Here is a 41,501-nt window from a genome sequence, read left to right on the forward strand (position 1 = left end):
GGAGCGATCCAACGGTTCGGTACCTGAACCGCGAGCAAAGTCCTCCGCATCTTCCTCGTCGATGATGTCGAGGACGTCATCTATGGTGAGGATGCCGACGAGTCGTTCCTCCTGGTCGGTCACCGGCATCGCGATGAGCCGGTGGGAGAGGAACTCACGGGCCGCCTCCTCCCGGTCGCTGAGCGCATGGGTGCTGATCGAGTCGCGGACCATGTCTTCGACGATCGTGTCCTCATCGGCGGCGAGGAGGTTGCGCAGTGAAATCACGCCCCGCAGCACCCGGCCGGCTCCGACCACGGGCAGCAGGTAGACGGTCTCGGGCCCATCGATGCGGGCACGGACGACCTCCATGGCCTGGGCCGCCGTCCAATCCTCGTGGATGCCGAGGACCTCCGGAGACATGTACCGGCCGATCGCGGACTTCGGGTAGCCCAGCACCGCAGACGTCATCTCACGCTCGTCGGCGGTCAGCCCCTTCATCAGCCGACTGGCCACACTCGCGGGCAGTTCGCCGAGCAGCTCGGCTCGATCATCGGGGTCGAGGCCCTCGACGATGTCGGCGACCTCGGGTTCGCGGAGATTGCCGATGAGTTCGGCCTGATACGCCGGCGGCAGGTCCTCGAAGACGTCGAGGGCCTCGGCCTTGGTCAGCACCCGGAAGAGCATGGCCGACTGCAGAGGCGTTGAGGTGTGAACGAGGCGCCCGATCTCAGCGCGCGGCACCTGCCGGGCCAAAGCGGAGATCTCGTCGAGAGTGTGGGGATCGATTCTGCCGGTGAGTGCGGATTCGAGTCGGTCGGCCGCCTCGGTGCCCTCTGTCGTATTGGCCACGCATGCCCCCTCACCTCGAACGGAACTTCCGTCCTCAAGCCTAAGCCATGGATGAGCGGCGACGGGCCCCGCGGCGACACCTGCGCCGTGGCAGGAGTCTGCCGAGTCAGCGTCGGGTCGCGTCCCGGCGGACGGTGAGCACAGGGACGGGGGAGCGCAGAATGATTCGCTGAGCGACCGACCCGAGGATCAGCTTGCCCACGCGTGACCGGGCACGGACGCCGAGGACGAGGCGGTCGACCTCCGAGCGCTCGTTCAGTTCGTCGATGACAGCGGTGGCCGGGTCGCGATCCCCGCGTCCGGACCGGTTGATGACGGTGACCTCGAGCCCGGAGGGGGCCTCCGCCTCGGCGAAGTCATGGAGGGTGAGGTTGATGAGCAGCAGCCCGGTACCGAGCTTCTGCGCCTCGGCGACGGCCGATTCGAGGGCAAGCCGGCCCTCGGGACTGTCGGTGACGGCGACGGCGACTGACATGGAGGCTCCTTATCTGCGTCCGTACTCGGCTTTGAATTCGCGTTCGAATTCCGCGAGGTCCTTGTCCTTCGTCTCCGGCAGCATCAGTGCCAGGAAGACGAAGGCGATCACGGCGACGCCGGCGAACATGCCGAAGGTCGCCGTCATGCCCAAGGCCTCGATGAGCGGCGGGAAGAACTGGGCGACGATGGCGTTCATGATCCACAGCACGAACACGCAGATGCCCATTGCGAAGCTGCGGATCTTCATCGGGAAGATCTCCGAGAGCATCAGCCAGGTCAGCGGGCCGACCGTTCCCTGCATCGAGAAGACGAAGAGGACGAGGAACGCGAGCACCGTCCACGCCTGTGCCGGTCCGGACGGAACGATGACCGCGGTCAGGGCGATGAGCGTGTGGAAGACCGCGATGAGGGCATAGCCGGTGAGGAACATGACCCGTCGCGGCAGCTTATTCAGCAGATACATGCCCAAGGAGATGCCTGCCAGGGAGAACACGCCGTTGGCGATGTTGCCGATGATGGCGACACCGGAATCCAGGCCCGCGCTCGTGAGCAGCTGCGTGCCGTAGTACATGACCGAGTTGATTCCGGTCAGCTGCTGGAAGAAGCCGAGTCCGGCACCGATGATGACCAGTCGCAGCACCCACCGGGTGCCGAGGTCGGAGAATCCGCCCGTGGCCTCCTTAGCATCCTCGGCTGCGAGGTGGGTGACCTCGTCGATCTCGGCCTCGGCGCGTTCGGGGGAGCGAACCTGCTTGAGCACGGCCAGAGCCTCCTCGGTGCGCCCCTGCGAGATCAGCCAGCGCGGGCTCTCGGGCTGGAAGATCATGCCCACGAGGAGGGCGATCGCTGGCACCAGGGCAACCAGCAGCATCCAACGCCAGATCGAGTCGACGTGTCCGAAGAAGTTGAAGATCACGGCGTTGATGACGAACGCCGCAAGCTGACCGCCGACGATCATGAGCTCATTGCGGGTGACATAGCTGCCGCGCTTCTCCGACGGAGCGATCTCACCGAGGTAGACGGGCACCGTCGCCGAGGCGCCCCCGACGGCGATCCCGAGGACGAAGCGGGCGCCGATGAGGAACTCCGGACCCGGGGCGAGGACACACCCGAGCGTGCCGATGATGAAGACGCAGGCGAGCAGCAGGATCGTGCGCCGCCGACCGTGGGCATCGGCGACTCGACCGCCGAAAACCGCTCCGAAGGCGGCGCCGACCATGAGGGAGGCGACGACGAGGCCTTCGCTCAGCGCGGTCAGGCTGAAGTCCTCGCTCAGCGGTTCGAGGGCTCCGTTGACGACCCCGGTGTCATAGCCGAAGAGCAGACCGCCGAAGGTGGCGACCGTGGCGATGATGCCGAGGCGGTGAACGGGGCGACCTGTGCCGACGTGGGGGAGTTCGAAGTTCGTGCTTGCGGTGGACGTCGATCGCCGGCGCGGGGATCCGGGTGGCATTGGCGGCTCCTTTCCCCTTCAGTCCTAACACATGGGAGCCTGCCGCCGACGATCGGGGTGGAGCTCAGTCCTCCTGATACGAATCGTCGATGACCTCGGGCATTCCATCGATCACCGAGACCTCTTCGGTCCCGTCATCGGCCAGGGCATCGACATTGAGTTCGTCACCATTGAGCTCGGCGACTTCGAATTCGCCATCGTCGTCGGAGACCATCTCGTCGCCGACCCGATTGCCCTGTTCCGCGGCGGGTGACTGATCGGTGTTGAACTCGTCGGAGAGGCCGGGAGTCTCATTCTCGTCGTCCCCGCCGGCGTCGTCGACGAGGGCATCGTCGGCACCTTCGATCCCGGTGCCCTCCGGACCTTCGGCTCCGGGTTCGACGGGAGCCTCGGCGGGCTCGTCGCCGATGCCGGACTCGAGGTCGACCTGTTCGGCCTCGGCTTCAGCAGCCGCGAGCTCGGGATCGTCCAGTTCGTCTCCTGTCGGCTCGGCGAGATCGGGATCGCCGAGGATGGGGTCGTCTTCCAGTCGGTCGGCCGCGTCCGAATCGAACTCGCTCATGATCTCTCCTTCGCTCGTCGTCATTCTCCGGCCCTCATTCTTGCACGTCGTCGGCCTGCAGGCTACGGGTGCGCACCCACTTCCGATCGAAGTGCTCCTTCCACCGTGCCCAGCCCTAATCGGTCAGAAACTTCTCCCCCGGCACCTCGGCCCGCCGAGATGAGGCCGAGCTAGTCGGCAGTCGTCAGTGCGAACTCCGTGCTGCTGTAGCCGGTCGTGTCGACGAACACCGTACTTTCGGTCACCGACGATGGCCCCGGCCGAGGATCTGCCGCTTAGTGACGTGCCACGGAGACCGGCACGTCTCCTTCCGGTGACCTGTGCTTCTGGCCCGGCCTGGTCCGGCCGGTGAAGTGGTCCATCGTCTGGTTGACACCGAGGAAGTCCATGACCTTGTCGAAAGCTCGGATCGGCAGGAGACGAGCACCCGGAACCAAGCGGACGAGCGAGGGCATGACCAGCTGCTCACGACCGGATTCAACGGAATCGAGGACCCGCGTGGCCACTTCGTTCTCTTCGAGGATCGGGAGCAGGCGCGGGAATTTCGTCTGCACTCCCTTGAACATGCCGGTGTTGATATAGAAGGGGCACACAGCAAGCGTATTGACCCGGCTGCCGTCGGCGCGCAGCTCTCCGCGCAGTGACTCGGTGAAGCCCACCGCCGCCCATTTGCTCGCCGAGTAGTCGGTCTGTCGAGCGACTCCGGTCAGGCCGGCAGCGCTGGCGATTGTGACCACGGAGCCGCGGTCGCGCTCGATCATTCCGGGCAGGAAGGCCTGGGTCGTCCAGTACAGGGCGAAGGTGTTGACGTCGTAGAGGCGACGGACCGCCGGTTCCTCCATGTCGAGAAGCTTCTTGCCGGAGACGATGCCTGCGCAGTTGACGAGGACGTCGATCTGACCGGTCTGCTCGGCCATGGCGGCAACCTGGTCGGCATCACCGACATTGAGGGTGAAGGATCGGGCCCTGGTTCCTGCGGCCTCCACCTCGGCGCGCACCGCGTCTCCGCGTTCGTCCGAGAGGTCCCAGATGATGACCTCGGCTGCGCCGCGGGCCGCCGCGTCCAAAGCCATGAGTCTGCCGATTCCGCTTCCGGCCCCTGTGATGAGGATGCGGCTGCCGGCGATCTTCGTTCCACGCGTCATGTCTGTGCGTCCTTGCAGTTAGGCGTCAGTGCTGTCCCTCGCGAGCAGAACCCGCTCAAGCGGACCCCACGAGATGTTACTCAACAGTACATCTGTGTGCCGTGGGTCACACAAGAGCGGGTTTGCCAATCGCCTGTTGACCCGGGAAGTCAGCTCTCCTCTCGCCCTGCGCCGCCACGACGTGGGCGGGTCATCGAACTCGTCTTCAACCTACTCCAGGTGATTCGGATTTCAAGAGGTGCGCGCAGACGTGGAGAAGCCCCGCTTCCCCAGTTTTCACTGGGGAAGCGGGGCTTCCGTGTTGTGGCTCCGACCGGCGTCGATCCGGTGACCTTTCGATTTTCAGTCGAACGCTCTACCAACTGAGCTACAGAGCCGAGCCGCCGACATACTCAATAAGTATGTCGAGAGAAACAAAGGCTCTTCCGAAGAAGAGCCTTATGCTCCGCGACCCTGACGGGACTCGAACCCGCGACCTCCGCCGTGACAGGGCGGCGCGCTAACCAACTGCGCCACAGGGCCTTGCTGTTGTGATGGAAGACCTTACGATCCTACACCGTACCCCCAACGGGATTCGAACCCGTGTCGCCGCCGTGAAAGGGCGGTGTCCTAGGCCTCTAGACGATGGGGGCCCAGGTTGTCCTCGGATTCCCCGTGGGCAACGACGTTAAGCTTATCCCACCCGATTCGCGGAATGCAAAACGAAGAGCAGTGTCCTCGGTCACACGGCGAAAACGGTGCTTTTCGACGTTTCGCAGGGCCGCCTCGGCGAGGGGATCGGAGTCGCTAGAGTGGGGTGGCATGGAGGCCCTGAGTGATGAGGAGTTCGACGCGATCCTCGGCGAAGCCCTGGATCTGCTGCCCGCCGGAGTGACCGAACAGCTGGACAATGTCGCCCTGTTCGTCGAGGATCGGCCGGAGAACGGTGATCGGCACCTGCTCGGCCTCTATGAGGGCACGCCGATCGGGGAGCGGGGGATCGCTGGGTTCGAGATGCCCGACAACATCTTCATCTATCGAGACAACCTCATCGACTTCGCTGAGGATCGGGATCACCTGCGCGAGGAGATCGTCGTCACCATCGTCCATGAGATCGCCCATTTCTACGGTCTCGATGACGACCGGCTCCACGAACTCGGGTGGGGGTGAGCGTCCCCGGCCGAAGGGGCTGACGGGCTTACCGGCGAGTCACTTGACGTCACGGGAATTGGCGTCCGAAAGCCTACTTCGCCTATTGTGGGCGGGTACCTATCAGCACCGATACAACATTCCGTCCGTATCGATGCGGGGACACGGAGCCGTGAAAGCTGCGCCTCCTGGCCCCGCTGACCTGCGGGCAGGAGGCACTACCCCCTTATGACAGTTGCATCCAAGACTTCCAGTGCGGCGACCCCGGCCGTGCGAGTGCTCAACCTGGCAGGCATCGACTACAGCCTGCGCAGCTTCGACCACGACCCCGCCACCCGCCGTTACGGTTCGGAGGCCGCAGACAAGCTCGGAGTCAGCTCCGACCAGGTGTTCAAGACCTTGATGATCCAGGTCGACGGGCAACCCGTGACCGCGCTCGTCCCCGTCTCCGGTCAGCTCGACCTCAAGGCCCTGGCCTCCGCGCGCGGAGCGAAGAAGGCCCAGCTGTCCGGCGTCGCCGAGACCGAACGTCGCACCGGCTACCCCGTCGGCGGAGTCTCTCCGTTCGGACAGCGCCATGCCGTGCCGGTCGTCGTCGACCGCACAGCGCTCGACCATTCGACAGTGTTCGTCTCGGCCGGCCGTCGCGGTCTCGAGATCGAGATCCGCCCGGAGGATCTCGTCATGCTCACGAACGCCCAGGTCGCGAAGATCGCCGCGCTCGACTGATCAGCTCTCGCTGATCCGAGCGTCGATCCCCGGCCTCACACCCATTCGACCTCACCGACCTCGGGCTCTGCCCGACCGGCGGTGAGGTCGGCGTACATCGCCACGGCATCGGCCACCTCGGCGAGGGGAACCAGGACGTCGAGTCCGACCTCACCGCCGTAGTCGGACCGCGTTGCCCACCCCCGGTTCCCGGCCGCCCGTTCGAGGGCGTTGGCCTGGGCATAGTCGACGTGTGCGGACACAGGGACGCGCTCACGACGGGTGAGGATCCTCGCCTCATCCACGGCCGCCGAGGTGGCCTGACCGTAAGCGCGCACGAGCCCGCCTGCGCCCAGCAGGGTGCCCCCGAAATACCGGGTGACGACGGCGACGACGAAGGTCAGATCATGACCGGTGACGACATCGAGGATCGGAGCGCCCGCGGTGCCGGCCGGTTCCCCGTCGTCGCTGAAGCGCTGAGTGCGCGAATCGGTGTCGAGGACGAACGCCGAACAATGGTGGCGGGCCTTCGGATGCTCGGCGCGCGCCTCGGCGATGACGGACCGCGCCTCGGCCTCATCCGCGGCAGGGGAGAGACGGGCGAGGAAACGGGATCTCTTGATCTCGATCTCGGCCTCGACGGGGCTGACGATGGTCCGATAAGACATGCTCGTCACTGTAGTCGAATGTGTTCTACGATGACCCCACGGGCGCGGATTCCGCGCTCATCCCCGGTACTTCAGCGAAAGGGTGACAATGGTGCACCAACCAGGCGAGATCGACCTCGCAGCACTCAAGGACGAATCCGCAAGGGCCCGTGAACTCGACCGCGCGCACGTCTTCCACTCGTGGTCGGCACAGCGACTCATCGACCCGCCGACCGTTGCCCGCGCCCACGGGTCGACGGTCATCGACGGTGAGGGTCGGGAGTTCCTCGACTTCTCCTCGCAGCTGGTGAACACGAACATCGGCCACCAGCATCCGGCCGTCGTGCAGGCGATCAAGGACCAAGCCGATGTGCTGTGCACGATCAGCCCGGCCACCGTCAACGCGGCCCGTTCCGAAGCAGCTCGCCTCATCACCGAACGGACACCGGCCGGGCTCGACCACGTGTTCTTCACCAACGGCGGAGCGGACGCGAACGAACACGCCATCCGCATGGCGCGACTGCACACCGGGCGAACGAAGGTGCTCTCGCGCTACCGGTCCTACCACGGTGGAACCCAGACAGCCGTCAACGTCACCGGTGATCCGCGGCGGTGGGAGAACGAGACCGGAGAATCGGGCGTCGTCCACTTCTTCGGACCCTTCCTCTACCGTTCGGAATTCCACGCCACTACCGAGGCCGAAGAGGCCGAGCGGGCACTGCAGCACCTGCGTCGGACCATCGAGTTGGAGGGACCGGCGACGATCGCGGCGATCATCCTCGAATCCATTCCCGGCACCGCCGGCATCATGGTGCCCAGCCCTGAGTACATGCAGGGTGTGCGGGCGCTGTGCGACGAGCACGGGATCGTGCTCATCGCCGACGAGGTGATGGCCGGATTCGGTCGCTCTGGCAAGTGGTTCGCCTTCGAACACTTCGACATCGTCCCTGATCTCATCACCTTCGCCAAGGGCGTGAACTCCGGGTACGTGCCGTTGGGCGGAGTGATCCTCAGCGACGCGATCTTCGAGACCTTCGCAGAACGCGTCTACCCCGGCGGGCTGACCTACTCCGGGCATCCGCTGGCGTGCGCCGCGGCGGTCGCGACGATCAACGCAATGGCCGACGAGGGCATGATCGAACACGCCGCGCATCTCGGGGAGACGATCATCGGACCCCGTCTGCGGCAGATCGCGGAGAATTCGAAGCACGTCGGCGAGGTCCGCGGCATCGGAGCGTTCTGGGCGATCGAGCTCGTCTGGGACAAGGAGTCCAAGGAGCCGCTGGCGCCTTACGGCGGTGGCTCACCCGAGGTCGCCTCGGTGGTGGCGGCGCTGAAGGAACACGGCGTCATCCCGTTCAACAACTACCACCGGCTGCACGTGGTCCCGCCGATCAACATCAGCGAAGAGGACCTCGAACGCGGCCTCGGTGTCTTCGAGAAGGTCCTCACCGACTTAGACTTCCCCCGCTGACCCTCACCCTCCCAGGACTACCCGACAGCGGCCCAGCAACCTCGCGCGAGGTTGCTGGGCCGCCGTCAGGTAGTAATTAGGGGGTTTGGTGGGTGTAGTTGCCGCCGAGGATTGTCGCGCGGACCGGGATCTGTGCGATCTCGTCCGCCGCGACGTTGCGCGGGTGGGTCTCCAGGGCGACGAAGTCGGCGAGCTTGCCTCGGCTCAGCGTTCCCTTGTCCGCGCCCTGGCCTGAGGCCTTCGCCGCCTCGACCGTGTAGGCGGCGATCGCCTCATCGACGCTCAAGCATTCGGCCGCCGAACCCATGACGTCCCCGTCGCGGGTCTTCCGGGTGACATAGGCTTCGATTCCGCGCAGCACATTCCCGTCGGCACACGGTCGATCCGAGCTGCCGGCCATCGGCACACCCGCATCGACGAACGACTTCGCCCGGTAGATCAGGTGCCGGCGGTCCGGCCCGAGCGAAGCGTTCATCCCGTCCCCGATGCCGTCGGCGAACGCCGCCTGCGGAGTGACGACGATACCGTGCTCGGCCAGCGTCGCCAGATGCTCGTCATGGACCAATGCGGCATGCTCGATCCGGTTCGGCACCGCCCGCCGGCCATAGCGCTTCTGCGCTTCGACGATGTTGGCGATCGCAGCATCCACGGCGGCATCACCGATGGCGTGCACGGCCAACGACCAGCCGGAGGCATAGGTGTCGAGGATCTGCTGCCGCAGCACCTCGGCGTCGTCCTGCAGATAGCCGGGGTGGTCCTTTCCCGCGTAGTTCTCCCGCAGTGCCGCGGTTTCGCCGGACAGGGCCCCGTCCATGAAGAACTTCACGGGCCCGATCGAGATGAGATCATCGCCGAGGCCGGTGCGCAGTCCCGCATCCAGACCGATGCCGAACCCGTCGGCGGAGTTCGCCGCGATCGAGTGCAGCCCGTCGGCCTGGGGCATGAGCTGCGCTCGCGCCCGCAGCTTCCCCTCCTCCCGAGCCCGCAGATAGCCGCTGATCTCAATGGGGGAGTGGCCGATCCAGCCGTAGGCGATTCCGCATTCGCCGAAGGACGTGATTCCTTCCTTCGCGTAGTAGGCCGTCGCCAGATCGAGGGCGTCGACGACGGTGTCGAGCGAATACGGGCGGATGAGATCCTGCACCAGAGTCTGCGCGGTCTCTTCGATCAGCCCCGTCGGATGTCCGGCCGCGTCACGCACGACCTTCCCGCCGACCGGCTCCTCGAAACCGGGGTCCAGAATCCCCGCCCGACGCATCGCCTCGGTGTTGGCGATCGCGGCGTGACCGGACGTCTGCCGCATGAACAGCGGCCGGTCTCCGGTGATCTCGTCGAGTCTGGCCAGGTCCGGATACTGCCCGTCGTAGTCACGATGGGCATACCCCGTGGCTTCGATCCATTCCCCGGACGGAGTCGTCGCCGCGGCCTTCTGGAGTGCGGCATACACATCAGGCAGACCGCCGGGCAGCGCCGTGACATCGACCGAGGCCAGGGTGAGACCGAACCAGGTCGTGTGGCAGTGGACGTCGTTGAAGCCCGGCAGCACCGTCGCCCCGTCCAGGGACTCGACACGATCGGCTTCGATGCCGTCGAGCTCCTCGTCGAAGCCGATGATCCGGTTGCCCCACACCCCGATCTTCTGCGCCCGCGGGCGTGTCTGATCAAGGGTGAATGCGTCGAGGTCGGTGAAGATCGCGTCGATTCTCATACCGCCACCTTAGTCAGATTCGTTCGCCATCCGCCCCACCGTTCACAACAAACCGTTCACGGCAGGCCGCTGCTGAGTTCACGGCAGGCGCGCCCCGCGAACGGCCGGATCCGTGATGCAGTGCACGAGCGAGAGCCCCTTGTGTGCCAGAGCCTGTTCGAACGCGTCCCGGAAATCCAAGGTGCGTTCGACGCGGATGCCGAGCCCGCCGAAAGCCGTGGCCATGGCTGCGAAATCCGGGTTCTGCAGGGCCGTGGCCGTGGCCCGGCCCGGATATTCGCGGTCCTGATGACCGCGGATGGTGCCGTAGACCGAATTGTCGTTGAGCACGACGGTAAGGTCCGCGCCGTACTGGACGGCCGTGGCCATCTCCTGCCCGTTCATGAGGAAGTCCCCGTCGCCGGCGATGCAGAACACCGCCCGTTCCGGATGGACGAGCGCGGCGGCGACCGCAGCCGGCAGACCGAATCCCATCGATCCGTTGCGCGGGCCCAGCGCCGAGGGGAACCCGTGCGTGGGCAGGAACCTGGTCGCCCAGCCGGAGAAGTTCCCCGCCCCGTAGGTGATGATCGCGTCGTCCGGCAGCAGATCCTGCACATGGACGAATGCTTCGTCCATGTCGACGAATCCCGCCGAGGCGGCCGACCCCGAGCCTGCCACCTGCGGTTTCCGCCACGCCTCGAGCTCGGCCCGGGACTCGGCGACCCAGGCCGGCAGCGGCACGGCATCCCCGGCCGCCTCGGACAGGGCATCGCCGAGCGGCGGTTCGTCGATCGAGCCGTCGGAGGACACCGAATATGTGCGGGTTCCCTCCTCGGTGAACAGGGACTGGGCGAACCGGCCGACCGAGGTGACGATGTGCTGGTCGAGGCGACCGAAGTGGCCGTGCGCATCGGCATCGGGGCCGATGACGACGGTGCGCTGGTCGACTCCATTCGTGAAGCCGTCGGTGGCCACGTCAGTGCGGACACAGCCCAAGAAGATGTGCAGGTCCGCCTCGGCGAGGGTGCGCTTGGCCACGGGGGACGCACCATAGCCCAAGATGCCGAGGAAGTTCGGACTGTCGTGGTCGATGCCGTCATAGGCGCGGAAGGTGCCGAGCACCCCGAGGCCGCGGTCGCGTGACCATTGGGCGATGCGCCGCGAGGTCGACGGGGACCAGTCCTCGCCGCCGATGATGAGCACGGGGCGGTCGGCAGCGGTGATGCGGGCACGCAGCTCCGTGACGTCCCCGGCATACGGTGAGGCCGATCCATGCACGCGAGGGGGCAGCACCGTCCCCGAACTCGGGCGGACGAGGACCTCTTCGGGCAGACCGACGATGACGGGACCGGGCCGCCCGGTCACGGCGGTGTGCATGGCGTCGACGACCACCTCGGCGGCCTTATCGGGATCATCGAGGGTGAGCACCTTCTTCGCGGTCGAAGAGAACCAGCCGTCCAGGTCGAATTCCTGGAAGGATTCGCGGCTGCGATGATCGGTGGGGATGAGGCCGACGAAGACGACGAGAGGGGTCGCATCCTGGTACGCGGTGTGGACGCCGACCTTGACGTTCGCCGCACCGGGACCACGCGTAACCATGGCGATGCCGGGAACCCCGGTCATCCGCCCCTCGGCGACGGCCATGTATGCGGCCCCGCCCTCCTGGCGGCAGACGATCGGGGTGATAGCCGAATCGCGGAGACCATCGATGACATCGAGATACGACTCGCCGGGAACCAGATAAGTGCGAGTGACTCCGTGTGCTTCAAGTTCCTCGACGATGAGATGACCTGCAGAAAGAGACGCGGAGGTGTCCATACCCCATGCTTATCATCATTTCGCCTCCTGTGGTTGTCTCAACTGCCCACCACCCTGCCCATTCGAAACTGTGAGGTCGTATGATCGTGCAACAACGGAATCAGCACGGTCCGCCGACTGAGCCCGTGAGCAGGAAATCCACACCGGACCGGGGTGGGGACTGAGACTGACAGCCAGGAGGCTCTCGCATGACCGGAATCGACTCCGACCAGGCAACGGCGCAGGAGTTTGAGCCCGCCGACCTCGGCGGCGGCCGCAGGCACGGTCGCGTCGGAGCCCCCTCGACGCCGCGCCGGGCGCAGCTCGAACGGGACCCGGGGATGCCGGCGAGCACGTGGCGGCTGCGTTCGGACGCGTGGGAGTACCTGAAGTTCGCGATCAAACGCCTAGCCGTCAGCGGCGGGGACTTCTCGATGATCGCCGAAGACGGCGAGGTGTGGCGCTCGCTGCGTTCGCTGAAGACGATCGAGCTCTACTGGGCAGGTTTCGGCCAGCGCTATGTCGAGGAGATCACCGACCTGCTCTCGAACGGCGAATTCGACCGCGCGCACGACATGATCACACGTGCGGTCAATCGGCTCCGGGGCACCACCGTGCCCGACACCGGTGAAGACGACCTCACCGAGGATGAGCGCGCCGAGCTCAAGGACCGCCAGGACACCCGTCCCCGCTTTGAGGTCCTCATCGTCGACGAGACCACCGAGGGCGGCCGCGATGAGCTGCACACAGACCTGCTCAAACTTCGCAACGCCTCAGACCAGTTCATCTACGACTACGTCATCGTGCCCACTGCCGACGATGCGGTGGCGGCGGCCCTGACGAACCCGAACCTGCTCGCCTGCGTCCTCCGCCCCGGTTTCACCGACAACACCCGCGAGGTGCTCAGCCGCGACCTGCGCGATTCCATCGAGTTCGCGCACACCTCGACGAAGGAATCGCCGACGGCGCCGATGAGTCCGCTCAATTCGGTGCGCCGGGTGCTGCGGCTGGCCGACACCCTGGCGAATCTGCGCCCCGAACTCGACCTCTACCTCATGGCAGGCGCCCATATCGAAAGCCTCGCCGGTGCCCTGACGCACCGGTTCCGCCGCGTCTTCCGCCGCGAGGACCAGTTCGAACTCCACCTGTCCCTGCTGCGCCGCATCCAGCACCTCTACGACACTCCGTTCTTCGATGCGATCCGTGAGCACGCCCGCCGCCCCGCCGGTGTCTTCCATGCACTGCCCGTCTCCCGCGGCGGCTCCGTCGTCGGGTCCAAGTGGATCGGCGACTTCGTCGACTTCTACGGACTCAACCTGCTGCTCGCCGAATCCAGCGCCACCTCCGGTGAGCTCGATTCCCTGCTCGCACCGGTGCACACGCTGAAGAAGGCACAGTCGCTGGCCGCCCGCGCCTACGGTGCCAAGCGCACCTACTTCGTCACGAACGGGACGTCGACGGCGAACAAGATCGTCCACCAGGCCGTCGTCTCACCCGACGAGGTCGTCATGGTCGACCGCAACTGCCACAAGTCCCACCACCATGCGCTCATGCTCACCGGTGCCCGCACCGCCTACCTCGAGGCGTATCCGCTCAACGACGTCGCCTTCTACGGGGCGGTGCCGCTGAACAGGATCAAGCAGCTGCTGCTCGACTACCGGGCCGCCGGCCGCCTCGACGAGGTGCGGATGATCACCCTGACCAACTGCACCTTCGACGGCATCGTCTACGACCCCTACAAGGTCATGTCCGAATGCCTGGCGATCAAACCCGACCTCGTCTTCCTCTGGGACGAAGCCTGGTTCGCCTTCGCCCGATTCCATCCGGTCACCCGCAAGCGCACCGCCATGGTCGCCGCGGAGACCCTCGAGGAGAACCTGGCCACCAACGCCCATGCCGCGGCGTACCGGGAGCAGCAGAAGCGCCTGTTCGATCCCGAGACCGGTGCCCCCGCCCCCGATTCGGTGTGGCTGGAAGAGGACCTGCTGCCGCCGCCGGACGCGACGATCCGCGTGTACGCGACCCAGTCGACACACAAGACGCTGACCGCACTGCGCCAGGGATCGATGATCCACGTCTACGACCAGGAGTTCTCGACCGGCGCCGAGGAGGCCTTCCACGAGGCGTACATGACCCACACCTCGACGTCGCCGAACTACCAGATCCTCGCATCCCTCGACCTCGGTCGCAGGCAGGTGGAGATGGAGGGCTTCGCGCTGGTGCAGAAGCAGCTTGACCTGGCGATGAGTCTGTCTTCGGCGATCGCCAGGCATCCTCTGCTGAAGAAGACGTTCAAGGTGCTCACCGCCGCCGATCTCATTCCCGAGGAGTACCGGGTCACCGAGCGGACGATGCCGCTGCGCGATGGGCTCTCCACGATGTGGGACGCCTGGGTTCGCGACGAATTCGTCGTCGATCCCAGCCGCATCACCGTCGAGATCTCGGGCACGGGAGTCGACGGGGACACGTTCAAACACGAACATCTCATGGACCGCTACGGCATCCAGGTGAATAAGACGAGCCGGAACACCGTGCTGTTCATGACGAACATCGGCACCTCACGCTCGGCCATCGCCTACCTCATCGAGGTGCTGGTCAAACTGGCGGGGATGTTCAATGATCCGCACGAACTCCACGAACAGGACGCGCTGACCGAACCGGCCGCGGTGATGCCCCCGCTGCCGGACTTCTCGGCCTTCGCCCCCGACTACGCGGCCGAGGTGCCCGCCGACGACCCGTCGAAGCAGCTGCCCGACGGCGACCTGCGCACCGCCTACTATGCGGGTCTGCGTCGCCAGAACATCGAGCATGTGCTGCCGCATGAGCTGCGACGCAGGGTCGAGAACGGGGAACATCCGGTCTCGGCCGGATTCGTCACCCCGTACCCGCCCGGGTTCCCGGTGCTCGTGCCCGGACAGGTCATCACCGCCGAGGTGCTCGACTTCATGTCTGCGCTCGACACCCGTGAGATCCACGGCTACGACTCCCGCCTGGGCTACCGCGTCATCCTCAAAGAGGTCCTGGAGAACTGAGCGAGATCGACCATGCAGACCACCCGGCTTGCCGGGTCGGGGGAGGCTGTCATGCGATATCGGCTTCGGCGGGAACTTCTACGCCTTCTTCTCCGCCGCCGACGCCGGCATCCCGTTCGAGCGTGATCGTTCCGAGGACTTCATCGCCGCCGGTCGCGAGATCATGGCCGCCGTCAATGAGCAGCTCGACCGTTCACCAGGCGGAACCGGGACGAGTGCGCTCATGGCCGTCCGGCATGCTCGCGGTCAGTTGGGGACGCACACGGATTTCGTCAACGAGTGCTTCATCGGCACCTCGTTCACCGGACGACTGATCGAGAAGACGAGAGTCGACGAGCACGTGGCTGTGGTGCCGACGATCACCGGCAGGGCCTGGCTGACCTCGACCTCGCAATTCATGCTCGACCCCAGCGACCCGTTCCCCGCCGGTTTCACACTCTGAAGTAGGGCCGGAGGCTACCCTAGCTGGCCGGGGTGGAGCACGCGGGAGAGGAAGTCCTTCGTCCGCTGCTCCTGCGGGTTGCCGATGACGTCCTTGGCCGGTCCGGCTTCGACGACGACTCCGCCGTCCATGAAGACGACGCGGTCGGCGACCTGACGGGCGAACTCCATCTCGTGGGTGACGACGACCATTGTCATTCCCGCCTCGGCGAGGTTGCGCATGACCTGGAGGACGTCACCGACGGTCTCCGGGTCCAGCGCCGAGGTGGGCTCGTCGAACAGCATGACGTCGGGGTCCATGCTTAGGGCCCGGGCGATCGCCACGCGCTGCTGCTGACCGCCGGAGAGCGAACCGGGCTTGGCCTCCATCTTCTCGGACAGCCCGACCTTCGCGAGGTTCGCCTCGGCGACCTTGTTGGCCTCGGCCTTCGATCGCTTGAGGACCTTTGTCTGCGCGATTGTGAGGTTCTCGCGCACGGTGAGATGGGCGAAGAGGTTGAAGGACTGGAAGACCATGCCGATGCGAGTGCGGGCGGCGTCGATGTCGAGATCGAGGTCGGTCATATCCATGCCGTCGACGACGATCGAGCCTCCGGTGGGCGTCTCGAGCGTGTTGATGCATCGGAGCATCGTCGACTTACCCGAACCTGAGGGCCCGATGACGCAGACGACCTCACCTTTGTCGACGTCGAGGTTGATGTCGGTGAGGACCTGGTTCGTGCCGAAGCTCTTCTGCAGATTGCGGATCGCGATGATCGGGGTCTTGGTCGCTGCGGGCATCATTTCACTCCTGAATCGGCGGAACCGTATTTGCGCTCGAGCACCCGCGACAGATACGACAGCGGGATCGTGATGATGAGGTAGCACAGCGCGATGACGATGAACGGGGTGAGGTTCGCGGTGTTGACGATCTCGGCGCGGCCGAGCGCTGCGAGCTCACGTCCGTCGACCGAGGAGCCGAGGATGTAGGCGAGCGAGGAGTCCTTCGCGAGCAGGATGAGCTCATTCGTCAGCGGCGGCAGGATGATGCGCATCGCCTGCGGGAGGACGATCGTGAACATCGCGCGTGTCGATGACATTCCCAGCGACCGAGCTGCCTCGATCTGTCCCTTCGGCACGGCCTGGATGCCGGCGCGGATCGTCTCGGCCATATACGCCGATGACACGAGTCCGAGGGCGATCATGATGACGATCAGCTGTGGCAACCTGAACCCTGGGAAGGCGACTGGCAGCCCGAAGCCCATGACGAGGAAGACGACGAGAGCGGGCAGTCCGCGGAAGAACTCGATGTAGATCGTCGCGAGCCAGCGATAGACGCCGACCGAGGACAGACGCATGAGGGCGACGACAAGAGCGATCGCCAGGCCGAGGGCGAAGCCGAGGAACGTGTAGATCACGGTGTTCTTCAGCGCCATCGTGATGACGTCGGGGAACATGCCTGCGGCGACATCGACGCGAACGAATGTTTTGATGAAGGTCGGCCAGTCGGCGAAGATGGCGATGAGGATCGCGATGACGACGAGGATGGCGTATTGGATGCCGCGAGAGAGCTTCGCCTTCTGGCGTTTGCTCATCTTCGCTTTCGGAGTGGCGGTGGCGGCCGGGACGGCAGGGCCGGTCTGGCGGCCGTCCTCGTTCGCTGTGGGAACTGACATGGGTGTCCTTCGAAAAGCTGTGGCGGGGGTGTCCGCCGGGGGTGCGTGCCGTGAGTGTCGGTTGGGACTCCGGCAGGTCGGTCGAACTCAGCCGAACGGGCGGCCCGCTGCAACGACGAATTGCAGCCGGCCGCCCATTCGCGGGTGATCACTTCGGTGCTTCTCCGAACCACTTCTTGTAGATCTTGTCGTACTCGCCGTTGTCCTTGATCTCCTTGATCGTGTCGTCGACGGCCTTCTTCATCTCGGTGTTGCCCTTCTTCATCGAGATGCCGTAGTGCTCGTCGGTCTTGATGTCGAAGCCGACGGCGAAGCCCTTGTTCTCAGTGTTGTAGTTGTAGAGCACGCCGTTGTCATTGATCACGGCGTCGACCTGACCGGTCTTGAGCGCTTCGAGCGAGAGCGGCAGATCCTCATAGGTGATGACCTCGGAGTCCTTGAAGTTCTCCGTGGCGTAGTCGAGGCCCGTGGTGCCGGACTGGGCGGCGATCTTGAAGCCTTTGAGCGCTTTCTCGTCCTTCGCGGTCTTATCGGCCTTCGTCAGGATCGCCTGATTCGCATCGAAGTACGGTTCGGAGAAGTCCGTGGCCTCCTCGCGCTCAGGGGTGATCGTCGTCGCCGCGGCCGCGACATCGCACTTGCTCTGGTTGAACTCCGCGCCCGAGGTGATCGTCTCGAACGAGGTGTTGATGATTTCCTGCTCGACGCCGAGTTTCTTCGCCACGGCATCGACGATGTCGACGTCGAAGCCGACGACCTCGCCGTCCTTCTCGAACTGGAACGGCTGATAGGACAGGTGGGTGCAGGTGGTCAGCTTGCCTTCCTTGACCAGGGGGACTCCGCCTTCGGCGGTCGCTGCAGGTTCGGAATCGCCTCCGCCGCCGCAGGCGGACAGGGCGAGCATGGCGCCGGCGGCCACGATGGCCAGGCTCGAGCGTCGTTTCATGGTTCCTCCAGGGGATCGGTGACCGTGTCGTCACGCAAACGGATTGCCCGGACATCCGTATCTGGGCAATGTCTGAGAGGAATCCTACCGTGAACTGGGTCACACCAATGACGCTTTGATGAGCACCGAGGCGGTTGTGACGAAATCGTAGTCATTCCCGGTGACCGGGACGGTCGCTAGGTCTCCGGCCGCTGACGCGAAAGGGCCCGACCAACGAAAACGTCGGTCGGGCCCTGATCCAGGAGGCTCAGCTCAGCTGATCCTCCATATCGAGGTCAGAGGTGTCCTTGGCCAGCCACAGGGCGACGATCGTGACGATGGACGCGGCGATGATGTAGAGACCGCAGTAGAAGATCGACCCACCTTCGGCCTGCCACAGAGCGACCATAGCGAACGGTGCCGGACCAGCCCCGATGACGCTGGACATGTTGTACGAGATCGCCGAACCCGTATAGCGGACATTGGCGGGGAAGAGCTCCGGCAGGTACGCGGCCATCGGTCCGAAGGTCAGCCCCATGAGGATGAAGCCGACGATGAGACCGATGATGACTCCCGGGGTGCCGGCATTGAACAGGGCGTTGACGACGAGTCCGTAGGCGGCGATGAGCACGGTCACGCCCAGCAGCGTCTTCCGGCGTCCCAGCTTCTCGGCCAGGGGGCCGGAGACGACGGTGAAGATGCCGAAGAAGACGACTCCGATGATGAGGTAGGTGAGGAATTCGTTCTTCGTGTACCCCAGTCCCGCGACGAAGCCCGCGGGGTCGAAGGATTTCCCTGCCGCCTCGGCGGCGGTCTGGGCCTGCTCAGGGGTTGCCGGTGAGGTGCCGTAGGTGAGGGTGAACGCGGTCATGAAGTAGAAGATCACGTAGGTCGCGAGCATGATGAACGTGCCCAGGATGAGCGGCTTCCAGCTCGTAGCGAAGACCCGCCCGAGCGGGGCCTTCGAGATCTGCTGCTTCTGAGCGACGAGCTGGAATGCCGGGGTCTCCATGAGCGACATGCGGACATAGAGGCCGACGGCGACGAGCAGGGCCGAGAGCAGGAACGGAATGCGCCAGCCCCAGGCGAGGAACGCCTCGGGGGAGGTCCAGGTGCCGAGGGCGACGAAGAGCAGGTTCGCGATGATGAAGCCGACGGGCGCGCCGAGCTGTGGGAAGGTGCCCCAGATGGCGCGCTTGCCCTTCGGGGCATTCTCGGTGGCCAGCAGTGCCGCGCCCGACCATTCGCCGCCGAGGCCGACACCCTGGCAGAAGCGCAGGAGGACGAGGAGCAGCGGCGCGAGGACGACCCAGCCCGGGGTGCTGGCGGTCGGCAGCAGGCCGATGAGGAAGGTGCCGATGCCCATGATGAGCAGGGAGGCGATGAGCGTCTTCTTCCGGCCGATGCGGTCACCGAAGTGACCGAAGATGATCGAACCGAGGGGGCGGGCGACGAAGGCGACGCCGAAGATCGCGAACGAGCTCAGCAGCTGAGTCGTCGATGTCTGATTGGGGAAGAAGAGGGCCGGGAAGACCAGCGAGGAGGCCGTGGCGTAGGCGTAGAAATCGAAGAACTCGATCGTGGTGCCGACCATCGAGGCGGTCAGGACCTTGCCGCGGGTGTTGTTCTTCCGAGTCGCCGCGATCGCGTCGTCGACCCCGGGTGCCGAGGAGGGATTCTCCGGCTGTGTTTCGGTGGACATGGTGGTGCTCCGCTGTTTCGTGAAGTGCAGGCACGGGCGGGTGGTCCGTGCCAATGGAAAAGGCCGTCGGCGCTGTGTCAGCCACAGCGTCGACGGCGACGAATCGACATTACGCTCGTCTCACAAAACGTGATTTCCGAGTCTCACAGAATAAGATTACTAGGTGGTCGAAGTGTTCTGGACAACTCGGACGGGCGGTCAGTCCGCGGTGGTGACCTCGGTGATCGTCACCTTCGCTTTGGGTGCGCCGTCGCCGGCACCGGAGTCTGTGCCCTTGGCAGCGAGATCCGCGACGGTCTTCGTGCTCTTCTCATCCAACTGTCCGAACACGGTGTAGTCGGGCGGCAGCGAGCTGTCGTCGTAGACGACGAAGAACTGGGAGCCGTTCGTATCCGGGCCGGAGTTCGCCATGGCCAGAGTGCCGGCCGGGTAGGTCTCGGAGCCGTCGAGCTCATCGGCGAACGAGTAGCCTGGGCCGCCCGACCCGGTGCCCGTGGGATCGCCGCACTGGAGGACGAAGATGCCCTCGGTGGTCAGGCGGTGGCATTCAGTGTCGTCGAAGTACTTCTGCGCGGCCAGCGACCGGAAGCTGTTCACGGTGCACGGGGCGCGATCGGCATCAAGAGTCACCGCGAGTTCCCCGGCGCTCGTCGCCACGGTGGCGTCGACGCTGCCTTTTGCCTGCGGCTTCTCTTCAGGAGCGTCGACTTCCTTCGCGCCGGACTGCGAGTCAGCAGGGTAGGAGCAGGTTCCCGCAGCGGCCGAGGAGTCCGATCCTTCAGAGGACTCGCCGGAGTCCCCTTCGGAATCAGACGACCCGCATCCGCTCAGCAGCAGAAAAGCGAGGACAGCGAAGGCAGCGAGGGTCAGCAGAAGGGCCGACTTCGAGCGACGGGTCGATTCATCAGAGTGGCGGGTCAGGGCATGAGAGCGACTCTGCGCGAGGTGATCCATGCGTTCATCGTATCGGCACTCAAACGTAGGTCACCATCGGATACTTTCAGCGCCGAGAAGTATCCGATAACGACCTGGATTTGCCGCAAGGCCAACAGCCCAAGGACTCAGGTCTCGACGGAGGTGCGGGTGCTCGGGTCGGGGGAGCCGCCTCGGCGAAGGAAGATCGCAACGGAGATGACGATGAGCCCGGACACGCACAGGCCCACGCCCACCCACGCCGGTGCACGGTAGCCGAGGCCGGCGGTGATGACGATTCCGCCGAGCCACGCGCCGAGCGCATTGGCGAGGTTGAAGGCGGCATGGTTCATGGCCGCCGACAGGCTCGGGGCGTCATGGGATTCGCGGAACAGACGCATCTGCAGGGCCGTGGTGATCATCGACCCCGAGATGCCGATGAGGAAGAGCGCGATGATCGCAATGGCCGCGATGTGGGTGAAGGCACCGAACGCGGCGAGCACGAGAGCAGAGAGGATCATGCCGCCGGTGGCCGAGCGCTCGATGGACTTGTCGACCAGGGGTCCTGCAATCAGCGACCCGGCGGTCATGCCCAGGCCGTAGACAGCGAGCACCCACGGGATCGCGACGCTGGGGACGCCGGCGACGTCGGTCATCGTCGGGGTGATGTAGGTGTAGACGGCGAACATTCCGCCGAAACCCACGGAGCCGGCAACGAGGGTGAGGATGATCTGCACGCGTCCGAGTGCCTTGATCTCCCCGCGGGCCGAGGGCACCGCGCCGAGCTTCACGCGCGGAACGCCGACGGCGACCATGATGACGGTGAGCACTCCGAGCGCGGCGACGAGGGCGTAGGCGCTGCGCCATCCGAACATATTGCCGAGTGCCGCGGCGAAGGGAACGCCGAAGATGTTCGCGATCGTCAGGCCGAGCATCACTCGTGACATGGCTCGGCCGCGGCGGTTGGCCGGGACGAGGGAGGCGGCGACGACGGCTCCGATGCCCAGGTAGGCTCCGTGCGGCAGACCGGAGACGAAGCGCGCGATGTTGAACAGCCCGGCTGTCGGGGCGAGCATCGAGGCGAGGTTGCCCAGAGCGAAGAGACCCATCATGCACAGGAGCAGCAGCTTGCGATCCATGTGCGCGGCGATGGTCGTGATCAGGGGTGCGCCGACGACGACGCCGATCGCATAGAACGACACCGCGTGCCCGGCCTGGGGGACCGTGATGCCCAGCTCCTCGGCGATCATCGGCAGCAGGCCCATGGTCGCGAATTCGGTCACCCCGATGGCGAAGGCGCCGATCGCCAAGGCGAAGACGGCGAACTTGTAGACTCCGCGGGAGACCGGGGCATCACTCATGGGGCTCCTTCAAGGAAACGCGGGATCGGGGAGGCAGCCGCACCAGCCTATTGCCCACAGCGGTTCCTCGGAACCCCTCAGGTATCCAATGTGACGATTCGAACAGCCTCAGTCGGCGTTCTCCTCCGCCTCGTATTCGGCCAGGGCCTGCGAGGCGACGGAGAAGGCGGTGTTCGCACTCGGCACAGAGCAGTAGATGGCCGACTGGAGGAGGACCTCCTTGATCTCATTGCGGGTGAGCCCGTTGCGCAGCGCAGCTTTGACGTGCATCGCCAGCTCCGCCTCGTGGCCTCCGGCGATCATGGCCGTGAGCGTGATCGCCGAGCGCATCCTCCTCTCGAGTCCCGGCCGGGCCCAGATCTCTCCCCATGCGTAGCGGGTGATGAGGTCCTGGAAGTCGCTCGTGAAGTCGTCGACCTTCGCATTCGCGCGGTCGACGTGGGCGTCGGAGAGCACCTGCCGTCGCACGGTCATTCCGGCCTCGCGCACATCGTCACGACTGGCTTCCCTCGGTCCGGAAGCGGTCGGAAGTTCGGTCTCCGAAACTCCTGCGGCGGCCGCGCCGACCCCGCCCGTGCCGCCGGCACCGCCACCGAGTCCCTTGCCCTGCAGAAAGTCAGCGAGCAGACCCGCGGTCACGACCGGAGCCTCGGCCGGGACGAGGTGGGCGGCACCGTCGATGACCTCGAGGAGCGCGCCGGGGACCTCGCCTGCGATCTCGGCGAGCTTCGTCGCCGGAGTCGGCTGGTCCTGGGAACCCGCGACGGCTAGCAGCGGCCTCGTGATCTCGGGCAGGCGCGAGCGGACGTCGAAGTCGGCCAGCGCGTAGCAGAGAGCGGCATAGGAGAAGCGGTCGGCGTCCTGAAGAGAATGCAGGAGTGCGGCCGAGGCCTCCGGTTCCCGGTCCATGAACCCTTCACCGAACCAGCGCTGGGCCGAACCGATGACCTGAGTCGGGGTGCCCGAGGTCGCCACGGTCTGTGCCCGTTCCTCCCACGCCGAGGCCTCACCGATCTTCGCGCCCGTGCAGAAGACAGCGATGCGGCCGAAGCGGTCGCCGTGGTCGAGTGCCAGCTGCAGGGCGGTGGCGCCGCCGATCGAATCTCCGGCGAGGTCGACGGGAGCGCCGGGGGCGGCCACATCGGGAAGGACCCGGTCCAGGGTGCCCAGGACCGCCTCGGCGAGGTCGGACATCGTCACCCGTGGGGCAACCGACGTCCCCGCGGGGACATCGATCGGTGCCGAACGGCCGTGACCGGGCAGGTCGATGCCGATGACCGTCATCTCCGGGCTGAGTGCGGTCAGTTCGGTGGCGGCCTGCTGCCATAGGGCTGCCACGGAGGTGCCCAGCGAAGGCAGGACGACGAGTACTCGGGCATCGGCAGCGGGGGAAGCTGGTGCGGAAAGAACGGATGCGGTGAGGTCCATGGGTGTCACTTTCTTCGGTCGGTTCACAAGTCGAAAAAACGGGTCTCAGTCGAAGGACGGCAGGTCGATCTCCTGGGGTCCGGAGTTATCGATGGTCGCCAGGATGGTGCGGCGGATGTCCTCGGCCTCACCGAGGTAGGACTCGGGGGTGAAGAATTCCTCGATTCCATCCTCGTCGCCGATCTCCGCGCGAAGTGCTGCGACAGGGTCGGAGCCGGGGGCGATGATGGCTGCGCGGGTGTCTTTGTCGATCCGATCGCCGAAGACGATGCCGAGCTTCTCCCCATAGATCCCGGGGGAGGCGGCGTCGAGGTTCGCGCGCATGGCCTCGGCGTTGACCCGCAGGCCCGCGATCATCTCGTCGAGCATGATCAGCGAGGAGATCGCCAGGGTCATGAGCTCGGACAAGGCCGGCCACTCGGCATGCCAGGCACCGTCGGAGCGTTCTTCGATGGCTTCGGCGGCGGCCGTGGTCAGGGTGGACAGCGATCCGGGGACGCGCATTCCGTTGCGGTGGAGCAGCACCGCCGAGGTGGGATTCGACTTGTGCGGCATCGTCGAGGATCCGCCGGTGGAGGCCAGGGACAGCTCACCGATCTCGGGGCGCACGCCGATGAGGACGTCGCGGGCGATGGAGGCCCCGACGGTGACGCACTGGGCGAGGTGGGAGCCCCAAGACAGGATGCGTACGCGATCGGTGTGCCAAGGGACGGGGACCTGTGTGAGCGCCGCATCGGGACCGACCATCTGCACGTGGAATTCGCGCAGCAGGAACTCCGTGGAGTCTCCGGCGAACCAGTGGATCGCCGCACGGGTGCCGGCCGCGCCGCCGACCTGCACATAGTCGACATAAGGTGCCTGCCCTTGGACCTCGTTGACCTCGGCGGCCCAGGCGGCGGCTTTGAGGCCGAAGGTCGTCGGCAGTGCCGGCTGAGTGAGGGTGCGGGCCAGGCACAGCGTCTGGGCGTGGGCGTCGGAGAGTTCGACGAGGGAGGCGCCGATGACCTCGAGGCGCGCTTGCATCTGCCGCACGACGCGGGAGACGAGTAGGCCGATGGCCGTATCGATGACGTCTTGGCTGGTCAGCCCCCGGTGCAGGCATCGTGAGGCTTCCGGGGAGAGTTGGGAGCGGACGAGGGCGAGAAACGGGATGAGCGGGTTGCCGCCGGATTCGGCGGCCTCACCCAAAGACTCGAGTTCGGTGTGATCGTCCGTGAGCGTGCGGATCGTGGCATCGATGGCGGCGGCCACCTCGGCGCGGATCTCCGACGACACCAGCCCCACCCGCCCCTGCGCGACGATCCACGCGGTCTCGACTTGGCCGATCGCGGTGATGAACGAGGCGTCGTCGATTGCTTCGGATCCGCGCAGATCGCCGGGGGCGAAGAGGAACCGGGTGTGTGCGGTGTCGGTCATGTCGCGTCAGTCCTCGTGGCTGGGGAAACGGAGGAAGGGGGTTTCCTCCTCACCCTGCAACCGTATGTCGAAGTGCAGCGATCCGTCAGCCCCTCGAGTGGCGATGAGGCGGGAGCGCTCGTCTTCGTCGAGCGATGACAGGAGCGGGTCAGCGGCTAGGGCCGCGGTGTCCTCGGGCAGGTAGATGCGGGTGAACAGACGGTTGAGCAGACCGCGGGCGAAGATGACGACGCTGATGAAGGGTGCCTTGCCCGCCTCGGTGGGGCCGGGATCGACCGTGGAGAAGCTGAACTCACCTTCCGGGTCGACGGCGGCGCGGCCGAAGCCGGTGAAGGTGAAGCCGTTGCGGCGCAGCGATCCCGTCTCGCGGGGGACAGCGCCGTGCTCATCTGGCTGCCAGATTTCGAGGATGGCATCGGGGACCGGGTCACCTGCCCCGTCGAAGACGGTTCCCGTCAGCTGCACGGCGCGAGCCGAACCCGGAGGGACGAGTTCATTGTCGTGCTCGAAGGGCAGCGCATAGCCGTAGAACGGGCCGACGGTCTGGCCCGGGGTCGGCGTGAGATCAGGGGTCGTGGGGGTGTCAGTCATCGTCCTCTTCTTCCATCCAGGTCCGGTTGGAGCCGGTGAGCACGATGTCCCAGTTGAAGCCCATGAGGAATTCGTGCTCGGTGATGTTGTGGTCATAGGTCGCCACGAGGCGGTCGCGGGCCTTCTGGTCGGTGATCGACTGGTAGATCGGGTCGAGAGCGAAGAGCGGATCCCCGGGGAAGTACATCTGGGTGATCATCCGCTGTGTGAACTCGGACCCGAAGAGCGAGAAGTGGATGTGGGCCGGTCGCCAGGCGTTGTGGTGGTTCTTCCACGGGTACGGACCCGGTTTGATCGTTGTGAACGAGTAAGAGCCGTCGTCGCCGGTCAGGGTGCGGCCGACGCCGGTGAAGTTCGGGTCGATCGGAGCCGGGTGCTGGTCGCGTTTGTGGATATAGCGTCCGGCCGAGTTCGCCTGCCAGATCTCGACGAGCTGATTGCGCACGGGGCGGCCTTCCCCGTCGAGGACCCGACCGGTGACGCGGATGCGCTCGCCGATGGGTTCGCCGTCGGCCTGGATGGTGAGATCCGATTCGAGGGTGCCGATGTCCCGGTGCCCGAAAGCGGGGGAGAAGAGCTCGATGGTCTCCGGGTCGGTGTGGCGGGGGTCCTTCGTCGGATGACGCAGGATCGACGACCGGTAGGGCCGGTAGTCCAGGCGCGGCTGAGTCTCGGGCTTCTTGCCGCCGGCGATGTCCTGTGTGTACTGCGCTTCGATGCTCTCGATCTCGGCGGACAGGGTCGCCTGGGCTTCGGCTGCGTCGTCGGGCCCGAGGGCGGCCGCCTCGGGGGTGGGTGAGGTGTTCTGCGGACTCATCGTGGCACCTTTCTGCTTCGGTGGGAGTCGGTTGGGATCGGTGGGGTGCGGTTCAGCCGTGGGGCCAGCCGGTGTAGCACTCGGCGAGGTAGCGGCGACCGTGTTCGGAATCGAGGATGGACCGGAGTTCGCCGAGGCTGCGCTTCGTTTCGAAGTCATCCTGAGTCGGGTCGGTGTGGAGCATCCGGGTCATCTGGTACGAGAAGTTCTGCGCTTTCCACACGCGTTTGGTGGCGGTCTGCGAGTAGCCGGCCAGCGCCTCGGCGTCGGAGTCCTTGAACGCGGAGATGAGGGCTGGGGCGAGCACGGCCACGTCGGCGAAGGCGAGGTTGAGGCCCTTCGCTCCGGTCGGTGGGACGGTGTGGGCGCTGTCGCCGGCGAGGAACATCGAACCGTGCTGCATCGGCTCGGTCACGGCCGAACGGAAGGGGAGCACGGTCTTGTCGAAGATCGGCCCGGTCTTGAGTTCGAAGCCGTCGGGGCCGTCGACGCGGGCCTGGAGTTCGGTCCAGATCCGATCGTCGGACCATTCAGCGACGTCGGTGTCGGGGGAGGCCTGGAAATACATGCGCTGGACGCTGTCGGAGCGCTGAGAGATGAGGGCGAAGCCGCGTTCGGAGCGGGAGTAGATGAGGACTTCGTGGCTGGGCGGGGCTTCGCAGAGGATGCCGAACCAGGCGAAGGGGTACTCGTGGAAGAAGCGCTGCCGGGTGCCGTCGGGGATCATCGAGCGGCATGGTCCGCGGGAGCCGTCGGCGCCGACGACGTAGCGGGCGTCGATGCGCAGTTCGTCGCCGTCTTCAGTGGTGGCGGTGACCCAGGGACGTTCGGTTTCGACATCGCCTAGGCAGGTGTCCGTGACCGAGTAATAGGTGGGGCGGCCGGTCCGTTCTCGGGCGGCGGAGAGGTCGACGAAGATCTCGTTCTGGGGGTAGAGCCAGACGGATTCGCCGACGAGTTCGGGAAAGTCGAAGTGGTTCGAAGAGCCGTTGACTCGGATGTCGATTCCGTCGTGGCGGTGCCCGTCCGTGTGGACGCGCGATTCGACGCCTGCGGCCTCGAGCATGCGCACCGATCCTGCTTCGAGGATGCCGGCGCGGTGGGTGTGGGCGATGTCGTCGCGGCTGCGGTTGTCGATGACGACGGATTCGATGCCTGCGTTGTGCAGCAGGTGCGCGAGCATGAGCCCCGCGGGTCCGGCTCCGACGATTGCGACGTCTGTCTGAAGTTGTGCCACCTTGGCCTCCTTGCCTGTCTCGTCCCAACAGTGTGCGCCGAGTCACTGACACGACGCGATGGCGTTCTCAATGAATGGGAGAAGGGCGGTTCTTACGGTGTTCCCGCGGCTCTCCTCGTCGCTCTTGGTTGACTAGCATCTGATTGTTGAGCAAAATTGACCACTGTTGTGTTCGTCCGCGAACCTGCCGTGAACAGAAAGCAGCTCAATGATCATCACCGGACTCATCGTCGGCCTCGTCCTTGGATTCGTCTTCCAGCGCGGACGTTTCTGCGTGACCGGCGCCTTCCGCGACCTCACGCTGACGGGGAACACGCGCTGGTTCTCCGCACTCATCGTGCTCATCGCCGTGCACTCCATCGGCCTCTTCCTGCTCAACAGCTTGGGAGTCATCACCCTTGAGGCGACACCGTTCCCGTGGCTGGCCTCAATCGTCGGCGGACTGATCTTCGGCTGGGCCATGGTCTACGCCGGCGGCTGCGCGACGGGCACCTACTACCGTGCCGGTGAGGGACTCGTCGGCAGCTGGTTCGCTCTCATCTTCTACGCTCTCTTCTCTGCAGTCATGAAGCTCGGCCCGCTCGCCGGCTTCACCGAGGGCATCCGCGGGATCACGCTCGACAATGGCAGCCTGCAGGCAACCACGGGTCTGAGCCCGTGGGTCTTCGTCGCTGTTATCTCGGCGATCGCCATCTGGCTGACCGTTCACCACGCTCGCAAGCTCAAGACCCCGATGGCCACCCTGCCCCCGCGCAAGACCGGTCTTGCGCACCTGCTCACCGAGAAGCGCTGGAACCCCTTCGCCACTGCCGTGGTCATCGGCATCATCGCAACGATCGCCTGGCCGCTCTCTGCCGCCACGGGCCGCAACTCGGGTCTGGGCATCACCACCCCCTCGGCGAACCTCGTCGGATACCTCACCACCGGTGACACGCAGCTCGTCGACTGGGGTGTCATGCTCGTCATCGGCATCCTCGTCGGCTCCTTCATCGCAGCCAAGGCCTCCGGTGAGTTCCGGGTCCGCGTGCCGGACAAGGGCACGATCATCAAGTCGATCATCGGCGGAATCGGCATGGGCGTCGGCGCGGCCATCGCCGGCGGCTGCACCGTCGGCAACGCGATGGTCTCGACCGCACAGTTCGAATACCAGGGCTGGGTGTCGATGGTCTTCATGATCGTCGGCGCCGGAATCGCAGCCAAGGTCTCCATCAAACCGAAGAAGTCGCAGGCCGCAGCGCCCGCGGCGGAAAGCAGGACAGTATGAAGCAAGTACTCGAAACCGACGGTCAGGTCTGCCCCTTCCCTCTCGTCGAAGCGAAGGACGCGATGACCGGTCTGGAAGCCGGTGACGAACTCGTCATCAACTTCGACTGCACGCAGGCCACCGAGGCGATCCCGCAGTGGGCCGCCGAGAACGGCTACCCCGTCACCCACTTCGACCGAGTCACCGACGCCAGCTGGACCATCACCGTCCAGAAGGCCTGACTCGCGGGAGACACCAACCGCATCGGCCGGCGCAGCTGCAAAGCTGCGCCGGCCGATGCGCAATGTCAGTGCCGATGTCTAGACTCAAGACATGAAGATCACGGTTCTCGAAGGCGATATCACCGAGGTGGCCGTCGACGCGATCGTCAACGCCGCGAATTCGTCCCTGCTCGGTGGCGGCGGGGTCGACGGAGCCATCCATCGCGCGGCTGGTCCCGCGCTCCTCGAAGCCTGCCGCGAGATCCGGCAGACCACCCATGTGCGTGGTCTACCACCTGGTCAGGCTGTTGAGACGATTGCCGGTGACCTGCCTGCTCGGTGGGTCATCCACACGGTCGGACCGAACCGGAACGCGGGTGAGGCGGACCCGGAGATCCTCGAGTCCTGTTTCGAGTCGAGCCTCAACCTCGCCGAGGAGGTCGGAGCCTCCTCGATCGCGTTCCCCGCCATCGGCGGCGGAGTCTACGGCTGGTCGCCCAGAGATGTAGCCGAGGCGGCTCACTCAGTCATCGTCGACGGACGATCGCGCGGGCGCTGGGAATCTATCGACGAGGTGCAGTTCGTCCTCTTCAGCGATCAGATGACGAGCGTGTTCTGTCAGGTATTCGACCACGATCAGTGGTGATGTCATGAAGGTCAACAGGGTCACTCCGGACATCGCGGTCGACGACCTCGACGCCGCGCGGGGGTTCTATGCGAGCGAACGAGGAATGGGGAGTACGGCGGTTCTTCGTCCGAGCACCCGACGGCAACGTGTTCAATATCGTCGCGCACCCGGAGTGAACCCACGCGGGGCAGTGTTCACGCTGCCCTGTCCCGCACTCTGTGTACGACCGCCAGCGCCAGCGCCGTGAGGGCCCAACTGGCGGAGAGGAGCAGCGGGATTCCGGAGATGATGGCCTCGACGACGTATTCGGGACCTGTCTGCAGGACGGGGCCGACGATCTTGACGAGGAGGAATCCGAGGACTCCGATGAGGAGGAAGATTCCCGATCTCGTGCGAAGAACCACGTGCAGGGGCTTCTGCTGCTGGGTGATCAGATGGCACTCGGCTCGAGTCGTTCAACGAAACGTGCCTGTTCAAGAAACTTGAACAGGCACGAATCATTGAACACCCGATGAGGGCGCGGGGATGTCACACCGCGGTGTAGCCGCCGTCGATGAGGTAGTAGGCGCCGGTGACGAACGAAGCGTCATCGGAGAGCAGGAAGGACACGACCTTCGCGACCTCGTCGGCGGTGCCGAGGCGGCCGAGGGGATGCTTGGCCTTGAGGCCCTCGATGACCTCGGCGTCCAGGCTCGATTCGAGCAGGGGAGTCGTAATGTAGCCGGGGCCGACGGCGTTGATGCGCAGTCCCTCGGTGCCGTATTCAGCGGCGGCATTCTTCGTGATGCCGACGACGCCGTGCTTGGCTGCGGTGTAAGCGCCGTTGTTGATCGCGGCGACGGTTCCGTGGACCGAAGCCATGTTGACGATCGCCGAGTCCTTCGCGCCGGACTTGAGCATCGCCGGGATCTGGAAGCGCATGCCGTAGAGCACGCCATTGAGGTTGACGTCGATGACCTTGTCCCAGGAGTCGAGGTCGGTTTCGCCGACCGGGACCTGCTTGCCGCCGATGCCGGCATTGTTCACTGCGAAGTTGAGCCCGCCGTAGGTATCGACAGCGAACTGGACGGTCTTCTCCGAGTCTTCCTTCGAGGACGTGTCCTGCTTGATCGCCGAGGCGGTGCCTCCGGCCTCAGCGATCTCGCCGGCGACACGCTCGGCTGCCTCGAGATTGATGTCGGTGAGGACGACCTTCGCGCCCTTGGTGGCGAGGTCCTTGGAAATCGCCTCTCCGAGGCCCGATCCTCCTCCGGTGACGAGTGCAACTTTGCCGGTGAAATCTGCCATGGTGTGACCTTCTTTCTCGAAAATCTGTGGGACCCCGCTGATGTGGTCCTCACCAGGCGTAACGAGGAAGAGTCGGAGAACATTCCGCTGTAAGTCGGCCTGTTCGGTCACACGGGGCATTGATCGAGGCCGGCAACAATGGTTAACTGGTTGCAATCTGCAACTAGATTGATGATCGCTGCGGCGCGAGGGGGAGTGATGGGAAAAGTGGCATGGGGTTTCACCTGTTCGATCGACGGATTCATCGCCGGGCCAGGCCATGACATGTCGTGGCTCTCGGCCTCCGAACCGAACGCCGAAGGCACCACCGAGGGCATGGCGTCGAAGGTTGCCGTCATCATCTCCGGCCGCCGCGGCTACGACGCGGCCAAGACGCAGGCCGACGAACGCGATGAGCTGACGTCCGAGGCTTACGGCAGTGCGTGGTCGGGGACGGAGATCATCCTCACCCACCGCCCCGAGGAATTGGCTGAGGACGCCTCGGTGACCGCGATGAACTGCACCATCACCGAGGCGGTCGAGAAGGCCCAGGCCATCGCCGGCGACCGCGACATTCAGATCATCAGCGCCGATATCGCCCGGCAAGCGCTCGAGGTCGACCTCATCGACGAACTCCAGGTCTACGTCGCCCCAGTCTTCCTCGGCGACGGCACCCGGATCTTCGATGTTCCCGGCGGACGGCGGGTCGACTGGGAGCTCGAGACGATCGATACGGCGAACGCCCGCAGCTTCGGCCGGACGTACCGACCCAAGAGGTCTAGCCCTCCCGCCGACTGAGGTCCCAAAGGATCCGCAGGGCCTCCTCGTCGAACTCCTCGCCGGAATCGACATCCGGTGAACCGCTTCTGACCTCGGCGTGGAGGCGTTCCATCTTCCGGTCGAGTTCGCTGGCCGCGTCGGCCGCCTCGGTGAGTTCGCCAACGAGACGATCGGGAACGTCGCCGTCGAACTTGTAGTGGATCTTGTGTTCGAGGCTCGCCCAGAAGTCCATCGCGATCGTGCGGATCTGCACCTCGCAGATGACTGGGGTCGGCCCGCTGCGCAGGAACACCGGAACCTCGAGGATCGCGTGCAGGCTCCGGTAGCCGTTGGGCTTCGGCTCTGCGATGTAGTCCTTGACCTCGACGAGGCGGACGTCGTTCTGCGCGGTGAGCAGCTCGAGGACGTGGTAGGTGTCGGCGATGAAGCTGCAGGTGATGCGGATGCCCGCGATGTCGGTGATCTCCCGCCGGATGATCTCGGTGTCGAGCGGCAGGCCCCGACGATGGACCTTCTCCAGAAGGCTCCGCGGCGACTTCACGCGAGAGGAGATGTGCTCGATCGGGTTGTAGCTGCGCGTGTGGACGGACTCCTCGCGCAGGATCGAGATCTTCGTGAGCACCTCGTCGATGACGAATCGGTGGTGCATGATCAGCTGCGAGAAATCCAGGCGCAGCTGACGGACGCTCTCGATCTGCTGCGTTGTCAGGGCTGTCTCTGCTGGCGTCATCTCTCTCCCGATCTCCATTGTGGCCTCAGTGTATCGGCGGAACATCTGTTCTGCGTCAGTGCCGAGAGGTACCGTTTTGCGATGTGCAGAAACATCAGAACACTCCATAATTTCGAACCCGCCGCCACCTCCGACGAAGTCCACGCCGCCGCCCTGCAGTACGTGCGCAAGATCGCCGGGACGACGAAGCCCTCGCAGGCCAATGCCGAAGCCTTCGACGCCGCTGTCGAGGAGATCGCGCACACCACCCAGCACCTCCTCGATGCGCTGGTGACGAACGCGCCGCCGAAGAACCGAGAGGAGGAAGCGGAGAAGCGACGAGCGAGATTCGCAGGTCGCGCATGACGATCGCCGGACTCGTCGTCGCCGGCCTCGCCGCCGCCCTGCACGTCTTCATCTTCTACCTGGAGTCCATCGCCTGGACGAGTCCACGTGCCCGCGCCACATTCGGCACCACCGAGGCCGAGGCCGAGACGACGAAGTCCCTGGCCTTCAACCAGGGCTTCTACAACCTCTTCTTGGCACTCGCTGTGTTCATCGGCCTCATCGTCTTCGGTACAGGCTCTGCTGCGGTCGGTCTCACCCTCGTCTTCGTCGGGGCAGGATCGATGCTCGCTGCAGCACTGGTGCTCGCACTCTCAAGCCGTGAGCTGCTCGCCTCCGCGATCAAACAGGGCGCTCTGCCGCTGCTCGGTGTGCTCTGCCTGATCGTCGGAGTGCTGATCTGAGTCGCGGCGATCCGGTTCAGCCGGCGAATCGATGATCGGCTGTGAGATCCTGCGTGATCCTCGCCGAGGCGGTCCGTAGGACCCGCATGATCGCGGGCACACCTTTCCGGTGCTCCGAATCGATGACGACGCCAAGCCCGGCGATCGCCGCCCCGCCGGCGTCGAAGACCGGAACCGTGATGCCCGTCGTGCCCTCATCGATATGGCCGGACAGTTCGGCGAAATGGTGAGAGCGGATGGAAGTGAACATCTTGCGCAGAGTTGCAGGATCCGTTGTCGTCTTCTCCGTGATGGCAGACAGCGGCCCCCGCAGATACGCCTCACGAACATGTTTGGGCGCATAAGCCAAGAGCACGAGTCCACAGGACGATGCATGAGCCGGCAACCGACCGGCGGTCTTCGACCGGTGGATGACCGCATTCGGCGCCGACATGCGCTCGATGATGAGCACCTCTCGCCCCCGCAGGATGCCCAGCTGCGTGTTCTCACCGACAAACTCATGCACTGCCATCATGTGCGGTCTGGCCACCGAAGCCAGATCGACGGCATCGGAGGCGCGGTTCGACAGCTCCCACATTCCGACCCCGATCCGGATGCGCCCTGTGGGGTCGCGCTGGAGCAGATCATGCCGCATCATCTCGCCTACCAGGCGGTACGCCGTCGACTTCGGCAGCTCGGCACGCTCAGCGATCTCCTCGGTGCTCAGGCTCTGATGATCCGGGTTGAAGGATGCGAGCACGCGCACGAGCCGATCGATCATCGAGTCGCCGGAAGGAGAGTTCGCCATGCCTCGGATTCTAGCGGCTCTCCATCGAAATTCTCAATGAATGGGAGCGCTGTGGCTTCGGGTGGTGCGGGTCACTACTCTGACGAGAGGTGCACCACAGTCCCGCCCCGACAAAGAAGTGAGGACAGACAATGACTGATTTCCTGGGAACCGACTGGCACGAGAAGATCTTCACCGGCACCTGGACCGCCGGCTCCGGAGAGACCTACGACGTCATCGAACCGGCCACCGGTGAGACCCTCGGCCGCCTCGGTGCCGCCAGCGCCGACGACGTCACCGCCGCCGCAACGCGTGCCGCCGCAGCACAGAAGGAATGGGCGAAGGCCACTCCGGCCGAACGGGCCGCAGTGCTGCGACGTGCCGGCGCCCTGTGGGCCGAACACGCCGATGAGCTCTCCGGATGGATCATCCGCGAAGCCGGCTCCATCCCGCCGAAGGCCGCACTCGAGCTCTCCTCGGCCGAAGCCATCTGCTTCGAATCCTCCGCCCTGCCCAGCCACCCCAAGGGCCAGGTGCTCAGCTCGAACGAACCCCGCTGGTCCTTCGCCCGCCGAGTGCCCGCCGGAGTTGTCTCCGTCATCGCCCCGTTCAACTTCCCCCTCATCCTCGCCATGCGCTCCGTCGCCCCGGCCCTGGCCCTGGGCAACGCGGTCCTGCTCAAGCCGGACCCCCGCACCGCCGTGTGCGCCGGAGTGGCGATCGCGAAGGTCTTCGCCGAGGCGGGACTGCCCGAAGGACTGCTCCAGGTCCTGCCCGGCGGCCTCGACGCCGGTGAAGCCGTCGTCGCCGCACCCGAGGTCTCCGTCATCTCGTTCACCGGCTCCACGGCGGCCGGACGCAAGGTCGGCGAAGCCGCCGGTCGCCTCCTCAAGCGGTGCCACCTCGAACTCGGTGGAAACAATGCGCTCGTCGTCCTTCCCGGAGCCGAAGTCGGTCCGGCCACCTCCGCGGGGGCCTTCGGATCGTGGATGCACCAAGGCCAGATCTGCATGACCACAGGCCGCCACCTCGTCCACGAATCCATCTACGACGACTATGTCGAACAGCTGGCCGAACGCGCCCGCAATCTGCCGGTGGGCAACCCCGCCACCGAGGAGGTTGCGATCGGACCGATCATCGACGAGAAACAGCGCAGCCACGTTCGCGACATCCTCGACAAAGCCACCGCCGACGGCGCCACACTCGTCGCCGGAGGGCCGGGCGAAGGGGCCTTCGTCCCGCCCACAGTGCTCACGGATCTCAGCCCCTCGAACCCCGCCTGGGCGCAGGAGATCTTCGGACCCGTCGCCCCGGTGGCCCGCTTCTCCACCCTCGAAGAAGCCGCCGAGATGGTCAACGCCAGCGAATACGGGCTCTCGCTCGGCATCCTCGGCGATGTGGGTCTGGCCATGGACCTGGCCGACCTCGTTGACACCGGGAAGATCCACATCAACGAACAGACCGTCTCCGACGAGGCCAACGTCCCCTTCGGCGGGATGAAGGACTCCGGCAACGGATCCCGTTTCGGCGGGGCTGAGGCCAATATCGAAGCCTTCACCGAAACCCAGTGGGTGACGATGCGCTCGTCCATCGCGCCCTACCCGTTCTGACCTGCACGACAACACCCCGGAGACACCGATGCCCGCAACCACCCCATCCGCATCCATGACCGGTTCCACCTCGGCGGGCCGCTGGCCGGCCGTCCTATGTTGGCTGGCCGTCGCTTTGGAGGGCTTTGACCTCGTCGTCCTCGGCGCGGTAATCCCCGAACTGCTGGCCACCGAGGCCCTCGGATTCACCCCCGAGGCGGCCACCATGGTCGCCACCCTCAGTCTCGTCGGCGTCGGCCTGGGTGCGGTGTCCGTGGGTCCGGTCGTCGACCGGATCGGACGACGGTGGGCGATCATCGGCTGCGTCATCGGCTTCAGCGTCTTCACCCTGCTCGTCGCGTTCGCTCCGAACGTCGCACTGTTCACCATCTACCGGTTCATCGCCGGACTGTTCCTCGGTGCCGTGATGCCCAGCGCGCTCGCCTATATCAGCGAGTACAACAAGTCGGGCAAGACGGGTAAGGCCACGACCCTGACGATGACCGGCTACCACGCCGGCGCCGTCGCGATCTCCCTGCTCGCCGTCGCCTACTCCCACAACTGGCATCTGCTCTTCCTCGCCGGCGGAATCGCGGGCCTGGTCATGGTTCCCCTCCTGATCTGGAAGCTGCCAGAATCCGAGGTCTTCCTCATCGCTCAGGAACTCAAGCGCAACCCCGCCGCTGCGCAGGCGAAGGACGCAGACGCCGCCGATCCGGCAGGCACTGTCGACGCACAGGTGAAGACCGGAATGGCCGGACTCTTCTCAGGCAAGCTCGCGCTGGTGACCATCGGCGTGTGGGCGGCAAGCTTCATGGGACTCCTGCTGGTCTACGGACTCAACACCTGGCTGCCGAAGATCATGGCCGACGCCGGCTACGAGGTCTCTGATTCCCTCGTCATGCTCTTCGTCATGAACATCGGCGCCGTCGTCGGACTCGTCCTGGCTGGCTGGTTGGCCGATAAGCACGGAACGAAGAAGATCGTGCTCATGTGGTTCGTCCTCGCAGCGGTCTTCCTCGCCGCGCTCTCGATTCCGATGACCAGCCAGATCCTGCTCAACATCGCCGTGTTCATCACCGGAGTCTTCGTCTTCTCCGCCCAGGTGCTCGTCTACGCCTTCGTCTCCGCCATCTATCCGGCACAGGCGCGCGGAACCGCATTGGGCATGGCCTCGGGAATCGGCCGCATCGGCGCCATCGTCGGCCCCTTCATCACCGGTGCCCTCGTCACTGCCGGAATCGCCTACCCGTGGGGCTTCTACCTCTTCGCTGTCGTCGCCGTGCTCGGCTTCGCCGCCATGGCGATCGTGCCCAAATCAGTGAAGTGATGTCAGCGGGGTTGGCTACGCTGAGTCCATGACTCGGTGGATCGATGCCTCGTTCGTTCGCGGCGGCACAAGCAAGGGACTCTTCTTCAGCGAATCCGCGCTGCCGTCGCTGAACTCGGATGGGGACATGGCGGAGTGGGACAAGATCTTCTGCCAGGCGATGGGCTCGCCCGATCCGTTCGGCCGTCAGCTCGACGGAATGGGCGGGGGAATCTCCTCGCTGTCGAAGATCGTCGTCGTGGCCGCCTCGGCGAGGGACGGGGTCGACCTCGACTACACGTTCGGTCAGGTCTCCGTCACCGAGGCGACCGTCGACTACTCCGGCAACTGCGGAAATCTGTCCTCCGGGGTCGTGCCCTTCGCACTGTCGGAGGGGCTGATCTCCGCAGCCGATGGACGGCATGTCTTCCGGCTGTTCAACACGAACACGCAGAAACTCGTCGACGTCGGACTGGGCGTCGTCGATGGGCAGGCCGACGGTGCGGGCGATCTGGTGCTGCCCGGAGTCAGCGGAACGGACGCACCGGTCGAACTCATCTACCCCGATCCGGCCGGCAGCCGCACCGCCGGACTCCTGCCAACGGGTAAGGCAGCCGAGTCCATCACTGCTGGTGGGGCGATGTTCGAGGTCAGCCTCGTCGATGCCACCCTGCCCGTCGTCATCGTCCCGGGGGCTGCGATCGGACTCAAGAGCACCGAATCTCCGGAGGAGATCGACGCGAAAGAGCACGCGATGGGCATGATCGAGCAGCTGCGCCGCAACGCCGCCGTGCGCATGGGGCTGTGTGAGTCGCCGGAGGACGCACCGGACGTCGTGCCGAAGGTCGCCGTGGTCACCGCCACAGAGCCCACCCGACTGCTCGACGGAACGATCCTGGCCGCCGAGGAGGCCGACCTGCCCGTGCGAATGATCTCCATGGGGCAGACGCACAAAGCCGTGCCCGGAACCGGAGCCATGTGCCTGGCCGCGGCCGCGCAGATCCCGGACACGATCATCAACCGCATCATCCGGCGCTCCCGGCCCGGGGCAGTCGGGCCGGAAGTGCGGCTGGCTACCCCGTCGGGCGTGGTCACCGCCGGTGCCGTCTTCGACGCGGACACAGTGACGGCCACCTCCCTCTTCCGCACGGCACGAGTGCTCATGCGAGGGCAGGTGGCCGTCACCGACTAGGTGTCACCAACCGTTGTGGCGACCGTTCTTCCCTGCGTTCTTGCCTCCGGGGTGGTCGCCGTCGCGGCTGCCCCAGTGGTTGCCGTTCTTTCCGCCGTTCTTCCCCGCGTTCTTTCCGCCGGGGTGGTCGCTCGAACCGTCGGCGTTCGCATCATCGCCTGCGCCGTCGGCGGAACTTGCAGCATCCGAGTCGTCGGCAGCGCCGGCCTCACTGTTACCGTCGTCGTCCCCGCCCTCATCTGAGGAGTCGAAGAGACCGACGACGACCGGATCATGGTCGGAAGCCCGGAACTGGTCCGGCGCGTAGAGGTCGGCGATGTTGTAGTTGAAGCGGCTGTATTCGAGCGCCAGGGACTCGACCGAGTTGATGTTCCAGACATCGGCCCCGGTGACGGAGTCGAAGGCCGTCGCATCAGTGCCTGCACCGTGCGCTTCGTCCGAGGCGTCGAGAGCGAGGACGTGGTCGAGGCTGCCGGTGCGCGAGCCATAGACATACGTGGATTCGTCTGTCTTCTCCGCCGCGATGTCCTTGTATCCGGCCTCATAGAAGACCTGCATCGGGTCCTCCTGAGTGTAGGAATTGAAATCGCCGAGGAGGTAGACCAGGTCGCTGCTCGTTGCCTCCTGCTGATCGCCAGCGAACCCGACGAGCGCTTCGGCCTGCTTCACCCGGTCGGCGTTCGACGCGCCCTGACCGTCGCCGGAGTCCTCGTTGCCCGGACCTGAGCCCGACCCCTTGGATTTGAAGTGGTTGGTGATCGTCACGAAGGTCTTGTCCTTCTCGACCTCACCGGAGTCGTCCTTCGGAGCGAACGCCTGGGACAGGGGTTCGCGAGCGTTGGAGAACGCATCCTGATCGTCAAGGATCGTGGACTCGTTCTGCGGGGCCACCTCGGCGGGTTGGTAGATCAGGGCCGTGCGGATGACGTCCTCATCGGACGGGACCGCGGACGGGGATTCGACGAAGTCCCATTTCTGGGTCCCGGCCGCCTCGTTGAGGCGTTTGACCAGTGTCGCCAGCGCGTCATCGCGGTCCTTGCCGAAGGCAGCGGAATTCTCGATCTCCATGAGCGAGACGACCGAGGTGTCGAGCTTGTTGATCGCGGTGACGATCTTCGTCTCCTGCCGCTTGAGGCTTTCCGCGTTCGCGGCACCGCGGGCATCGCAGCCGCTGCGGACGGTGATGTGGTTGCCTTCGCGGTCGTCGTAGTACTGGCACCCTGAGAGCTGGTCGCCTGTGGTGGTGAAGTAGTTGAGCACGTTGAAACTGGCGAGGCTGACCTGCCCGCCGACGGCCTCGGGGGCGTCGGTGCGGGTGTCGGTGAACGTGGTCGGCTGCACCGCCTCGGCGTTGGTCCCGGTCAGACGAGTCGTCGGCTGGAACCGCCACTTCTCGTGATCGAAGCCGAGCACCACCGGGGAGGTGAAGGTCGCCTGAGCGCCGACGCGGACGGGTGCGTCCTGGCTCAGGTACGGCAGGGGAACGTCCTTGTCGTTCTTGACGAAGTTCACGGTCGAACCGTCGTCGAGGACGACCTCGCGTTCGAGGTTGTCGGCTTCGAGGGCCTTCGCCTCGGGGGTAGCGGGGCGGTGAACGTCGGTGGGCTGGGGCAGTGTGCCGTCACCGGTGGCGAGGACGACCTCACCGTACGTGTTCGTGTTGTAGTTGTCGGCCACGGTCAGCGATTCGCTGGGCTGGACGAGCATGCCTTCGAGCGATTCGCGCTTCTCATCTCCTGCAGGAAAGGCGTCTTCGACGGGTTTGACCGCCTCGGCGGGTTCGTCGACCGTTTCGAGACCGGACGCAGATACGGAGATCTGGGTCTGTCCGTAGTGTTCGGACACGGTGCCGGTGACCTCGACGTGGTCGTCGATGCTGATATCGGCCACAGTGTCGGGGGAGTAGACGAAGATGCCGTCGGAGGCGGCACCGTCTTCGCGGTCGGCTCCGCCGGTGCCGGGGGTCTGGATGTAGTAGCCGTTCAGTCCGCCCTCGGGGTAGGCGGCGGTGACGACGCCGCGGGTGGTCACGGTCTTGCCCTGCAGCGGGCTGGAGTCAGTGGTGCCTTGGATATCGGCGATCGGGGTGAGGCCCTCGGGATCCGGTCCGGGATCTTCACCACCGTCGCCATCGCCCTCGGGAAGGGCGTTCGGGGTCGGGGCCGCGGACTTCCAAGTTCCGTCGATGAGCTGGATCGACTGGCCGGACGCCGCGGTGGCTCCGGTCGGGGTGGCTTCCTGTCCGATGACGGCGGCCGGAGTGAAAGTGTTCTTCGCCCCGGTCACGCCCTTGCCGCCGATGACTCCGCCGATCTGTTCGAAGTCGATGAGCGTGCCGGTCTCATCGATGGCGAAGGCACTCGCTCCGTAGCTGCCGTCGGCTGCGGAGCCGGAGTTCACGGAGTTCGTGATCGGCACGTCGACGGCGAGTGCTCCGGAGTCGCCGACGGTGGAGTTCGCAGGCAGGGTGGTCGTGTACTCCTGTGCCTGGACGGAGCCGCCGCGGGTGACGGACCCGAAAGTCCAGCCGGAGACATCGGTGCCGGGATCGGCTGCGATTTCGATGAAGTCCGAATCGACGGTGTAGGCGATCTCGGAGATCTGAACGTCGTCGGCTGCTGCGTCTGGTGCCGGTGCTGCTGTGGCGGGAGCCAGCGGGAGGCTCAGCCCGGCGACGAGGCTGATCGCCGCCGCGGAGGACATTATGGTCGTGACTTTCATGGGGACCTTTCGAACGGATGAGCGACTGTGCACATCGTGACGATCCACGTGCGCGGTCCCTTACACACTAGCGGTCCTCATCTCGACATCGACGGCGAAGATGTGAACAGTTTGTGAACAGTCGGACAGTCCGCTGAACGTCACAGATGGGACCGATCCTACACGCTCACTTCCAACCCACCTTGCCTCCCAGAACTACCTGACGGCTGTGAGTCTTGGTAGTGGCTGGTCTGGGACCGGCTGGCAGAGTAGGTGTTGGCCTCTCCATCCCGTGATCGTGACTCAACCTGGCGGTGACCCACCCCCTTTTGGTGGTGTCTTCGGGCCGATTTGTCCGATCACATGGGTGGTGCGGCCGGCACCGACTCGGCCCACCTCGGTAACTTGATCAGAAGGCTGTCTGCCCCTTTGCCGGGGGCATGACTCATCACAGTGTTGTTCCGAAGTGACCTCATCCCGGACCGGTACCGGCCGCAAGCGGCCGCACAACCTATCGGTCAAACAGGGAGCTTCGAACCGCCATGTCCATTGTCGCGCACTTATACAACTTCTTCATCGGCGTCGATACACACGCCAGAAAACACGTCTACACGATCATTACCAACACCGGCATCCTCGTGGCTACCGGCAGCTTCCCGACATCTCGGGCCGGCATCAAACGGGCCCTGACCTGGGCCGGCCGGTGGACGAAAGGTGACCTCGACACTCTGTGGGTCGTGGAAGGAACAGCCTCCTATGGTGCGGTGCTGACCGGTCATATGGGACTGCTGAAGGTTTGGTTGACTCCTGGGTTTATGCCGCCAGGGCGACGGCCTTTTGGTGAACAAGCTCGTATTCAACCGGGGTCAGTTTACCCAAACGTCGCTGTCGACGCTTCCGGTGATAGGTCCGCTCGACCC

The 41,501-nt window shown here is 65.3% G+C and carries 39 protein-coding genes and 3 tRNA genes (1 of these 42 only partly in view); 15 read left to right on the plus strand and 27 right to left on the minus strand.

All coding sequences use genetic code 11. From position 1 onward, the window contains the following. The 8 genes from mgtE to BI49514_RS09715 all read right to left on the minus strand — a co-directional run. Positions 1-831, minus strand: the 5' portion of a protein-coding gene (gene mgtE / locus BI49514_RS09680) for a magnesium transporter (protein ID WP_101546351.1). The gene continues 537 nt to the left of window position 1, outside the view; only the first 831 of its 1,368 coding nucleotides appear in the window; its start codon is at positions 829-831; the stop codon falls past the left edge of the window. A gap of 106 nt (positions 832-937) precedes the next feature. Beyond that, positions 938-1,306 carry a universal stress protein gene (locus BI49514_RS09685; protein WP_101546352.1) on the minus strand — a complete coding sequence of 123 codons (369 nt, stop codon included), beginning with the start codon at positions 1,304-1,306 and terminating at the stop codon, positions 938-940. Positions 1,307-1,315: 9 nt separating this feature from the next. Further along, entirely contained in the window at positions 1,316-2,761 is a 1,446-nt protein-coding gene (locus tag BI49514_RS09690; protein ID WP_101546353.1) for a sugar porter family MFS transporter, read from the minus strand. Between the two features lie 64 nt (positions 2,762-2,825). Then, complete coding sequence (locus tag BI49514_RS09695) at positions 2,826-3,323, minus strand: hypothetical protein (RefSeq protein WP_145996202.1); 498 nt, start codon at positions 3,321-3,323, stop codon at positions 2,826-2,828. A gap of 275 nt (positions 3,324-3,598) precedes the next feature. Further along, positions 3,599-4,468: an SDR family oxidoreductase gene (locus BI49514_RS09700; RefSeq protein ID WP_101546355.1), complete on the minus strand. Its 870-nt coding sequence runs from the start codon at positions 4,466-4,468 to the stop codon at positions 3,599-3,601. A gap of 304 nt (positions 4,469-4,772) precedes the next feature. Continuing rightward, a tRNA-Phe gene (locus tag BI49514_RS09705) sits at positions 4,773-4,845 on the minus strand. Between the two features lie 71 nt (positions 4,846-4,916). Continuing rightward, positions 4,917-4,990, minus strand: a tRNA-Asp gene (locus BI49514_RS09710). 37 nt (positions 4,991-5,027) lie between these two features. Then, positions 5,028-5,100 (minus strand) — tRNA-Glu (locus BI49514_RS09715). 169 nt (positions 5,101-5,269) lie between these two features. Here BI49514_RS09715 and BI49514_RS09720 point away from each other — a divergent pair. Both BI49514_RS09720 and ybaK read left to right on the plus strand, forming a co-directional pair. Then, entirely contained in the window at positions 5,270-5,617 is a 348-nt protein-coding gene (locus BI49514_RS09720; protein WP_101546356.1) for a metallopeptidase family protein, read from the plus strand. 207 nt (positions 5,618-5,824) lie between these two features. Then, positions 5,825-6,325, plus strand: coding sequence for a Cys-tRNA(Pro) deacylase (gene ybaK / locus BI49514_RS09725; RefSeq protein ID WP_101546357.1), 501 nt, complete (start codon positions 5,825-5,827; stop codon positions 6,323-6,325). Between the two features lie 35 nt (positions 6,326-6,360). On the opposite strand, the gene BI49514_RS09730 is transcribed toward ybaK, so the two are convergent. Continuing rightward, positions 6,361-6,972, minus strand: coding sequence for a YigZ family protein (locus BI49514_RS09730; RefSeq protein WP_101546358.1), 612 nt, complete (start codon positions 6,970-6,972; stop codon positions 6,361-6,363). An 88-nt stretch (positions 6,973-7,060) separates the two neighbouring features. Between BI49514_RS09730 and BI49514_RS09735 the strand changes: the two genes are divergently transcribed. After that, on the plus strand, positions 7,061-8,425 hold the full coding sequence (locus tag BI49514_RS09735) for an aspartate aminotransferase family protein (protein WP_101546359.1): 1,365 nt from the start codon (positions 7,061-7,063) through the stop codon (positions 8,423-8,425). A gap of 76 nt (positions 8,426-8,501) precedes the next feature. Here BI49514_RS09735 and BI49514_RS09740 read toward each other — a convergent pair whose 3' ends face one another. Further along, positions 8,502-10,133, minus strand: a complete 1,632-nt coding sequence (locus BI49514_RS09740) for an amidohydrolase (RefSeq protein WP_101546360.1) — start codon at positions 10,131-10,133, stop codon at positions 8,502-8,504. A gap of 78 nt (positions 10,134-10,211) precedes the next feature. After that, a complete protein-coding gene (locus BI49514_RS09745) occupies positions 10,212-11,933 on the minus strand; it encodes a thiamine pyrophosphate-dependent enzyme (protein ID WP_101546361.1) in 1,722 nt (573 codons plus the stop codon). Positions 11,934-12,121: 188 nt separating this feature from the next. Between BI49514_RS09745 and BI49514_RS09750 the strand changes: the two genes are divergently transcribed. Further along, on the plus strand, positions 12,122-14,944 hold the full coding sequence (locus tag BI49514_RS09750; RefSeq protein ID WP_101546362.1) for an aminotransferase class I/II-fold pyridoxal phosphate-dependent enzyme: 2,823 nt from the start codon (positions 12,122-12,124) through the stop codon (positions 14,942-14,944). A 28-nt stretch (positions 14,945-14,972) separates the two neighbouring features. Then, on the plus strand, positions 14,973-15,386 hold the full coding sequence (locus tag BI49514_RS09755) for a proline racemase family protein (protein WP_244195010.1): 414 nt from the start codon (positions 14,973-14,975) through the stop codon (positions 15,384-15,386). A 14-nt stretch (positions 15,387-15,400) separates the two neighbouring features. Here the strand turns inward: BI49514_RS09755 and BI49514_RS09760 are convergent, their stop codons facing one another. The 11 genes from BI49514_RS09760 to BI49514_RS09810 all read right to left on the minus strand — a co-directional run bounded on the left by BI49514_RS09760 (position 15,401) and on the right by BI49514_RS09810 (position 27,429). Further along, positions 15,401-16,165, minus strand: coding sequence for an amino acid ABC transporter ATP-binding protein (locus BI49514_RS09760; RefSeq protein ID WP_147293528.1), 765 nt, complete (start codon positions 16,163-16,165; stop codon positions 15,401-15,403). Then, positions 16,165-16,959, minus strand: coding sequence for an amino acid ABC transporter permease (locus BI49514_RS09765; protein ID WP_101546386.1), 795 nt, complete (start codon positions 16,957-16,959; stop codon positions 16,165-16,167). Before BI49514_RS09765 ends, BI49514_RS09760 begins: the two co-directional genes overlap by 1 nt. 229 nt (positions 16,960-17,188) lie before the next feature. Next, positions 17,189-17,986 (minus strand): basic amino acid ABC transporter substrate-binding protein, encoded by a 798-nt coding sequence (locus BI49514_RS09770; RefSeq protein WP_101546364.1) that lies wholly within the window; start codon positions 17,984-17,986, stop codon positions 17,189-17,191. Positions 17,987-18,233: 247 nt separating this feature from the next. Beyond that, the gene (locus tag BI49514_RS09775; RefSeq protein ID WP_101546365.1) at positions 18,234-19,667 is read right to left on the minus strand and encodes an MFS transporter; all 1,434 of its coding nucleotides are present in this window, start codon (positions 19,665-19,667) and stop codon (positions 18,234-18,236) included. Between the two features lie 198 nt (positions 19,668-19,865). Further along, a complete protein-coding gene (locus tag BI49514_RS09780) occupies positions 19,866-20,621 on the minus strand; it encodes a peptidylprolyl isomerase (protein ID WP_101546366.1) in 756 nt (251 codons plus the stop codon). Positions 20,622-20,728: 107 nt separating this feature from the next. Then, positions 20,729-21,940, minus strand: coding sequence for an MFS transporter (locus BI49514_RS09785; protein ID WP_101546367.1), 1,212 nt, complete (start codon positions 21,938-21,940; stop codon positions 20,729-20,731). A gap of 108 nt (positions 21,941-22,048) precedes the next feature. After that, entirely contained in the window at positions 22,049-23,368 is a 1,320-nt protein-coding gene (gene pcaDC, locus BI49514_RS17295) for a bifunctional 3-oxoadipate enol-lactonase/4-carboxymuconolactone decarboxylase PcaDC (protein WP_101546368.1), read from the minus strand. Between the two features lie 45 nt (positions 23,369-23,413). Further along, positions 23,414-24,784 carry a lyase family protein gene (locus BI49514_RS09795; protein ID WP_101546369.1) on the minus strand — a complete coding sequence of 457 codons (1,371 nt, stop codon included), beginning with the start codon at positions 24,782-24,784 and terminating at the stop codon, positions 23,414-23,416. Between the two features lie 6 nt (positions 24,785-24,790). After that, complete coding sequence (gene pcaG, locus BI49514_RS09800; RefSeq protein ID WP_101546370.1) at positions 24,791-25,375, minus strand: protocatechuate 3,4-dioxygenase subunit alpha; 585 nt, start codon at positions 25,373-25,375, stop codon at positions 24,791-24,793. Continuing rightward, entirely contained in the window at positions 25,368-26,192 is an 825-nt protein-coding gene (gene pcaH / locus BI49514_RS09805) for a protocatechuate 3,4-dioxygenase subunit beta (RefSeq protein WP_101546371.1), read from the minus strand. The genes pcaG and pcaH overlap by 8 nt, the downstream gene beginning before the upstream one ends. 52 nt (positions 26,193-26,244) lie before the next feature. After that, positions 26,245-27,429, minus strand: a complete 1,185-nt coding sequence (locus tag BI49514_RS09810) for a 4-hydroxybenzoate 3-monooxygenase (protein WP_101546372.1) — start codon at positions 27,427-27,429, stop codon at positions 26,245-26,247. 208 nt (positions 27,430-27,637) lie between these two features. On the opposite strand from BI49514_RS09810, the gene BI49514_RS09815 reads away from it, so the two are divergent. The 3 genes from BI49514_RS09815 (at position 27,638) to BI49514_RS09825 (ending at position 29,539) form a co-directional block, all read left to right on the plus strand. Further along, positions 27,638-28,693 (plus strand): YeeE/YedE family protein, encoded by a 1,056-nt coding sequence (locus tag BI49514_RS09815; RefSeq protein WP_101546373.1) that lies wholly within the window; start codon positions 27,638-27,640, stop codon positions 28,691-28,693. Beyond that, a complete protein-coding gene (locus tag BI49514_RS09820) occupies positions 28,690-28,914 on the plus strand; it encodes a sulfurtransferase TusA family protein (protein ID WP_039207979.1) in 225 nt (74 codons plus the stop codon). The genes BI49514_RS09815 and BI49514_RS09820 overlap by 4 nt, the downstream gene beginning before the upstream one ends. Before the next feature lie 91 nt (positions 28,915-29,005). Then, entirely contained in the window at positions 29,006-29,539 is a 534-nt protein-coding gene (locus tag BI49514_RS09825; RefSeq protein ID WP_101546374.1) for an O-acetyl-ADP-ribose deacetylase, read from the plus strand. 176 nt (positions 29,540-29,715) lie between these two features. Here the strand turns inward: BI49514_RS09825 and BI49514_RS09835 are convergent, their stop codons facing one another. Together BI49514_RS09835 and BI49514_RS09840 are read right to left on the minus strand one after the other, a co-directional pair. Next, the gene (locus BI49514_RS09835) at positions 29,716-29,925 is read right to left on the minus strand and encodes a hypothetical protein (protein ID WP_101546375.1); all 210 of its coding nucleotides are present in this window, start codon (positions 29,923-29,925) and stop codon (positions 29,716-29,718) included. Positions 29,926-30,049: 124 nt separating this feature from the next. Then, on the minus strand, positions 30,050-30,808 hold the full coding sequence (locus BI49514_RS09840) for an SDR family NAD(P)-dependent oxidoreductase (RefSeq protein WP_101546376.1): 759 nt from the start codon (positions 30,806-30,808) through the stop codon (positions 30,050-30,052). A 198-nt stretch (positions 30,809-31,006) separates the two neighbouring features. Between BI49514_RS09840 and BI49514_RS09845 the strand changes: the two genes are divergently transcribed. Next, on the plus strand, positions 31,007-31,585 hold the full coding sequence (locus BI49514_RS09845) for a dihydrofolate reductase family protein (protein WP_101546377.1): 579 nt from the start codon (positions 31,007-31,009) through the stop codon (positions 31,583-31,585). Here the strand turns inward: BI49514_RS09845 and BI49514_RS09850 are convergent. After that, a complete protein-coding gene (locus BI49514_RS09850; RefSeq protein WP_101546387.1) occupies positions 31,566-32,297 on the minus strand; it encodes a GTP pyrophosphokinase in 732 nt (243 codons plus the stop codon). The genes BI49514_RS09845 and BI49514_RS09850 overlap by 20 nt on opposite strands. An 81-nt stretch (positions 32,298-32,378) precedes the next feature. On the opposite strand from BI49514_RS09850, the gene BI49514_RS09855 reads away from it, so the two are divergent. Both BI49514_RS09855 and BI49514_RS09860 read left to right on the plus strand, forming a co-directional pair. Further along, positions 32,379-32,642, plus strand: coding sequence for a DUF2277 domain-containing protein (locus BI49514_RS09855; protein ID WP_062245112.1), 264 nt, complete (start codon positions 32,379-32,381; stop codon positions 32,640-32,642). Beyond that, complete coding sequence (locus BI49514_RS09860) at positions 32,639-33,025, plus strand: DUF1304 domain-containing protein (protein ID WP_101546378.1); 387 nt, start codon at positions 32,639-32,641, stop codon at positions 33,023-33,025. The genes BI49514_RS09855 and BI49514_RS09860 overlap by 4 nt, the downstream gene beginning before the upstream one ends. Before the next feature lie 16 nt (positions 33,026-33,041). On the opposite strand, the gene BI49514_RS09865 is transcribed toward BI49514_RS09860, so the two are convergent. Then, on the minus strand, positions 33,042-33,812 hold the full coding sequence (locus tag BI49514_RS09865) for an IclR family transcriptional regulator (protein WP_101546379.1): 771 nt from the start codon (positions 33,810-33,812) through the stop codon (positions 33,042-33,044). Between the two features lie 131 nt (positions 33,813-33,943). Between BI49514_RS09865 and BI49514_RS09870 the strand changes: the two genes are divergently transcribed. Genes BI49514_RS09870 through BI49514_RS09880 form a run of 3 tightly spaced genes read left to right on the plus strand, consistent with a single transcriptional unit; the run spans position 33,944 to position 37,881 of the window. Beyond that, positions 33,944-35,401, plus strand: coding sequence for a benzaldehyde dehydrogenase (locus BI49514_RS09870; RefSeq protein ID WP_101546380.1), 1,458 nt, complete (start codon positions 33,944-33,946; stop codon positions 35,399-35,401). Between the two features lie 28 nt (positions 35,402-35,429). Continuing rightward, positions 35,430-36,710 carry an MFS transporter gene (locus tag BI49514_RS09875; RefSeq protein ID WP_244195011.1) on the plus strand — a complete coding sequence of 427 codons (1,281 nt, stop codon included), beginning with the start codon at positions 35,430-35,432 and terminating at the stop codon, positions 36,708-36,710. A 28-nt stretch (positions 36,711-36,738) separates the two neighbouring features. After that, positions 36,739-37,881: a PrpF domain-containing protein gene (locus BI49514_RS09880; RefSeq protein WP_101546382.1), complete on the plus strand. Its 1,143-nt coding sequence runs from the start codon at positions 36,739-36,741 to the stop codon at positions 37,879-37,881. Between the two features lie 3 nt (positions 37,882-37,884). Here the strand turns inward: BI49514_RS09880 and BI49514_RS09885 are convergent, their stop codons facing one another. Continuing rightward, a complete protein-coding gene (locus BI49514_RS09885) occupies positions 37,885-40,602 on the minus strand; it encodes an ExeM/NucH family extracellular endonuclease (protein ID WP_145996203.1) in 2,718 nt (905 codons plus the stop codon). Positions 40,603-41,123: 521 nt separating this feature from the next. Between BI49514_RS09885 and BI49514_RS17390 the strand changes: the two genes are divergently transcribed. Next, the coding region (locus BI49514_RS17390) for an IS110 family transposase (RefSeq protein WP_219618452.1) at positions 41,124-41,501 on the plus strand (378 nt) is incomplete at its 3' end.

The sequence above is a fragment of the Brevibacterium iodinum ATCC 49514 genome (genome assembly GCF_900169265.1).
In the GTDB taxonomy this organism is placed as follows: domain Bacteria; phylum Actinomycetota; class Actinomycetes; order Actinomycetales; family Brevibacteriaceae; genus Brevibacterium; species Brevibacterium iodinum.

Excerpts from the sequence above, each read along its gene's own strand:
- BI49514_RS09685 (WP_101546352.1), bottom strand. The coding sequence starts at position 1,306 with ATGTCAGTCGCCGTCGCCGTCACCGACAGTCCCGAGGGCCGGCTTGCC.
- BI49514_RS09690 (WP_101546353.1), bottom strand. The coding sequence starts at position 2,761 with ATGCCACCCGGATCCCCGCGCCGGCGATCGACGTCCACCGCAAGCACG.
- BI49514_RS09695 (WP_145996202.1), bottom strand. The coding sequence starts at position 3,323 with ATGAGCGAGTTCGATTCGGACGCGGCCGACCGACTGGAAGACGACCCC.
- BI49514_RS09700 (WP_101546355.1), bottom strand. The coding sequence starts at position 4,468 with ATGACGCGTGGAACGAAGATCGCCGGCAGCCGCATCCTCATCACAGGG.
- BI49514_RS09720 (WP_101546356.1), top strand. The coding sequence starts at position 5,270 with ATGGAGGCCCTGAGTGATGAGGAGTTCGACGCGATCCTCGGCGAAGCC.
- ybaK (WP_101546357.1), top strand. The coding sequence starts at position 5,825 with ATGACAGTTGCATCCAAGACTTCCAGTGCGGCGACCCCGGCCGTGCGA.
- BI49514_RS09730 (WP_101546358.1), bottom strand. The coding sequence starts at position 6,972 with ATGTCTTATCGGACCATCGTCAGCCCCGTCGAGGCCGAGATCGAGATC.
- BI49514_RS09735 (WP_101546359.1), top strand. The coding sequence starts at position 7,061 with ATGGTGCACCAACCAGGCGAGATCGACCTCGCAGCACTCAAGGACGAA.
- BI49514_RS09740 (WP_101546360.1), bottom strand. The coding sequence starts at position 10,133 with ATGAGAATCGACGCGATCTTCACCGACCTCGACGCATTCACCCTTGAT.
- BI49514_RS09745 (WP_101546361.1), bottom strand. The coding sequence starts at position 11,933 with ATGGACACCTCCGCGTCTCTTTCTGCAGGTCATCTCATCGTCGAGGAA.
- BI49514_RS09750 (WP_101546362.1), top strand. The coding sequence starts at position 12,122 with ATGACCGGAATCGACTCCGACCAGGCAACGGCGCAGGAGTTTGAGCCC.
- BI49514_RS09760 (WP_147293528.1), bottom strand. The coding sequence starts at position 16,165 with ATGCCCGCAGCGACCAAGACCCCGATCATCGCGATCCGCAATCTGCAG.
- BI49514_RS09765 (WP_101546386.1), bottom strand. The coding sequence starts at position 16,959 with ATGAGCAAACGCCAGAAGGCGAAGCTCTCTCGCGGCATCCAATACGCC.
- BI49514_RS09770 (WP_101546364.1), bottom strand. The coding sequence starts at position 17,986 with ATGAAACGACGCTCGAGCCTGGCCATCGTGGCCGCCGGCGCCATGCTC.
- BI49514_RS09775 (WP_101546365.1), bottom strand. The coding sequence starts at position 19,667 with ATGTCCACCGAAACACAGCCGGAGAATCCCTCCTCGGCACCCGGGGTC.
- BI49514_RS09780 (WP_101546366.1), bottom strand. The coding sequence starts at position 20,621 with ATGGATCACCTCGCGCAGAGTCGCTCTCATGCCCTGACCCGCCACTCT.
- BI49514_RS09785 (WP_101546367.1), bottom strand. The coding sequence starts at position 21,940 with ATGAGTGATGCCCCGGTCTCCCGCGGAGTCTACAAGTTCGCCGTCTTC.
- pcaDC (WP_101546368.1), bottom strand. The coding sequence starts at position 23,368 with ATGGACCTCACCGCATCCGTTCTTTCCGCACCAGCTTCCCCCGCTGCC.
- BI49514_RS09795 (WP_101546369.1), bottom strand. The coding sequence starts at position 24,784 with ATGACCGACACCGCACACACCCGGTTCCTCTTCGCCCCCGGCGATCTG.
- pcaG (WP_101546370.1), bottom strand. The coding sequence starts at position 25,375 with ATGACTGACACCCCCACGACCCCTGATCTCACGCCGACCCCGGGCCAG.
- pcaH (WP_101546371.1), bottom strand. The coding sequence starts at position 26,192 with ATGAGTCCGCAGAACACCTCACCCACCCCCGAGGCGGCCGCCCTCGGG.
- BI49514_RS09815 (WP_101546373.1), top strand. The coding sequence starts at position 27,638 with ATGATCATCACCGGACTCATCGTCGGCCTCGTCCTTGGATTCGTCTTC.
- BI49514_RS09820 (WP_039207979.1), top strand. The coding sequence starts at position 28,690 with ATGAAGCAAGTACTCGAAACCGACGGTCAGGTCTGCCCCTTCCCTCTC.
- BI49514_RS09825 (WP_101546374.1), top strand. The coding sequence starts at position 29,006 with ATGAAGATCACGGTTCTCGAAGGCGATATCACCGAGGTGGCCGTCGAC.
- BI49514_RS09840 (WP_101546376.1), bottom strand. The coding sequence starts at position 30,808 with ATGGCAGATTTCACCGGCAAAGTTGCACTCGTCACCGGAGGAGGATCG.
- BI49514_RS09845 (WP_101546377.1), top strand. The coding sequence starts at position 31,007 with ATGGGAAAAGTGGCATGGGGTTTCACCTGTTCGATCGACGGATTCATC.
- BI49514_RS09850 (WP_101546387.1), bottom strand. The coding sequence starts at position 32,297 with ATGACGCCAGCAGAGACAGCCCTGACAACGCAGCAGATCGAGAGCGTC.
- BI49514_RS09855 (WP_062245112.1), top strand. The coding sequence starts at position 32,379 with ATGTGCAGAAACATCAGAACACTCCATAATTTCGAACCCGCCGCCACC.
- BI49514_RS09860 (WP_101546378.1), top strand. The coding sequence starts at position 32,639 with ATGACGATCGCCGGACTCGTCGTCGCCGGCCTCGCCGCCGCCCTGCAC.
- BI49514_RS09865 (WP_101546379.1), bottom strand. The coding sequence starts at position 33,812 with ATGGCGAACTCTCCTTCCGGCGACTCGATGATCGATCGGCTCGTGCGC.
- BI49514_RS09870 (WP_101546380.1), top strand. The coding sequence starts at position 33,944 with ATGACTGATTTCCTGGGAACCGACTGGCACGAGAAGATCTTCACCGGC.
- BI49514_RS09875 (WP_244195011.1), top strand. The coding sequence starts at position 35,430 with ATGCCCGCAACCACCCCATCCGCATCCATGACCGGTTCCACCTCGGCG.
- BI49514_RS09880 (WP_101546382.1), top strand. The coding sequence starts at position 36,739 with ATGACTCGGTGGATCGATGCCTCGTTCGTTCGCGGCGGCACAAGCAAG.
- BI49514_RS09885 (WP_145996203.1), bottom strand. The coding sequence starts at position 40,602 with ATGAAAGTCACGACCATAATGTCCTCCGCGGCGGCGATCAGCCTCGTC.